General features: G+C 56.0%; 68 protein-coding genes and 1 tRNA gene (1 of these 69 only partly in view). 21 read left to right on the forward strand and 48 right to left on the reverse strand.

Annotated features, from left to right (window positions below; genetic code table 11):
- Window positions 1–390: 390 nt before the first annotated feature.
- Window positions 391–1548: a DUF2235 domain-containing protein gene (locus tag BCF46_RS16010; protein WP_121026658.1), complete on the reverse strand. Its 1158-nt coding sequence runs from the start codon at window positions 1546–1548 to the stop codon at window positions 391–393.
- 202 nt (window positions 1549–1750) lie between these two features.
- Window positions 1751–2722 carry a hypothetical protein gene (locus BCF46_RS16015; RefSeq protein ID WP_121026661.1) on the reverse strand — a complete coding sequence of 324 codons (972 nt, stop codon included), beginning with the start codon at window positions 2720–2722 and terminating at the stop codon, window positions 1751–1753.
- A gap of 288 nt (window positions 2723–3010) precedes the next feature.
- On the opposite strand from BCF46_RS16015, the gene BCF46_RS16020 reads away from it, so the two are divergent.
- Genes BCF46_RS16020 through BCF46_RS19880 form a run of 3 tightly spaced genes read left to right on the forward strand, consistent with a single transcriptional unit; the run spans window position 3011 to window position 5178 of the window.
- Window positions 3011–3931 (forward strand): transglutaminase family protein, encoded by a 921-nt coding sequence (locus BCF46_RS16020; protein WP_121026664.1) that lies wholly within the window; start codon window positions 3011–3013, stop codon window positions 3929–3931.
- Between the two features lie 42 nt (window positions 3932–3973).
- Window positions 3974–4828 (forward strand): STM2901 family protein, encoded by an 855-nt coding sequence (locus BCF46_RS19635; protein WP_147436010.1) that lies wholly within the window; start codon window positions 3974–3976, stop codon window positions 4826–4828.
- The gene (locus tag BCF46_RS19880) at window positions 4825–5178 is read left to right on the forward strand and encodes a hypothetical protein (protein ID WP_211332832.1); all 354 of its coding nucleotides are present in this window, start codon (window positions 4825–4827) and stop codon (window positions 5176–5178) included. The genes BCF46_RS19635 and BCF46_RS19880 overlap by 4 nt, the downstream gene beginning before the upstream one ends.
- Window positions 5179–5508: 330 nt before the next feature.
- Here BCF46_RS19880 and BCF46_RS16035 read toward each other — a convergent pair whose 3' ends face one another.
- Both BCF46_RS16035 and BCF46_RS16040 read right to left on the reverse strand, forming a co-directional pair.
- Window positions 5509–7038, reverse strand: coding sequence for a recombinase family protein (locus BCF46_RS16035; RefSeq protein ID WP_121026672.1), 1530 nt, complete (start codon window positions 7036–7038; stop codon window positions 5509–5511).
- Between the two features lie 186 nt (window positions 7039–7224).
- The gene (locus tag BCF46_RS16040; RefSeq protein ID WP_121026675.1) at window positions 7225–8394 is read right to left on the reverse strand and encodes a type IV secretory system conjugative DNA transfer family protein; all 1170 of its coding nucleotides are present in this window, start codon (window positions 8392–8394) and stop codon (window positions 7225–7227) included.
- A gap of 190 nt (window positions 8395–8584) precedes the next feature.
- On the opposite strand from BCF46_RS16040, the gene BCF46_RS16045 reads away from it, so the two are divergent.
- The 4 genes from BCF46_RS16045 (at window position 8585) to BCF46_RS16060 (ending at window position 10602) form a co-directional block, all read left to right on the forward strand.
- Window positions 8585–9112 carry a DUF3768 domain-containing protein gene (locus BCF46_RS16045; RefSeq protein ID WP_121026678.1) on the forward strand — a complete coding sequence of 176 codons (528 nt, stop codon included), beginning with the start codon at window positions 8585–8587 and terminating at the stop codon, window positions 9110–9112.
- Complete coding sequence (locus BCF46_RS19810) at window positions 9112–9396, forward strand: hypothetical protein (protein WP_121026681.1); 285 nt, start codon at window positions 9112–9114, stop codon at window positions 9394–9396. The genes BCF46_RS16045 and BCF46_RS19810 overlap by 1 nt, the downstream gene beginning before the upstream one ends.
- A gap of 383 nt (window positions 9397–9779) precedes the next feature.
- The gene (locus BCF46_RS16055) at window positions 9780–10127 is read left to right on the forward strand and encodes a helix-turn-helix transcriptional regulator (protein ID WP_121026684.1); all 348 of its coding nucleotides are present in this window, start codon (window positions 9780–9782) and stop codon (window positions 10125–10127) included.
- Window positions 10114–10602: a hypothetical protein gene (locus BCF46_RS16060; protein ID WP_121026687.1), complete on the forward strand. Its 489-nt coding sequence runs from the start codon at window positions 10114–10116 to the stop codon at window positions 10600–10602. Before BCF46_RS16055 ends, BCF46_RS16060 begins: the two co-directional genes overlap by 14 nt.
- A gap of 219 nt (window positions 10603–10821) precedes the next feature.
- Here BCF46_RS16060 and BCF46_RS16065 read toward each other — a convergent pair.
- The 6 genes from BCF46_RS16065 to BCF46_RS16090 all read right to left on the reverse strand — a co-directional run bounded on the left by BCF46_RS16065 (window position 10822) and on the right by BCF46_RS16090 (window position 15763).
- Window positions 10822–10898, reverse strand: a tRNA-Arg gene (locus tag BCF46_RS16065).
- Window positions 10899–11370: 472 nt separating this feature from the next.
- Entirely contained in the window at window positions 11371–11724 is a 354-nt protein-coding gene (locus BCF46_RS16070) for a hypothetical protein (RefSeq protein ID WP_147436011.1), read from the reverse strand.
- A 12-nt stretch (window positions 11725–11736) separates the two neighbouring features.
- A complete protein-coding gene (locus tag BCF46_RS16075; protein WP_121026692.1) occupies window positions 11737–12099 on the reverse strand; it encodes a hypothetical protein in 363 nt (120 codons plus the stop codon).
- Between the two features lie 92 nt (window positions 12100–12191).
- Window positions 12192–13595: a sensor histidine kinase gene (locus BCF46_RS16080; RefSeq protein WP_121026695.1), complete on the reverse strand. Its 1404-nt coding sequence runs from the start codon at window positions 13593–13595 to the stop codon at window positions 12192–12194.
- 24 nt (window positions 13596–13619) lie between these two features.
- A complete protein-coding gene (locus tag BCF46_RS16085; protein WP_121026699.1) occupies window positions 13620–15038 on the reverse strand; it encodes a dihydrolipoyl dehydrogenase family protein in 1419 nt (472 codons plus the stop codon).
- Window positions 15039–15040: 2 nt separating this feature from the next.
- The gene (locus BCF46_RS16090) at window positions 15041–15763 is read right to left on the reverse strand and encodes a TVP38/TMEM64 family protein (protein WP_245990204.1); all 723 of its coding nucleotides are present in this window, start codon (window positions 15761–15763) and stop codon (window positions 15041–15043) included.
- A 287-nt stretch (window positions 15764–16050) separates the two neighbouring features.
- On the opposite strand from BCF46_RS16090, the gene rpmH reads away from it, so the two are divergent.
- Genes rpmH through yidD form a run of 3 tightly spaced genes read left to right on the forward strand, consistent with a single transcriptional unit; the run spans window position 16051 to window position 16832 of the window.
- The gene (rpmH, locus tag BCF46_RS16095) at window positions 16051–16188 is read left to right on the forward strand and encodes a 50S ribosomal protein L34 (RefSeq protein WP_073142323.1); all 138 of its coding nucleotides are present in this window, start codon (window positions 16051–16053) and stop codon (window positions 16186–16188) included.
- A 27-nt stretch (window positions 16189–16215) separates the two neighbouring features.
- A complete protein-coding gene (gene rnpA / locus BCF46_RS16100) occupies window positions 16216–16614 on the forward strand; it encodes a ribonuclease P protein component (RefSeq protein ID WP_121026705.1) in 399 nt (132 codons plus the stop codon).
- Window positions 16611–16832 (forward strand): membrane protein insertion efficiency factor YidD, encoded by a 222-nt coding sequence (gene yidD, locus BCF46_RS16105; protein ID WP_021101917.1) that lies wholly within the window; start codon window positions 16611–16613, stop codon window positions 16830–16832. Before rnpA ends, yidD begins: the two co-directional genes overlap by 4 nt.
- On the opposite strand, the gene BCF46_RS16110 is transcribed toward yidD, so the two are convergent.
- Window positions 16829–17941: an alpha/beta hydrolase gene (locus tag BCF46_RS16110; RefSeq protein ID WP_147436012.1), complete on the reverse strand. Its 1113-nt coding sequence runs from the start codon at window positions 17939–17941 to the stop codon at window positions 16829–16831. The genes yidD and BCF46_RS16110 overlap by 4 nt on opposite strands.
- On the opposite strand from BCF46_RS16110, the gene ttcA reads away from it, so the two are divergent.
- The 10 genes from ttcA to BCF46_RS16160 all read left to right on the forward strand — a co-directional run bounded on the left by ttcA (window position 17882) and on the right by BCF46_RS16160 (window position 27462).
- On the forward strand, window positions 17882–18772 hold the full coding sequence (gene ttcA, locus BCF46_RS16115; protein ID WP_121026710.1) for a tRNA 2-thiocytidine(32) synthetase TtcA: 891 nt from the start codon (window positions 17882–17884) through the stop codon (window positions 18770–18772). The genes BCF46_RS16110 and ttcA overlap by 60 nt on opposite strands.
- A gap of 249 nt (window positions 18773–19021) precedes the next feature.
- Window positions 19022–20344 (forward strand): putative bifunctional diguanylate cyclase/phosphodiesterase, encoded by a 1323-nt coding sequence (locus BCF46_RS16120; protein WP_170157963.1) that lies wholly within the window; start codon window positions 19022–19024, stop codon window positions 20342–20344.
- Window positions 20345–20469: 125 nt separating this feature from the next.
- Window positions 20470–22296 carry a membrane protein insertase YidC gene (gene yidC / locus BCF46_RS16125; protein WP_121026716.1) on the forward strand — a complete coding sequence of 609 codons (1827 nt, stop codon included), beginning with the start codon at window positions 20470–20472 and terminating at the stop codon, window positions 22294–22296.
- Window positions 22293–23036 (forward strand): MOSC domain-containing protein, encoded by a 744-nt coding sequence (locus BCF46_RS16130; protein WP_121026719.1) that lies wholly within the window; start codon window positions 22293–22295, stop codon window positions 23034–23036. Before yidC ends, BCF46_RS16130 begins: the two co-directional genes overlap by 4 nt.
- Window positions 23033–23686, forward strand: coding sequence for a ribosome biogenesis GTP-binding protein YihA/YsxC (gene yihA / locus BCF46_RS16135; protein WP_121026722.1), 654 nt, complete (start codon window positions 23033–23035; stop codon window positions 23684–23686). The genes BCF46_RS16130 and yihA overlap by 4 nt, the downstream gene beginning before the upstream one ends.
- An 86-nt stretch (window positions 23687–23772) precedes the next feature.
- Window positions 23773–24624, forward strand: coding sequence for an acetylglutamate kinase (gene argB, locus BCF46_RS16140; RefSeq protein WP_121026725.1), 852 nt, complete (start codon window positions 23773–23775; stop codon window positions 24622–24624).
- A gap of 71 nt (window positions 24625–24695) precedes the next feature.
- Window positions 24696–25421, forward strand: a complete 726-nt coding sequence (locus BCF46_RS16145) for a hypothetical protein (RefSeq protein ID WP_121026728.1) — start codon at window positions 24696–24698, stop codon at window positions 25419–25421.
- A 78-nt stretch (window positions 25422–25499) separates the two neighbouring features.
- Window positions 25500–26294, forward strand: coding sequence for a sterol desaturase family protein (locus tag BCF46_RS16150; protein WP_121026731.1), 795 nt, complete (start codon window positions 25500–25502; stop codon window positions 26292–26294).
- Window positions 26291–26953 (forward strand): ferredoxin, encoded by a 663-nt coding sequence (locus BCF46_RS16155; protein WP_170157973.1) that lies wholly within the window; start codon window positions 26291–26293, stop codon window positions 26951–26953. The genes BCF46_RS16150 and BCF46_RS16155 overlap by 4 nt, the downstream gene beginning before the upstream one ends.
- Window positions 26950–27462, forward strand: coding sequence for a SixA phosphatase family protein (locus tag BCF46_RS16160; protein ID WP_121026737.1), 513 nt, complete (start codon window positions 26950–26952; stop codon window positions 27460–27462). Before BCF46_RS16155 ends, BCF46_RS16160 begins: the two co-directional genes overlap by 4 nt.
- A gap of 66 nt (window positions 27463–27528) precedes the next feature.
- On the opposite strand, the gene BCF46_RS16165 is transcribed toward BCF46_RS16160, so the two are convergent.
- From BCF46_RS16165 to rpmC, 30 genes are all read right to left on the reverse strand, one after another.
- Window positions 27529–28296, reverse strand: coding sequence for an amino acid ABC transporter ATP-binding protein (locus BCF46_RS16165; RefSeq protein WP_121026740.1), 768 nt, complete (start codon window positions 28294–28296; stop codon window positions 27529–27531).
- A gap of 13 nt (window positions 28297–28309) precedes the next feature.
- On the reverse strand, window positions 28310–29866 hold the full coding sequence (locus tag BCF46_RS19995) for an amino acid ABC transporter permease (protein WP_245990207.1): 1557 nt from the start codon (window positions 29864–29866) through the stop codon (window positions 28310–28312).
- A 1-nt stretch (window position 29867) separates the two neighbouring features.
- Window positions 29868–31085, reverse strand: coding sequence for an amino acid ABC transporter permease (locus BCF46_RS16175; RefSeq protein WP_121026743.1), 1218 nt, complete (start codon window positions 31083–31085; stop codon window positions 29868–29870).
- Between the two features lie 137 nt (window positions 31086–31222).
- Complete coding sequence (locus BCF46_RS16180; protein WP_121026746.1) at window positions 31223–32239, reverse strand: amino acid ABC transporter substrate-binding protein; 1017 nt, start codon at window positions 32237–32239, stop codon at window positions 31223–31225.
- Window positions 32240–32482: 243 nt separating this feature from the next.
- Window positions 32483–33190 carry an ATP12 family chaperone protein gene (locus BCF46_RS16185; protein ID WP_121026749.1) on the reverse strand — a complete coding sequence of 236 codons (708 nt, stop codon included), beginning with the start codon at window positions 33188–33190 and terminating at the stop codon, window positions 32483–32485.
- Window positions 33187–33870 carry an HAD-IA family hydrolase gene (locus tag BCF46_RS16190; protein ID WP_121026752.1) on the reverse strand — a complete coding sequence of 228 codons (684 nt, stop codon included), beginning with the start codon at window positions 33868–33870 and terminating at the stop codon, window positions 33187–33189. Before BCF46_RS16190 ends, BCF46_RS16185 begins: the two co-directional genes overlap by 4 nt.
- Window positions 33858–34916: an RluA family pseudouridine synthase gene (locus tag BCF46_RS16195; protein ID WP_121026755.1), complete on the reverse strand. Its 1059-nt coding sequence runs from the start codon at window positions 34914–34916 to the stop codon at window positions 33858–33860. Before BCF46_RS16195 ends, BCF46_RS16190 begins: the two co-directional genes overlap by 13 nt.
- Complete coding sequence (gene crcB, locus BCF46_RS16200; protein WP_121026758.1) at window positions 34913–35290, reverse strand: fluoride efflux transporter CrcB; 378 nt, start codon at window positions 35288–35290, stop codon at window positions 34913–34915. The genes BCF46_RS16195 and crcB overlap by 4 nt, the downstream gene beginning before the upstream one ends.
- Before the next feature lie 37 nt (window positions 35291–35327).
- Window positions 35328–36626 (reverse strand): replication-associated recombination protein A, encoded by a 1299-nt coding sequence (locus BCF46_RS16205; RefSeq protein WP_121026761.1) that lies wholly within the window; start codon window positions 36624–36626, stop codon window positions 35328–35330.
- Window positions 36626–38008, reverse strand: coding sequence for a trypsin-like peptidase domain-containing protein (locus tag BCF46_RS16210; protein ID WP_121026764.1), 1383 nt, complete (start codon window positions 38006–38008; stop codon window positions 36626–36628). Before BCF46_RS16210 ends, BCF46_RS16205 begins: the two co-directional genes overlap by 1 nt.
- 62 nt (window positions 38009–38070) lie before the next feature.
- On the reverse strand, window positions 38071–38625 hold the full coding sequence (locus BCF46_RS16215) for a hypothetical protein (RefSeq protein WP_245990209.1): 555 nt from the start codon (window positions 38623–38625) through the stop codon (window positions 38071–38073).
- Between the two features lie 157 nt (window positions 38626–38782).
- Entirely contained in the window at window positions 38783–39196 is a 414-nt protein-coding gene (rplQ, locus tag BCF46_RS16220) for a 50S ribosomal protein L17 (RefSeq protein ID WP_121026770.1), read from the reverse strand.
- Window positions 39197–39395: 199 nt separating this feature from the next.
- Complete coding sequence (locus BCF46_RS16225) at window positions 39396–40412, reverse strand: DNA-directed RNA polymerase subunit alpha (protein WP_121026773.1); 1017 nt, start codon at window positions 40410–40412, stop codon at window positions 39396–39398.
- Between the two features lie 120 nt (window positions 40413–40532).
- Window positions 40533–40922, reverse strand: a complete 390-nt coding sequence (rpsK, locus tag BCF46_RS16230) for a 30S ribosomal protein S11 (protein ID WP_121026776.1) — start codon at window positions 40920–40922, stop codon at window positions 40533–40535.
- A 15-nt stretch (window positions 40923–40937) separates the two neighbouring features.
- Window positions 40938–41306 carry a 30S ribosomal protein S13 gene (gene rpsM, locus BCF46_RS16235; protein WP_121026779.1) on the reverse strand — a complete coding sequence of 123 codons (369 nt, stop codon included), beginning with the start codon at window positions 41304–41306 and terminating at the stop codon, window positions 40938–40940.
- 209 nt (window positions 41307–41515) lie between these two features.
- Window positions 41516–42160 (reverse strand): adenylate kinase, encoded by a 645-nt coding sequence (locus tag BCF46_RS16240; RefSeq protein WP_121026781.1) that lies wholly within the window; start codon window positions 42158–42160, stop codon window positions 41516–41518.
- Window positions 42157–43524, reverse strand: a complete 1368-nt coding sequence (secY, locus tag BCF46_RS16245; RefSeq protein WP_121026784.1) for a preprotein translocase subunit SecY — start codon at window positions 43522–43524, stop codon at window positions 42157–42159. Before secY ends, BCF46_RS16240 begins: the two co-directional genes overlap by 4 nt.
- 110 nt (window positions 43525–43634) lie before the next feature.
- Window positions 43635–44102 (reverse strand): 50S ribosomal protein L15, encoded by a 468-nt coding sequence (gene rplO, locus BCF46_RS16250; RefSeq protein WP_121026787.1) that lies wholly within the window; start codon window positions 44100–44102, stop codon window positions 43635–43637.
- A gap of 160 nt (window positions 44103–44262) precedes the next feature.
- The gene (locus tag BCF46_RS16255) at window positions 44263–44997 is read right to left on the reverse strand and encodes a S1 family serine peptidase (protein WP_147436013.1); all 735 of its coding nucleotides are present in this window, start codon (window positions 44995–44997) and stop codon (window positions 44263–44265) included.
- 89 nt (window positions 44998–45086) lie between these two features.
- A complete protein-coding gene (gene rpmD, locus BCF46_RS16260; RefSeq protein WP_121026793.1) occupies window positions 45087–45275 on the reverse strand; it encodes a 50S ribosomal protein L30 in 189 nt (62 codons plus the stop codon).
- Window positions 45276–45278: 3 nt separating this feature from the next.
- Window positions 45279–45860, reverse strand: coding sequence for a 30S ribosomal protein S5 (gene rpsE, locus BCF46_RS16265; RefSeq protein ID WP_121026796.1), 582 nt, complete (start codon window positions 45858–45860; stop codon window positions 45279–45281).
- A gap of 126 nt (window positions 45861–45986) precedes the next feature.
- Window positions 45987–46346 carry a 50S ribosomal protein L18 gene (rplR, locus tag BCF46_RS16270; protein WP_121026799.1) on the reverse strand — a complete coding sequence of 120 codons (360 nt, stop codon included), beginning with the start codon at window positions 46344–46346 and terminating at the stop codon, window positions 45987–45989.
- On the reverse strand, window positions 46346–46879 hold the full coding sequence (gene rplF, locus BCF46_RS16275; protein WP_121026802.1) for a 50S ribosomal protein L6: 534 nt from the start codon (window positions 46877–46879) through the stop codon (window positions 46346–46348). Before rplF ends, rplR begins: the two co-directional genes overlap by 1 nt.
- A gap of 12 nt (window positions 46880–46891) precedes the next feature.
- The gene (gene rpsH / locus BCF46_RS16280; RefSeq protein ID WP_073142248.1) at window positions 46892–47284 is read right to left on the reverse strand and encodes a 30S ribosomal protein S8; all 393 of its coding nucleotides are present in this window, start codon (window positions 47282–47284) and stop codon (window positions 46892–46894) included.
- A 15-nt stretch (window positions 47285–47299) separates the two neighbouring features.
- Window positions 47300–47605 (reverse strand): 30S ribosomal protein S14, encoded by a 306-nt coding sequence (gene rpsN / locus BCF46_RS16285; RefSeq protein ID WP_073142245.1) that lies wholly within the window; start codon window positions 47603–47605, stop codon window positions 47300–47302.
- A 20-nt stretch (window positions 47606–47625) separates the two neighbouring features.
- Entirely contained in the window at window positions 47626–48189 is a 564-nt protein-coding gene (gene rplE, locus BCF46_RS16290; protein WP_121026805.1) for a 50S ribosomal protein L5, read from the reverse strand.
- Complete coding sequence (gene rplX / locus BCF46_RS16295; RefSeq protein ID WP_121026808.1) at window positions 48189–48494, reverse strand: 50S ribosomal protein L24; 306 nt, start codon at window positions 48492–48494, stop codon at window positions 48189–48191. Before rplX ends, rplE begins: the two co-directional genes overlap by 1 nt.
- 1 nt (window position 48495) lies before the next feature.
- Entirely contained in the window at window positions 48496–48864 is a 369-nt protein-coding gene (rplN, locus tag BCF46_RS16300) for a 50S ribosomal protein L14 (protein ID WP_025045929.1), read from the reverse strand.
- Between the two features lie 66 nt (window positions 48865–48930).
- Window positions 48931–49167, reverse strand: coding sequence for a 30S ribosomal protein S17 (gene rpsQ, locus BCF46_RS16305; RefSeq protein WP_121026811.1), 237 nt, complete (start codon window positions 49165–49167; stop codon window positions 48931–48933).
- Window positions 49167–49376: a 50S ribosomal protein L29 gene (rpmC, locus tag BCF46_RS16310; RefSeq protein ID WP_073142235.1), complete on the reverse strand. Its 210-nt coding sequence runs from the start codon at window positions 49374–49376 to the stop codon at window positions 49167–49169. The genes rpsQ and rpmC overlap by 1 nt, the downstream gene beginning before the upstream one ends.
- A 183-nt stretch (window positions 49377–49559) precedes the next feature.
- Here rpmC and BCF46_RS16315 point away from each other — a divergent pair, with 183 nt between their 5' ends.
- Window positions 49560–50180, forward strand: coding sequence for a TIGR02466 family protein (locus BCF46_RS16315; RefSeq protein WP_121026814.1), 621 nt, complete (start codon window positions 49560–49562; stop codon window positions 50178–50180).
- 73 nt (window positions 50181–50253) lie between these two features.
- Here the strand turns inward: BCF46_RS16315 and BCF46_RS16320 are convergent, their stop codons facing one another.
- The 7 genes from BCF46_RS16320 to BCF46_RS16350 form a co-directional block, all read right to left on the reverse strand.
- A complete protein-coding gene (locus BCF46_RS16320) occupies window positions 50254–50433 on the reverse strand; it encodes a hypothetical protein (RefSeq protein ID WP_121026817.1) in 180 nt (59 codons plus the stop codon).
- Between the two features lie 246 nt (window positions 50434–50679).
- A complete protein-coding gene (gene rplP / locus BCF46_RS16325; protein ID WP_073142224.1) occupies window positions 50680–51093 on the reverse strand; it encodes a 50S ribosomal protein L16 in 414 nt (137 codons plus the stop codon).
- A gap of 14 nt (window positions 51094–51107) precedes the next feature.
- A complete protein-coding gene (gene rpsC / locus BCF46_RS16330; protein WP_073142222.1) occupies window positions 51108–51815 on the reverse strand; it encodes a 30S ribosomal protein S3 in 708 nt (235 codons plus the stop codon).
- The gene (rplV, locus tag BCF46_RS16335; protein ID WP_121026820.1) at window positions 51815–52201 is read right to left on the reverse strand and encodes a 50S ribosomal protein L22; all 387 of its coding nucleotides are present in this window, start codon (window positions 52199–52201) and stop codon (window positions 51815–51817) included. The genes rpsC and rplV overlap by 1 nt, the downstream gene beginning before the upstream one ends.
- A 3-nt stretch (window positions 52202–52204) precedes the next feature.
- A complete protein-coding gene (gene rpsS, locus BCF46_RS16340) occupies window positions 52205–52483 on the reverse strand; it encodes a 30S ribosomal protein S19 (protein WP_121026823.1) in 279 nt (92 codons plus the stop codon).
- Window positions 52484–52486: 3 nt separating this feature from the next.
- Window positions 52487–53329, reverse strand: a complete 843-nt coding sequence (gene rplB / locus BCF46_RS16345; RefSeq protein WP_121026826.1) for a 50S ribosomal protein L2 — start codon at window positions 53327–53329, stop codon at window positions 52487–52489.
- A 199-nt stretch (window positions 53330–53528) separates the two neighbouring features.
- Window positions 53529–53883, reverse strand: partial view of an SMI1/KNR4 family protein gene (locus tag BCF46_RS16350; RefSeq protein WP_121026829.1) — the 3' portion only. Its footprint extends 107 nt past the window's final position; 355 of the gene's 462 nt are visible here — the last part of the coding sequence; the start codon falls outside the window, past its right edge; its stop codon occupies window positions 53529–53531.

A 53883-nucleotide genomic window follows, 5' to 3' on the forward strand; every position in this document is an offset into this window, starting at 1 on the left:
CACTGCCAGCACGCCGCATAATCACAGCAACCAGATGAGCCAAACTCTCTCTTAGATTAAGCAGCTCTTGGTTCCAAAAACTCTGACGACGGACAGTATCGACTTTCAGCTTGATCGAAGCGATCTTGCGGTACTGCCAACTCTTCGGCCAATTTTTCAATTGCAATGTTGTACCCGTATCCAACGTCTGAATGAGTATTCATCAAAATCCTCTTAATCTAAACATGTTCAACTTAAAGTGATGATGCAGTGGCACGATTGCAATCTCTTTGGGTGAATAAATTTCGGCTTATTCCAAAGCCTAGGGTTTGACTTCCGCCGACCAAAGTCCGCAATTAGGGCTGCAAGTGCAGCATGGGGATATCCAATCAGAAGGAAGGTTTGGGTCGTTTATAGTTTGTACTCAGTTTGATCGGCACGAGCAGTGGCGGAAGGGTGTATCTCCGCTGATCCTGGACGTTGTCTGCTTTCGCCCAATGGAAATAGCTTCCCCCAGAAACTGTTGCTACTTTTGCCTAGGCTGCGTAGGCGTGGGAGAAACTCAAGTACCCACCATAGACCGATAAGCGATTTGTTTAGTGGAGCTGCTACGTTTGGCGGTGCGTAATATCTAGTCGTGTTTTTCGGCAAGTCGCCATTCACCAGATGCTTAACCATGCGGTTCCTGAATTTCAGGCCTTTGGCATCAGCCTCTTCGACCATCCAAGCCAAAGGAAATTTCGCTGCACCGCTCTTCTCCTCCGGATACCCACCGCCAACATCACCGTGAACGCCAGCGAACCACATTTCCTTTGAGTCCTGTTTGATGACTAATGAGTGGTCATCTTTCAGGAAAGGATTTGGCCGAAACAGTTGATCGGCTTGCCACGGAGTTGGGCGAAACATTCGGCGGCGCTCATCAATTGCGAGTGCATGTCTGAAAACTTCGACGGCATCGTTCTTCTCAACTCCCGGCAAGTCTTCAATTGATGGAAAGTATAACCTATCTGGTCGTGGAATGATCACTGATCCAACTGTATCCCAGCACCCCAAAAAGTGAATAGTTGGACGCGCCGTACGGAGTGTCTCATTGAGCCGATATGCAAGCGCCGGCATTTGGTTTGTCTCGGAACGCTTGTAAGTCGTCAGAGCGTATTGGATCAGATGGTTTTGATGTGGCGCGAGCAGCCCTACTGTACGAATAAATGCCGCCAACACCCGCACAGTGTAAGCACCGCGGCTGAACCCAAACAGCCAGATTTCATCGCCGGGCCGCCAATTCTTAACTAAAAATCGGTAGGCTTCGACGATATTGTCATCCAGTCCATAGCCAGTAAGCAATCCAAACACGCCGCGTGATTTGTTCTTCCATGCCCGCCAAGCACCACCATCACTAATTGTCCCAACACCTGGGTCGTAGAAAACGACTTGATCCTCCGTTTGTTTGACGCAGCGATAAAACTTAAGCACGTTGGATTCGGTTTCTGCAATCTCATTGCCTGTTCCATCACAACAAACGACGAGACGCCGCGTTGAGGGTTGAACCGGCGGTTTGCGGACTTGTGGCAATGGTGGTCTCCAATCGTTCTTGATAGACTAATGGGAATTCACAAAACGACATGAAAACAGATTTGGCAATGTCCAACCTTTGGGATTGTCCTGCCTTATAGCTTTGCGGAGGAATGAAATTTCCGGACCGCGTGTCAGTGGCTGTTTGGAGGAAGTCGTAACAAAACAGTAGTAGAATCCATTAATTTCCAAAAATATGCCGCTATCCCTGAAGAAAGCTGAGTAGACCTTTCAGCCAGTCAAACCACACGCTTAGAAATAGGACAGCTGGTAGAGAGAGTTTGATGAAGATTTCAACAAGCCTAGTACCGTGGGGAGCATAAAGGTCTGCAATCGGATTCTGTTTGAAGTTTGGTTTAAGTTTCTCGATTTGGAAATACGAACGAGCAAGAGACCAGACCGTAACAAAATAGAAAGCAAAAATGACCGCAAATATTATCACAACTTGCGCTGCATATAATTTGCTCGCATTGGGCGTTATTCCGGAGAAGACGAGCCAAATTAGAAGATATGCGTAGGCGAAATAGGTTAACCAAGAAAGAGTAGCGTCTAACGCAACAAGCGGCTTGTTAACAAACTCTTGAGCGGATGTGGTCGCTTCATTCCAGTCTATCGCCCTAAAATCCGTTAAGGAAGCAAGATATCCTGAAATTGCAAGGGCAAGAAGCAAGTAGAATCCTAGGTAGCCAACAAGGTCAAACACCCAGCCCCATGTGCCGTTGATGCAATAGCTGCTCCAAGTAAAGAATAGCTTGTCTGCGTCCAAAATGGATGTGTACAGATAACGTCCTTGATCCAGAACTAGCAGCGCCGAGGACAATGTAAGTCCCGACAAAACTATGGTACGGCTGAACTCAAAGCTGCGCGTGACGTTTAATACAAGAAAGCAAAAGGCAGTGCCTAACGCGAGAACGATTGATTCCGCGAAGAACATCGGAAATATCCCCACAATCACCGCGTCATGCGACTGGAGGAGCGCGGCCTGATCTTCGCATTTCCCTACAAAGAAGTAGATTCCTTGGGCATCAAAGTTTTTGTACTGAGACACTATGTTCTCGCCGGTGTTTGTCCCTCTATTAAAACCAATAATTAGTTGAAGTAAATTGCCGATGACTGCGATCAGAAGAGCAATCGCACTAACCGTCCATCTATTTGCTGTTTCAGGTTTCGTCATAAACTATGGGTCAACGAAACGAACATCGAGGTCAAGCCTCTCAGGCTATTGAACTCATTGAATGGCCGCTTTGGGAACGACGCAGCGCAGCACAACGCGACTTCTACAACGTCGGCTTTGGGCCGACCTTTCGGTGGGCAGTCCAGCCTGCAGCCAAGCATGCAGCAACCGATCAAATGGCGGCAGTGAGCCCATAGTTACCGATGCTGCTTGGTGTCTAAATGTCCGCTCTTGAGTTGCTGGCAACAGCATGTCAGCTTCGCAGAAATTGTTTTTCAGGAATTTCCTATGCGTTTTGTTTTCATGGTGTTTATACTGTTAGCGTTTTCGACCTCGGCCATGGCCGATATCCGATCCAGTGTAAAATCGTTGTTTGAGCAAGACATGGACGTTCTCGATTTGGCCCGTGTGAAAATCGAGGTCGACCGCCTGATCGATCCGACGATCAACGTAGATAAGCAGCTCGCTGAGATTGACTGGATGGTTGCAACTATTGAGCGGATGTTGCCGCGCAACGCTGACAGCTGGGCCAAGGTCGAGACAATCCGCAAGTTCATCTACGAGGCCGGCCCGTGGAATGACAATCGCGCCTTCAGCTATGATCACGATGATCCTTATGGGCTCGATGTCCGTAACAAGCTTTTGGCTGATTACATTCAGGATCGCAGGGGCAACTGCATCACCATGCCGTTCTTGTTCATTATCCTTGGTCAAAGGCTGGGGCTGGATGTAACGCCCGCCACGGCGCCGTTGCATGTGTTCGTGAAGTTCACTGACGATCAGGGCGTGACGCATAATCTGGAAACCACCAGCGGGGCTGGCCGTGCGCGCGACAGCCACTACAAAAAACTCCTGCCGATCACGGAGGCTTCTGTGGTGAACCAAGTGTTCATGACGCCGCTCACCCGCGAGGAGACGGTTGCTGTGATCGCGGTGGTGGTCGTTGAGAACCTCAACAGCCAAGGCCGCTATCAGGATGCCATGGCTGTCGCGGACATCGTGCTCGATCATTACCCAAACTTTGCCTATGCGATGGTGAAGAAATCCACCTCAGCCTATTATCTGCTCAAGTCGAAGTTCTATGATCCGTATCCCAATGTGCAGGACGTGCCAGAAGACCAGAAAGCCTATTTATCATACCTGCAACAGGTCAATCAAAGCGGCTTTGACAAGGCTGAGTCTTTGGGCTGGCGGCCAGTGCAACGCTAGGTTAGCATCACTGCATTAGACGATTTTGAGAAAGCTATTTACATGACCCATGTTTTGAACAGAATAATCCTTACTGCGATCCTTGCGCTGTTCGCAGTCCAAGCTAATGCAATGTGGATACAGCCAGATTGGTATGAAGTTACCCAGCCAGGCGTCGGAACAAACCGATATGCATACTCAGGTAATGATCCGATTAATAATTTTGATCCCCTTGGAAATGATTTTTCTAAAGCACCTGGGGATTATGACTTTAGTGAAGAAGGTGCTGCCCGTGAAGAAGCTGAGATGCAAAATAGAGACCTTGATGGTGTGACCGATGGTATAATCATTGACAAAAGTATCGGTCATCTTTCGTCAGGTCCTGGTCGTTATAGAAGTACTCAGAAGTACTTAGAGGCGGTAGCAAGTGGAAAAATAGGCCCGCAAAATAGTGAAATTTCACGTAAAGAAGCACTTGCGAATATCCGTGATCTTGGCGAACAGTTTGAACAACGTAGTCTCGTTTGCGATGCAAGCTGTGAGGCGATGGTGCCAGGACCGGGGCAAACTTCTGCCATAGGGGCAAGTGTCGCTGTCGTAGGAGGAGTTGCAGCGGGCACAAATAGCATTCCGACTAGGGGTAAGTTCAAAGGCAGTACACCCGGAACATCTCCCGCATCTATTGCTGCGCGCCAAGCGTTTGGAAATACGAGAATTCCTGGAAATGTGCGTTTACCTGCGCCTACAGCAAAAGCGCCATTGCAGACTTCAAATCGGGTGGGAACTGTTGTGGGTCGTATAGGTCCTATAGGGGCAGTTGTAGGCGGTGCTATCGTAGGCACCCAAGTCATTAGGCGCGATAGCCAAGTTCTTCAATGCATGTCATCTTGCTACTCAACTGGGTTTTTAGATAGATGACCCAAGACCTATCAAGAGAAATTGTCGCCTACGTCAGAGACAAAATTGAACGCGGGCTACCTGAAAGTCTGGATTTGGAGACTGACCTAGCCAATGATGTTGATTGGCTTCAGATGCATGAAGATGACCGCCTACCAAGCTTTTTGTTTTTTTTCTGCCGAGATTTCGAGGTTTCGTCTCCCGATTGGCCGTCTTGGAAAAGACGTTCTGAAGGTGATTTTCTTTCTAAACTATCGTCATTTTTATCAAGGGAAGGTCCAGACATACAGGTTTTTTATAACACAGACATACCGTCCTTGAAAATTGGATCTCTTGTCGAGATGGCTCATAGAAAAACGTGGATTCTTTAAAAAGAGGTTTTGTCTTTAGATGTGGTTGCTGAGCTAGGTGACTACTAACGCTTAAGAAGCGCTTTCCAAAAACCACTGGGACGCTTGTCTTCAAGAGGCGCTATCGCCATTTATCCCAATTCTCTTTCAAATCAGTCGCTCGATCATCGCGATCAGATACCCCAAAACCGCCATTGGAGCTGATGCAGCAAAAGGTAGCAAAGTCCCGCATTGTGTGAATTCGGCCAACGCTAATTTTGCAGTTGCAGCGAAAGTCCGGCTCGATGGAATGCCGTAGCATCGCGGAGGTGGGTGAAGGGCTGCTAACGGTCGGCTTTGTCGAGAAATGCACTACCTTTCTCTCGTGTCCAGCCCAGCAGATCCCGATTGCTTGTCGATTGCTTGTAGAGATCGAACTTCAGAATTTCCGAGCGCGGCAAAGACGTTGCTCGTCATCGGCGTTTGGTCTGGTTTACTTGCGGCCCCTACCGACTTGAGCTCAACCAACCAGCTAGCAGGGGTTGCTGCTAGAACGCCATCAACGACGCAGACCGTTTCAAAGCAGTTCTTGATCATTGCTCGCTTCTTGGGCTTTGGTGTCGCACTATACAAACGGGATAGATTTGTGGCGAATTCAATCAGTTGGACAACATCTTCTTGATCTGTCCGCTGCTTTTCAATGGCGGCCAATTCCTCTCGCAATTGCTTCAGTTCAAAGTCGTAGTTCTGTTTGCGTACGTCATAGTCTGGTTTTTCTATCGCTCCATCAACTAGCAAATCAGTGAGGCGGTCCTGCCTCGTCTTCGTGTCCGCTAGACGGAGTTGCAAGGACTTCTGCATGTCCTTGCGGCCAGTATCCACCAACCACGCCTGTACATGATTGGCGATGGTTTCCTTGTCCTTCGAACATATCTGAACGTGCTGAAATGCCCGAAGAAACTGCTCCTCTAGCGCGTCTTCTCTGGCTGTACGCTGCTGACAATCTGCTGTGTGGCAGCGGTAGTAGATGTGGGTTTTTTGTCGCTCCCCAGTAAGTAGCCGTTGGCAGTTTACACATCGCAGAAGGCGGCGGAACAACAGCCGATGCTTGGTCGCCCTCTTTTGCACCCGATCTGCTTTCACTTCGGCAATTCGTCTGAACTGGCCGGTAGTAATAAGAGGTTCATGCTTCCCGTCGTATAGGTTCCCACCACCCTTCATCTTGCCGCAATAAAATGGATTATTGAGAATTGCATCGACATTACGCCGCACCACCAGACGCTCACCATAGCCTTTGAGGCCACGGCGTTGCATTTCGGCGGTTAAGCTGGTGATTGAGTATTCGCCAGACCCGTAGAGTTCGAACAAAGTGCGCACGAGCGGTCCTTTGATCGGGTCAATCGCTTTGAGATTGCCGCCACCCGTGTCGAGATACCCAAGGGGTGCTCGGTATGGATATATCCCCTGCTTCAATCGCCCGTACAATCCCTTCTTCACCTCAAGGCTAAGGTTGCGGCTGTAGTCGGCGGCGAGGGCCATCTGGATGTCCGCTAGGAGACGCCCACCACGGCTATCAAAATCCAGGCTGTCGGCTGCAAAGTGAATTTTCACCCCCAGCTGAGACACCTCGTCCAATCGGGCCCAGTCCGCATAGTTCCGAGACGAGCGGTCGATCTTGTGCATGATGAGGCCCTCAGCGTCGCCGCGTTTGAGGCGGGTCATCATGGCATCAAAAAGTGGACGGCCAGCTTTGGCCGCCGTCTCCCGCTCCTCATACCACTCTACGATTTCGATGTTGTTCTGACTCGCAAAACCCGTGATTGCATCTTTTTGGGCTTCAAGGGAGGCACCATCGCCTTGCCTCACCGTTGAAACCCGAATGTATCCAAAACAGGGTTTCATGAATTTGCGTTTGTATCTTCGGACTCTACCAAATCCTCAGGATTTTGCGAATCCGACCACGGCCATTGCCCTGTGCTTTTGAGAAGCTCGAAGACTTCTTTGCAATGCATGAGGTGCCGTTCCAAATGTTCATCATGTTTCATTGCTCAATGATAGTCAGATATTTTCTCTGTCCTAGCAGCCACCTCATCCCCCACCGCGATATGGTGAATACATCGACGCCGAGAATGGCACCAACCGCTGCCCTCGATGCATGACCTGCACCGCTGCACGATAGTTGGGCTGGTTCTGCAAATCGTGCACCGCAAAGTTCGGCATCAACCGCGCCAGCAGGGGTGCGTCCTTCGCCCCCACCCGAAACGCCACCAAGTTCCCCACATTCCCAAACACGGCGTCTGCAACGTCATTATCGGTCTGGGACAGGTACTGGTGGGCTAACACCAACCCCAAGCCGTATTTGCGGGCTTCAGACAGCATGTCCGCGAAGGACTTGGTGGTGAGGTTCGGGAATTCATCGACATAGAGAAAGAAGGGACGGCGGGCGGGTTCGGGCAGGCCGTGTCGGGTAGAGGCGGCGAGCATGATGGTTGAGGTGATCAGACCGCCCAGAATGTTGGTGATGTCAGCCCCCAGCCGCCCTTTGGCCAGGTTCACAATCAAAACCTGTCCCGTGTCCATCATGTGTCGAAACCGCAGCAGCTCGTCGGGTTCGCACAAGGCCGTCCGCACCGCTGGCTGAGCCAGGAACGCCCCCAGTTTGTTTGCGATCGGTGCAACCCCGTCCGCGCTGCCTTGGTAGTTCATCGCAGGGAATTCGGTCTTCCAGAAGAACTGCACTTGCGGATCGGTGATACGGTCAACCACCTGTCGTCTGAACCCCTTATAGGTGAGAAGTTTGAGCACATCGCGCAGGTCAGCCTCTGGTTGCTCAAGCAGGGCTAGAAGCGAGAACCGCAAGATATGCTCCATCCGTGCGCCCCAGGCATCAGGCCACTGCTTTTTTAGCGTTTCAATCAGCCCTGAGGCCACCAGTGGCCGATGCAGGGCCGAGACCTTAGCGAGCGGATTATACCCGAGCGGACAAGCTGGATCGGACACGTCCCAATACTTGTGTGGGACAGACAGATCTCGGTGCAGGTTTTCCGCTAAGTCGCCATGCGGGTCGATCAGGCAAAAGCCGGTGCCACTCTGCGCATCTTGCAGGGCGAGGTTGTGCAGCAAAGTGGACTTTCCAGTGCCCGTCTGCCCGATAACATACAAATGCTGCAGGCGGTCTTTGGTCTCTAGGCCAAACGGCCCAGGTGGATGATAGCGACGATATGCCAGCCCAAGTGTATATTTGTCATTTGTTTGCATGGGCTGATGATCGCGCGATCAGCAATGAACGACTAGCAGGTTGGATATCACCCTTGGCGATATAGTGACTGCTTTGTTGCGCAGAGTCAGTCTGGCATCATGAAACCAGATCAGTTCTTTCCCGCATCGCCTTTCGTCGGGCCCGCCCAAGCATTCCGCTTGGACGCGCCCTATCGAAAGGAGATGAACGATGAACCAGAAACCGGAAACCACCCCAGAGACGATCAACAGTGTTCCAATCTGCCGCACCTGCGGCTCAGAACGGGTCGCCAAAGACGCCTGGGCTTGCTTCAACCGCGAGAGCGGGTTGTGGGAGCTAGAGCAGGTGTTTGATGCCGAACACTGTCACCAGTGTGAGGGTGAGACCAAGCTCGATTGGATGCCTGCTGACGCCCTGCAGAACAAACGGGTGCGCGAGCTCAATGACCGTTTCAGGACACTTGGAGGCAACGGCACCGTCGTGGTCACCAGCGGCATCAAAGCTGCGGGTGATGCGTTCCTGCGGACTGCAATTGAGGCCGTGCAATCCTTCACGGATTTCTCGGAAGAAAACGATCCGTGGGGTGAGCATGATTTTGGGGCGGTTTCGATTGAAGGTCAGAAAGTCTTCTTCAAAATCGACTACTATGATCCAGATCTGAAGCAGGGGTCCACGAACCCAGCCAATGAGGCGCTCACCCACCGCGTCCTGACCATCATGCTGGCGAGCGAATACTGATGGCAGCGGGATATCAAACCTTCACATTTGTCTGGTGTGATCGTCAGGTCGATGTTGCGCACCAAGCCCACTGGCTAACGGGCTGTCCGTGGCACATTGAACTGCGATGCAAAGATCGGTTGCCGGTGACAGAGACGGGCTATCGATCAATCTTCGTACCTAGTATGTCGTTTGCGAGTGATGCTGCGGTTCAGGAGTTTGTGTCAGAACTGCTTGATCAGGCCGCCACCGACAAAGCGTGGCTGCGATACCTAGAAGACAGTCGTCAACTCAAGCTCTTCTAAAGAAGCGCTGCTCCTAGTCGGAGCAGCGTTTTTGTCGCATATCGTGAAATAACTGCAAGATTTGGCTCGATATTACGTCAAGACGTAGACAGCTTGTAGTGAGGTCAGCCGCTTCACTTATGGTTGTTTGCATCAGTCGCTTTCCGAGCGCAGCCGATCAGCATTGACCATTTTGGATTGATCCTTGGTGATAGACGGGCGTTTGTCGCCAGAATGCAGCCCGCATTCTGGACCATGAAGCCCCGATTGATCATCAATGTGTTCGTCCGCTTCCCTATACCCAGTCACCGTATAGTTTCTCGCGATATTCTGCCTGCTAGAGTGTCGCGTTCTCTCACCATAGACTGAAGCTCTAGACGATTACTAAATAACCAAAAAAGTCTATGAGTACCCAATTTGCCCTCGACCTGCGCCTTGCTCGCAGGAAGGCGGGCTATACCCAGGCAGATGTGGCCCATCTGCTGTCTGGACACCAGTCACTGGTGTCTGATCTTGAGCTCGGTCTAAAACGGCCTAATCTCGAGCAAATCATTGAGCTGTCGCTGCTCTATGGCAAGTCGTTTGAAAGCTTCTTTGGCGAGCTGTTGGCCGAGCGGCAGCGTGTGTTGCACAAGCGGCTGGGACGTCTGCCAAAGGTCATCAAGCCATCAGCACATACCTTTAACCGGACGAGGTCGCTTGAGCGTTTGCGCAAACGGCTAAAAAGCCAAATCGAGTATGGCGGCGCTTAGTGTGCTGGCGATTGCCGTCGCTTCTGGCAAGGCGGGCTACGTGTTTCTAAGCGGCGGCAAGCTGCAAGACTGGGGCATCACCGTGCAAGCGGTGCGCTCTGGCAATGAGTTGGTTGGTTTTGTGCAAGGGCTGATCAATGAGTTGCGACCGGACGTAGTGGTGACGGAAGACTGCACGGTCTCAACTTGCCGCAAGGGTGACAAAGCCAAAGCACTCATTCGATCGCTAGCTAAACTAGCCAGCCACAACGGTGTGCTAGACGTCGATGTTCCGCGACCCCGTACGTATCAGTCCAAGTATGAAGAGGCCGAAGCCCTGGTCACAACATACCCAGAAGTGGCTGGTCATCTGCCGGTGCGCAAACGCCGGATCTTCGACTTTGAACCCCGCAGCATGGTCTTGTTTGAAGCCATTGCGCTGGCGCAAGAAGTGATCAATGGTCCACCAAAAAGGGTGGCCGCCGCAATGGGATAGTCCCAGAATACGTTCTTTGAAACTGCCCAATGAGGGGCAGTTTTTGTTTGGAGGCTCCGGCGCTCGTCTTTGCGTGTCAGTACGTTGGCTTGCGATGGCAGTTCAATTTCTAGTCTTGCAGTCGGCCTGCGTCGCAAGAAAAGTACACGATCTAAGAGACTAAAAAGAGACTAAAACTAAAAAAGCCTCAGCGATTTCTCGCTAAGGCTTTGAATTTTATGGCGCGCTGGGGAGGATTCGAACCCCCGACCCCTTGATTCGTAGTCAAGTACTCTATCCAACTGAGCTACCAGCGCGCGGGTTGAGGGCGATGTAACCTTGCCCCCCCGTCATTGCAAGCCCAATTTAGTTAGTTCCCAAAAGAACATTGTTTGAAGCTCGTGTTTCGCCATTTTTTGGCAGTCCTGCGCCGATGCAATACGGTCCAGGTTTGATCCGTAGCAGCTCGGTTGCTGCATCGTCAGTTGGAAATATTTGCTTCATCCGGAACGCATCGAGGAAGCCGTAGTTCGACCCACCTCCGATCGGAGGATCCAGACGTTGTTCCTTGAGCGGAAGGATTCCATTGCGCATTCAAAGGTTCTGGAGCGGAGTCAATTCGGGCTGATCGCGCGTCGCGACTTCGTCGCCAACGAATGCCCGAGTGTCAGATGGCCCCGGATACACTTCTGGTATATCATGTGTCGTGGTCGCAAACTCAGCTCACTGCCCGAAAATGGTAAGGGCAAGAGACATCACAGCGTACGGATGACCCTCATAATCGCCGCATTACATCGACGATATGGCCGTTGTCATTCTTTCGCGTTTCGAACGGGATTGTAACTTCTGTAGCTCGCTTTTGGACGCATCGCTTTTGCCGACGCTCGCCATATTTCCGCCGCCGAACCACCCATCCGTGGTATCACGAACCGTGTCCCAGAACGTTTTTTCAGGCACCGGTTCAGGTGCCACAGATCTGAAGCCAGCGACACGAGCACCCGGCTTTGCAATCTTTGCTTGCCCCGAGAACGTGCCGTAGTTTTTGTCAGTCGAATAGTCTCCCCGACCAAATCCCAAGACCAACAACAGCATGAAGATACTGAGACTAAACAGCGCCATCTTCCAAACTACTTTAGTAACCATCTCTGCCCCAATCTATGATCCATTGTACAACACGCCCTTGGTGCGGGTGTTGAAGGTTTTGTGCCCCTTGCGGCGCAGCTCTAATTTGCGAAACTCGGATTTGAGATGTTCTGCCTGCCGTTCTGCGTCCAAATCCGCACCAAACCATGCGCGGACGCTATCCACGAAACTGACATCCGTGGCATAAGCCCCTTTGGCCGTCATCGCGAAGTCTTGAGTGCGCTCACCGACTTCGGCGGTCTTTGCACCATTGCTGTCGACCGATGCATAGACCATCGGCGCCTCTTCAGGATCGGTGATGGCAAAGCCCGCCATGATCACCAACATGAACATGCCTGCCGTGCCGAGAATTACATTTCGATAGAAGTTACTCATTAGATCAGAATTTTCCCACTTCATATTTAGGGGAAATATGGCGATCAATGCAGGCGAAACCTTGGCAGATATGGGGAAATGTCTTGGAAAACCTACTGGGCCGCTTGCCCGAACAGGGCGTTTTCCTTGGGCAAGAACAGCTGGAATTCGGTGCCCTTCTCATCAGACTGCACCAAACTAAGCGCACCGCCATGTCCGCGCGCAAGCTCTGCGGCGATGGCCAAACCTAACCCCGTGCCGCCCTTTCTGACGCCGCCTTCAAAGGCGGTAAAAAGGTTCTCACGGGCCTTTGGAGGCAAACCTGGTCCATTGTCCGACACCGTGAGTCGCCATCCATCAGCAACCTCGTCACCGAAAATTTCGATTATTCCGGGCTTGCCCGAGGCCTCCAAAGCCTGTCGCGCGTTGCGAACCAGATTGCCAAGGATGCGGTACAGTTGCTCCCCGTCACAGCGCACCATCATTTGCGCAGGCACATCCCAATCAAAACTGATATCGCCCGACGTCGACAATTGCTCGCTTTTCAATACGTCGTCCACAATGTCTTGCACTTGTATCATTGCCAATTTCGGCGGTGCCTCGTCCACTCGTCCAAAAGCCAGCGTCCCTTCGCACAGATTGACCGCGCGGCTAAGCGAATTCACCAACTTGGGCGCGGATCGTTGCACCGCCGGGTCGTCCGAGCGCTCCATCCGGTCCGCCAATAGCGTTGCAGTGGTCAGAATATTTCGAAGATCATGGCTGATCTTCGCCACCGCCCCACCAAGTTGCGCCAGACGCTCTTTTTGCTTGAGCGAGCCCGTCAAACGGGTCTGCAACTCCGCCAGCGTATCCTCGGCCGCGCGCAATTCAGTTATAGACGACGTCGGCTGAATAACCCGTCGCGCATCTTCGGGCGCCAGCGCATAGGCTTCCATCGAGGTGACCACACGTTTGATCGGACGCACCATGAAATGGCGCACCGCGAAGAACAACAACGCCGCAGAGATAATCGAGATAACCGCCGACAACGCCAGAACGCGCAGCCCATAGTCAATCATCGCCGCCCTCAGTGGGGCTTGCGGCATCGCAACTTCGATCATGGTGCCAGCAGCCCGTGTAGGCGACCCAATTACGCGAATGACACCTTCCTGCGTGTCAAACAGCTGCTTCATTGCCCCAACGATCAGATAAGCTGCTGACGGTTCGCGCAAATCCACCATGGTTGTCACTGGTCCCGGCACCGGCGACGACAGGACCAGTTGGCTGGCAGCATCACGCCGCAAGACCACGTTGTAGACGCCCGCATTGTCCAGCAATTCCTGCGCCAATTCGGACGTTATGCTTTGATCTTGCGATGCCAGAACAGACAAGGACGCAATCTGGGACTTCTCCAGCCGCGCCAGAAGATAGTCCTGCCGGAACCGCGCCACCGAAGGCACGAAAATTAGCACCTCCGCGATCATCACAAAGATGATCGTCAGCAAAAGGAACCGACCTGAGAGCGAATTAATCACGCATCTGTCTCCAGCAAGTAAGGTTTAGGGCAGGAACTTTTGCACAAATCCAACAACTTTCTTCACCATATCGCTTTCAAATAGTCTTGGGGAGAAATAGGCACCCGCCGCGCGTTTGTTAACCTCTCCAAGCGTCGGATATGGCGCAATCATTCCTGCAATCTGGCTCATCTTCAGGCTATTTGCGAGGGCAAGTGCCCAGACGCCGATCAAATCCCCTGCGCTAGCACCCACAATGGAGGCCCCTACCGGGCGCCCTTTTACCACCATGACTTTGATCAGACCCGTGGTTTTACCTTCGGCGATTGCGCGATCGTTTTCATGAAACGGGAAACGGTATACTTCGGCCTTATCCCCATGTTCCTCACGCGCTTGAGCTTCAGTTAGGCCAACCTGCGCCAGTTCGGGATCAGTATAGGTAGCCCACGGAATGTGGCCTTGCTTGGCCTTTGACGGTAATCCGAACAGGATGGAGCGGATCACCACACCCGCATGATAGCCCGCCACATGGGTAAACTGCAGCTGCCCCGCCACGTCACCAATTGCATAGACCTTTTTGTTCGTGGTCTTCATTGAGGTATCGACCTCGATGCCACTGCGGGAATAGGCGACGCCCGCTTTCTCCAGATCCAGATCGTTGACGTTCGCCGCGCGCCCCACCGCCATCAAAAGATGCGTGCCCTTGAAGACACGCCCGTCTTTGGCCTTCACAGTAATCTCGCCCGCCCGACCCGAAATCTCTTCGGCCAGCGCGTCTTCCTCAATGACCATGCCCTCTTCACGCATCCGGTCCAGCACAATGGCAGCAAGCTCTGGGTCGTCTTTGCCCATTGCCTTCATCCCCTCGATTACGGTGACCTTGGAGCCCAAGCGCAGATGCGCCTGCGCCATCTCTATCCCGATCGGCCCGCCGCCAACTATCAACAAGTGCTCCGGCAACTCGCGCAGGTCCCACAGACTCTCGTTAGTCAAATACGGTACCTTCTCAAGCCCCGGAATAGGCGGAACAAAGGGCGATGAGCCGGTCGCGACAACAATGCGCCGCGCAGTGATTTCCATGTCCCCTGCCTGAACTGTGTTCTCGCCCGTAAACCGTCCACGCTCGCGGATCACCGTTACCCCCAGACCCTCAAAGCGTTCTTCGCTGTCAACAGGTGCAATCGTTGAAATTACGTTATTCACATGATCCTTTGCAGACGCGTAGTTGATCTGAGGCACTACATCCGCCACACCAAACTTCGATCCATGCCGTAAAGCGTGGGCTTGCTTGCCCGCCGCAATCAGCGCTTTGGACGGCACGCAGCCATAGTTGAGGCAATCGCCCCCCATCTTATGGTCTTCCAGAAGCACCACTTTGGCGCCCATCTGCACCGCTCCTGCCGCTACGGATAATCCGCCAGAACCGGCACCAATGACCAGCAGGTCGGTTTTGATCTTGTTCATGGTCAAATACCTTCTTTGCCGCGCACGGCCTTGAGGATTATCGGCAGAAGCGCAAGCGCGCAAAGGCCAAGGATCGGCAGCAGAATATGCGGCTCGAAAATGATGCCTAAGTTTGGCGTATCACCGCGCTCGAACACCTCGCCAAGCCCGGCGCCGACCGAGGTATAGACGATGGAACCGGGGATAATGCCGAAAAAGGTCGAAATCACGAAACGGCGCAGCGGGACCTCCACCAGCGCAGGCACCAGATTGGCCACGAAGAACGGCACCGCAGGCACCAGACGGATCAGAAACAAGACGGACCACTGATTCTCATCGATTCCGTCTTTAATCTTTTTCACCAACCCCTCGCTACTCTCCATCTTGGCCGCCAGCTTGTCGCCAAATCCCATCCGGGCCGCGGAAAAGATGGCCGTGGCCCCGATAGTGGCCCCGATGATATTGTAGATAAACCCCGGAAAGGTCGCGAATAGGAAGCCGCCGGTCAGCGTGGCAATCGCAGCACCCGGAAGCGAAAAAGCCACGATCACCACGTAAATGGCGATGAAACCTAGCACCGCCAATAGGTAGTTCGCGTCGCGAAAGGCAATCAAGGCCTCGCGATTGTCGCGCAGCGCATCAAAGCTCAGGTAATCGCGCAAGGTAAACGCCCCCAGCAATGCCACAGCGACGATAATTAGAATCGGCAGTTTCTTCTGAAAGGCCGATTTTTCGGTGTTAGTCATCATGTCCGCCATGCGTCAGGTTTCCTAAGGGTCTTGCTGCCACGTTATTGGGCGAAAACCTATGAGTTGGATACTACCGCTCACGGGTGCTTGATCGAGGGTGATGGAAATACCCCCTTCATGGCCATTTGACGCGAGGTAGGTTACAACATACAGATCAATTGTTGCAGAAATGGGCGGGTTTGCCCGTTGACGCAGAACGCAGGGCTGTCTATGACGCAGGCTCTGAACACATGTGGGTTCGAATCCACGATGGATTTGCCCCCCGATCCGCAGGAGCCTCGCTCATGAGCAAACGTACATTCCAACCATCGAACCTGGTTCGCAAACACCGCCACGGCTTCCGTGCGCGCATGGCAACCAAAGCTGGCCGTAAAATCCTGAACGCGCGCCGCGCGAAAGGCCGGACGAAGCTGAGCGCGTAAGCGCCCTTCTTCTTCCTTTTGACTTAGATGCCGCCGGAGGCCCACGTAACAGGACAAGACGTCCGCGTTGCGGATGCGCCACCGGCGGCTTCCGTTCGTCTGGAGGTCATGCGCAAACGCGCCGACTTCCTGCGCGCCGCCCGCGCCAAACGCTCTGGTCAACCGGGCTTTTTGCTGCAAGCCCGCAAGCGCGATGACGACGACGCCCCGCGTGTCGGCTACACCTGTTCCAAGAAGATTGGCAACGCCGTCATCCGCAACCGCGCCAAGCGCCGCTTGCGCGAGGTCGCCAAGCTGGTTCTAGGCGTTGAGGCCAAGCAAGGCTGGGACTACGTGCTGGTAGGCCGCCCGAACGAGACCGTCTCCCGTCCCTTCGACCAACTGGTCGCTGACCTGAAACGCGCCGTCACCAAGGTACATCATTGACCCCGCTGGCATGGATATGCGCCCTGCCCGTGCGCGGCTACCGCGCCGTGTTCAGCCCGTGGGTCGGCCACAACTGTCGCTACGACCCAACCTGTTCCGCCTACGCGCTGGAAGCGCTGCAAAAGCATGGCGGCATCAAGGGCTCTTGGCTTGCCGCCAAACGTATCGCCCGCTGCAATCCGTGGGGCGGCATGGGCGTGGACGACGTGCCGGATTAGGGCTTCAAAGCCAACGTCCCCAGATTGGTGCGCGTTCGCGTCGGCAATGCGTCCGCCGCACCCCCTGCCAAAGTCAACGCTGCGTCCCTCAAGAACCGCGCATCCTCAAACCACCAGCGATGCGAAAACAGCTGCGCCTCGGTATTGTCAGAAAACGTCGGTTTGATGTGGCGATAGCGCTCGGTCGCATACAAATCGACATGCTCCGCAAAGACCAGATCGGGCATCCCGCTCAAGCCGACTCGCGGCTTGCCGTGATAAACCACAGCCAAAGTCAGCACCTCATCGTCGTTCGAGTAGTAATTCGTCAGCCGCCTCGAATGATGCTGCAACACCAACGCCCCCGCTGTCCCCTTCTCGAAGTCGCGCCGATGCGCATCCCCCGAGGCCAGCAATATCTGGTCCACTTTCCACGCCCCCGATCCGGACCCGCTGCTATCTCCGAACCGCGCGAAGCCGTCCAGCGTGATGAACGCCCCCATCGAGTGACACATCAAATGCACGCGCGGCTTCCATGCCGAGTCGAGCAGCGGCAAAACGCCCCCTTCGACCAGATACTTCCCCACCTTCCCCGCCATCCGCAGGTCACGAGCATATGCCGTGCTTTTGCCCCGACTTGGCCAGTCGAAGGAGATAACCGCGCCGCGATACCCTTCCGCGCGCAATCCGTCCTCGATCAGCTTGTGCCGAGCCAGCATGTCCCGCTGTCTGGTGTTGAACCCGTGCATATAAATCAGCACGTCGTCGCTTTGGGCTTCTGCCTGCGCGGCCGCGACGAAGGCGTCACGGTCCAACAGATGTGACGACCATTTCCCGTCCGGTCGCTGTCCTTGAACCGACACGTAGCGCGTCAGGCTGGACATGTTGTTGGTGAATGTATTGGTCTTGGTATTCAACGCACGGCGGGAGAAGAACAACGTCACGGCGGCCTCCGATCCTCTTTGGGTCTGCCCGACTATAGCCGTGCCCGCTCCAAACACCAAAACACTGGCCGCCGGTCGGTCAGATGCGTCTTCCTTTGCCCCCGCCGCCACCCTATAAACACCGCCATGCTGGACAAACCCGACACCCCCGACGAGCCGCTCGACGACATTCACGCGCTGTTCCACGGCGCCCCCTCGACAACCGAGTTCAAAAAGCTGCGCAAACGCATCATTCGCGACACCCGTCAGGCGATCGACGATTTCGGCATGGTTGAGCGTGGTGCCAAATGGCTCGTCTGCCTGTCCGGCGGAAAGGACAGCTACACCCTGCTCGCGGCGCTGACCGAATTGCAATGGCGCGGCCTTCTGCCGGTTGAAATTCTGGCCTGCAACCTGGATCAGGGCCAGCCAAACTTCCCCGCGACGGTGCTGCCGGAGTTCCTTGAAAAGATGGGGGTGCCACACCGCATCGAGTATCAGGACACCTATTCCATCGTGAAGGACAAGGTGCCAGCGGGCCGCACCTATTGCGCGCTCTGCTCGCGCCTGCGTCGCGGCAACCTCTATAGAATCGCCCGCGAGGAGGGCTGCTCCGCTGTCGTGTTGGGCCATCACCGTGACGACATTCTAGAGACGTTCTTTCTCAACCTGTTCCACGGCTCCCGCCTGTCGGCAATGCCGCCAAAGCTGCTGAACGAGGAGGGCGACGTTTTCGTCTACCGCCCGCTCGCCTATGTCTCGGAGGCCGATTGCGAACGCTTCGCCCGTGACATGAACTACCCGATCATCCCGTGCGATCTATGCGGCTCGCAAGACGGGCTCCAACGCCAGAATATCAAGCAAATGCTTGATATGTGGGAGCAAAAATCGCCCGGACGGCGGCAAAAGATGTTCCGCGCGCTGACCAACACCAATCCCTCGCATCTGCTGGACCCGAACCTGTTCGACTTTGCGGGGCTGACCCGCGATCCGGTAAAAATTGAGCAAAACCCTCCAAACTTGCTGTCGGCTGATTAACACGCTGAAAAGCATGCGGCCCTAGGTTCACCTCGTGAGAGTGCGAAAGGGTGAGCGATGGGACTGCTACGGGTGCGGGCAAAGAAAATATTTGAATTAAGATCCATGACACGGTTTGGATTGGCAGCCTTGCCAGTCTTGGCCGGGATTGCCTATGGCACTGGGCGTTGGTCGCTACTCGCGTGGGCATGCTTCGCTATCCCTGTCCTGTTGCTCGGCATACGTCCCGCAGAACCAAGACCCTACCGAATGCAACTGCGAAGCGGCGGGAAAGTACACATCGACGCCGCATTGGAAGCGGCTCTTGCTCAATCTGACAGCAATCAACGCTGCGCCGCTATGATGTTGGAATTAGATGAACCAGACACCTTGCAGGACAGATGGGGCGCGGCAGGCGTCGAGGTTATAATGTCAACGCTGACCGACAGGCTGTGCTCCATGCTTCGCAGCGGTGACGTCATAGTGCAGCAGGACGCTACCCGCTTTGTCATATCTCTGCCCAGCATTCGCGTTCCTGAACTCGGGGCTGTCATCTCGCTGATTGAGAGGCTACAAAAAACCGCACGTGCCGCGATCCCAGTGGACAACGCAAATGCCTATGTCACGCTAAGCGCAGGATTTTGCCTCGAAAATCGAGCGCCCTCCCGCTCGGCGCAATCATTAAGACAATCGGCTCACCTGGCCCTGCTGGACGCCATATCTCAAGGTGCTGAAAGCGCGCGAGGCTACTCTGCAAGCACAACGCCCGATCTGAGCCAACCGGAATCCTATACACATGAAGTTTTGCAAGCCTTGCAAGATGGGCAAATTGTAGCGTGGTTTCAACCGCAAGTGTCTACCGATACGGGTCTCGTCACTGGCTTTGAAGCCTTAGCGCGCTGGAATCATCCGACGCGTGGCGTGATCGCCCCAACGGAGTTTTTGCCCGCCTTGGAAGCCGCGCAGGCTATGGAGTTGTTAAGCGAAACCATGCTTCAACACGCCTTGCGCGCGATGCGGGCATGGGACGTCGCGGGGCATAAAGTTCCCTCCGTCGCGGTAAATTTCGCAACACAGGACCTGCGCAATCCCAGCCTGATCGAGCGGATCAAGTGGGACGTTGACCGCTTCGAGATGGCCCCCACCCGCCTGACCGTCGAAATTTTGGAAACAGTAGTGTCCGAAAATGATGACGACATTATAACCCGAAATATCAGGGCTTTGGGGGATCAGGGCTACCGCATTGACTTGGATGACTTTGGCACAGGCCATGCCTCGCTCGCCAACATCCGACGCTTCGACGTAGACCGCATCAAGATAGACCGTTCGTTCATCACACGCGCAGACGAAGACCCAGAGCAGCAACGCATGATCAACGCCATCATCAGTATGGCCGATCAGATGGGAATCGACACAGTGGCTGAGGGTGTAGAGACTATCGGTGAGAAAAGCATTCTATCGCAACTCGGCTGCACCCACATGCAAGGCTACGCAATTGCCCGCCCGATGCCCTTTGATCAAACGCTGATTTGGCTGGAGGAACATAGAACCCATCGATCGAAGACAAGTTACTTCCCGCGTCGCAAAGCCTAAGCGGATTGAATTCTGAGCCGCGACTCCGGGCCCAAAAACATGGCATTTGGGCCAATACCGCTTGACCTTTCGGTCCCCAGCCTATTGAACCAGCCTGACTTAAAATGACAGGTGGCGGCCCCGTAATGGACGATCAAAACAAGAACCTCATTCTTGCAACTGCGCTCAGCTTTTTGGTGATCCTTGGTTGGTTCTTCTTCTTTCCGCCAGAAGAGGCCGTGCGAGATCCGAATGCCACCCCCACCGCGGTGACGCAATCTGATGGGACGGCCGTTCTTCCGCCCGCCACAACGGGCGCAACTCCTGCGCCTGCGCCCGTTTCGATTGCTCAAACCCGCGCCACTGCATTGGCGGAAAATACACGTCTGAAAATCGAAACACCTAGCCTGAACGGCTCCATCTCGCTGACCGGTGGCCGCCTCGACGATCTGTCCCTGTCCACTTATCGCGAAACGCTTGATGCAGAGTCCGACAACGTGACCTTGCTATCACCCGTTGGCACCGAAAACGCCTATTACGCGCTTTACGGTTGGGCCCCTTCCGGCAATCTCACTTATGAGCAAGTGCCAGGTGCCAACACAAAGTGGACCTTGGCCGAGGGCGAAACTCTCGCGCCCAACGCCCCCGTCACCCTGACTTGGGACAACGGCGCAGGTCTGATCTTCAACCGCACCTTCACCGTCGACGAAAATTTCATGTTTACGGTTACCCAGAAGGTCGAAAACGCAACAGGCACTGCACAACGCATCCAGCCTTACGGCATCGTGGCCCGCCATGGAGAGCCGGAAATCGAGGGATTTTTCATCGCTCACGAGGGTGTTGTAGTGATGGCCGATGGCGTACTGGCCGAAATCGACTACGACGACATGCCGGACTTCCCAACCATACCTCGTGAGGCCGCAAATGCGGAAGTGACGGATGTGGGCGAAAACGGTTGGGTTGGCTTCGCTGACAAATACTGGATGACGACCCTCATCCCCGACAGCACGACCCCATTCACCTCCGTGGTCAAATATGTGCCGGGCGCGGACATCTATCAAACTGAAGCGCGCCTTCAGCCCGTCGACATCGCCGCTGGTGCAACCGCCGAAGTCACCACACGCCTTTTCGCCGGCGCGAAGGAATGGGAAGAAATCAAAGCCTATGAGGCCAACGGCGTCTACAACTTCATCGACAGCATTGACTGGGGTTGGTTTTTCTTCCTCACCAAGCCGATTTTTGCGGTGCTGCACTGGCTCAACGCCATTATCGGCAATATGGGTTGGTCAATCATAGCGCTGACTTTGCTGATCAAAGCCCTGCTTTTCCCACTGGCCTACAAGTCCTACGTTTCCATGGCGAAAATGAAGGAACTCCAGCCACAGATGGAGAAGATCAAGGAAAAGGCTGGCGACGACCGCCAGAAACTCCAGCAAGAAATGATGGAACTGTACAAAAAGGAAAAGGTAAACCCTGCCGCGGGCTGCCTACCGATTTTGCTTCAGATCCCGATTTTCTTCTCCCTCTACAAGGTGATCTTCAACACGATCGAATTGCGTCACGCGCCATGGATCGGCTGGATCCGCGACCTCTCTGCACCCGATCCCTCCTCGATCCTGAACCTGTTCGGTGCCCTGCCTTATGCAACGCCAGAGCCCGGCTCAATCTTCTACATCCTTTCGCTCGGTGTACTGCCAATCATCCTCGGCATCTCTATGTGGTTGCAACAAAAGCTGAACCCAGCTCCCACTGACGCCACGCAGGCGATGATCTTCGCTTGGATGCCGTGGGTGTTCATGTTCATGCTGGGCAGCTTCGCGTCAGGCTTGGTCATCTACTGGATTGCAAACAATATTATCACCTTCACCCAGCAGTACTCCATCATGCGGCTTCAAGGGTACAAACCAGACGTGTTCGGCAATATCATCTCTGGCTTCAAGCGGGAGAAGAAGCCCGCAGGTGAGAAAAAGTGACGGCAGCTCTCGCGCATATCTGGCGGCACCCTATCAAGTCGCATGGGCGGGAACAGCTTTCGGAAGTCACCCTTCAGGCGGGCCAAACCATGCCTTGGGACCGCACATGGGCCGTCACCCATGAAGGCGCGCGCATAGATGGCTCCGAATGGGCGCATTGCTCGAACTTCTCGCGCGGGGCGAAGGCACCTCAGCTGATGGCGATCAATTGTGATCTGGATGAGACCACGGAAACCGTGACCCTGTCGCACCCTGCGCGCGAAACTATCGCGCTCCACCCCGAGCGGGACGCGGCCACTCTCGTCGAATGGGTTCGGCCGTTGATGCCAGAAGATCGTGCGCAATCGGCAGCCATTATCCGCGTTGCCGGTCGGGGCATGACGGACACTCCGTTCCCATCGATCTCGATAGCCAACATCGCGACCCATCGCGCGGTAGAAGGTAAACTGGGTAAGGCCCTGTCAATGCAACGCTGGCGCGCAAACCTTTGGCTCGACGGGCTGCAGGCTTGGGAAGAATTTGATTGGATCGGGAAGACACTGCACCTCGGCGAGATCGAAGTTACCATTGAAGAACGCATCACACGTTGCCTAGCAACTACGGCCAACCCCGAAACAGGCGACCGCGACGCCGACACGCTCGGAGCGCTCAAGACTTGGGGCCATCAGGATTTCGGTGTCTACGGCGTCGTGAAGAACTCCGGCACCATCCGCTGCGGCGACAAGGCACAGATCATATGACCAGCTTCACCTTCCAGATCGCAGAAGAGCCGACACCCGAAGAAGCGGAAAAAGGCCGCGTCCTTTTCGCGGGTGAAACAGACTTCCTAAAAGGCGTCGTGGCAATGGACGGAATGCCTCCTGCCGACCGCTTGGAGGTTTGCTTCGCTGGCCGTTCCAACGTCGGTAAATCCAGCCTGATCAACGCCATAACAGGCCGCAAATCTTTGGCTCGGACGTCAAATACACCCGGCCGCACGCAGGAAATCAACTTTTTCACGCTTGCCGAAAGCCACTACCTTGTTGACCTTCCCGGCTATGGCTTCGCCGAAGCCCCCGTCGCCATCGTGCAAAAATGGCAGCGCCTGTTGAAGGCATATCTATCGGGTCGCCAAACCCTGCGTCGCGCGTTCGTTCTGATCGACTCGCGCCATGGGGTGAAACCGGTGGACGAGGAAATCCTGTCCCTCTTGAACAAATCCGCGGTGACATTTCAGGTCGTGCTGACCAAGACCGACAAGCTGAAGAAGGGCGAGATCGACAAGGTCGTCGCGCAGGTCAGCACTGCGCTGCAAAAGCACCCTGCCGCCTTCCCCGAGATCGTTTTGACCTCGTCCGAGAAAGGCATTGGCATCCCGACCCTGCGCCATATCATCGGCACTTTGGTTTAATCGGCACGGCTTGGCAGCTGACGCACCTCACGATACAACTTTCGACACCCGCAACTGACCGGCTCACCATGAAAAAGCAGACTGCAATGAACAGCAACTGGATCCAAACCGCGCAAACCTTGTCCGCTGCGTTGCCTTACCTGCAGCGCTATGATGACGCGATTATTGTGATCAAGCTTGGCGGTCATGCGATGGGCAGCGACGAGGCGATGGATTTGTTCGCCCGCGACGTAGTGCTGATGCAACAGGTGGGCATAAACCCCGTTATCGTCCATGGCGGCGGCCCAATGATCAACGACATGCTGGCGCGCCTTGGTGTTCAATCCGAATTCGTCGGTGGCAAACGCGTCACCGACGCGGCCACGGTAGAAGTCGTGGAAATGGTTCTGTCAGGCTCAGTCAACAAGCGCATCGTACAGGCGATCAATCGTCAGGGCGGGCGTGGTGTCGGCCTGTCGGGCAAAGACGCAGCCATGATCCGCTGCGAGGCATCACATCCTGAACTGGGCTTCGTCGGTGAACCGATCGAGGTCAAACCAGACGTGCTGCGCCAGATGTTCGAGGCCGAGATCATCCCCGTCATCGCGCCCTTGGGTTTTGGCGACAATGGCGAGACCTTCAACATCAACGGCGACACCGCCGCCGGAGCCATCGCCGCCGCGTTGAAGGCTGACCGCCTGTTGCTGCTGACTGATGTTGCGGGGGTAAAAGACGCGTCCGGTGAGGTGGTGACCGAACTGACTGCGTCCTACATTCGCAAGCTGACTGCTGACGGCATCATTGCGGGCGGCATGATCCCAAAAACCGAAACTGCGCTTGCGGCACTTGACGGCGGGGTTCGCGCCGCCGTCATTCTCGACGGGCGTGCGCCGAATGCCTGTTTGCTGGAATTGTTCACACCACACGGAGCGGGCTCTATGATCCGCCAGGACAGTTAACCCTTACTTATCCAAGTAATGCGGCCATGTTACCCTAACGTCAGCTTAGGTTGATTTTGGATGTAATTATTATGAGTGATACGGCCCCACAGGATTCGCCCCAAGAGACAAAGAAACCTATTCTGGCTCACCTACTAGCTCTTATTCGTCGCCCCATCGAATATGGTCTCATCGGCGCAGCTGCTGTGCTGGTCATTTGGCTCGCGGACAGCCTTCATGTTCTGCCACTAAAATTCAAAGGGCTCGGCACCGAGGTCGAATTTGGCAAGAAGGAGAAAACCGTACTTAACAGCAGCGCAGATCAGGTGGCGGCATTGGACGGAAAACTCCAAAAATTACAGGGCGAGTTAGCACAAGTCGTAGGCACATTACGAGATGGGCGCAGATTGGACGTCACGACCGCCGCCGTGGTTGCATTGCCAGAAGACGCCGGGAATGTCTCGAAGGCGACACTGAGTAACGACAAGATCGTGGAAGGCACTGGAACCGTTTGGCTTGGCACTTTCGACCCAATCATAGGGCGCTGGACTGATCGATCTGTAACCCAGCCCGGTGGAAGTTTGGCGGCACCCGAGGCCATGAGCGGACTAGAAGTGACGTTCGAGATTGATGTGAACGTACGTGACGGACTGCCGGAAGTGACACAAAGCTATTACGGCGAAATCGCAAAGAAGGGTGTGGCGAAGAAAGGCTTTATCGCCACCATACTGGGCGACCCCGTGCGCTACGTACGCCCCACTGGCATCCAATATTGGGCTGAAGTCGCGCTCAGCTATGTTGAAGCGCCCGAAGTTTAGAAGAACTTCACGCAGTTGTGCCCGCCCTGTCGCACCGCTCCCCTTGCCAGTCTGGGCCAGCGTCGTAGGTTAGGCGGTATGGAACACGAAGCATTCATCCGACTTGCGGTTTTTGCCGGCCTATTCGCCCTATTCGCAGGACTAGAGGCATGGGCACCCCGCCGCGACCGCACCCAGACCCGCAAGGCGCGCTGGACGACCAATTGGGCAATCATCATTCTAGACACAGTCACCCTACGAGCATTGGCGATCTTCCTGCCGCTGCTCGCGGTTGGGGCCGCTTATGACGCCGCGAACAACGGCTGGGGCGTTTTCAATGCCGTCGAGTGGCCCACTTGGGTGGAAATAACGCTCGCCATTCTGATCCTCGACTTCGCAATCTGGGCCCAGCATCTCATCACCCACAAGGTGCCGCTACTGTGGCGACTGCATCAGGTTCATCACGCCGATGTCGATATCGATGTGACCACGGCCATCCGCTTCCATCCTGTTGAAATCGCATTGTCGATGTTGTTGAAAATTGGCCTCGTCTACCTCATCGGCCCTGCGGGTCTTGCCGTGATCCTGTTCGAAATCATCCTGAACGGCACCGCCATGTTCAACCACGCCAATATCAAGCTGCCGCTCTGGCTTGACGCAATCATGCGCACGGTGCTGGTGACGCCTGATATGCATCGCGTTCATCACTCTGTTCACCGCTCGGAACATGACAGCAATTACGGCTTCTCCCTGTCGATCTGGGACCGCATCTTCCGCACCTACATTGCACAACCGTCCGAGGGCCACGACGAGATGAAAATTGGCCTGCGCTGGCAAGATGACCGCCCCTCAAAGCTGTCATGGTCGCTTGCTCTGCCGTTCCGAAACAAGTGACGCTGGATAGCCTTCAGGCTCGGTGTGCGGCTGTAAATCTCGACATTCTTGGGGCGTTCCACCCCGAACCGGAGGACCTTGCCCCTGAGAATTGCGGCACGCTTGTTCTGCTTGGTCCGAAAGAGCCAAGCTTCTGGGACGTCTTCACGACAAGCCCCGAATGGCAGGACAACGCCGCCGATCCGATGGATCGCTGGTCGACGCGTGTCATCGCTGCACTGGCCCAACAAGTAGGTGCGATCCCGCTCTTTCCCTTTGGTGGCCCGCCTTACCAGCCGTTTTTCCGGTGGGCGCTGGCTTCCGGTCAAGCCTGGCAAAGCCCTGTCTCGCTGCTCATCCATGCTCAGGCCGGGTTAATGGTGTCTTATCGCGGCGCTTTGGCACTGCCGGACCGGTTGGAGTTACCCACCCAACCGCCGAAGCCATGCGACAGCTGCGTTAACAAGCCCTGCCTGACGGCTTGCCCCTCCCAAGCGCTTACGCACGCGGGATACGACGTTCCAAAATGTCACGCATTCCTAGACACTGATGATGGCCAAGCGCATTTAACAAAAGGCTGCAACGTGCGCCGCGCTTGCCCGCTGTCACAAAGCTATGGCAGGGTGGAGGAACAGTCGGCGTATCACATGTCGATATTCCATAAGGGGGCCACTGCTTGAAACTCATCCTCACCCGCCACGCCAAATCCAGCTGGGACGACCTTTCGCTGGACGATCATGACCGCCCCTTGAACGAAAGGGGCCAGTCAGCAGCGCAGCGGATGGGCAAATGGATCGAAAGCCGCCGCCACGTTCCGTCACAGGTTATTTCCTCTGACGCATCCCGTGCCCGTGAGACCGCCGAACTGATGATTGATGCAATGGGTGGAACTCCGGGCCTGACGCTGGACGAGGGCCTTTACCACGCCTCCCCAGACACCGTGTTGGCGCGCATCCAGCGTGCGCCCCAGGGCGACTTGATGATCGTTGGCCACAACCCCGGTATCGCAGCGCTCGCAGCGCTGATCGTCGATGTCCGCCCAACGCATGAGCGCTTCGGCATCTATCCGACTACCGCCACTCTGATCATGGAGGTTCCTGTGGACGATTGGGCAGACCTAAAATACGGCATGGCGCGTGTTGTCCAGTTCATTGTTCCGCGGGAGTTGAAAGAACTCAACACCGCCTGAACTAGCCGGTTAGAACGAAAAAGGCCCCGAACATTGTCGGGGCCTTTTTCATGTCTTGTGTGAAAATTAGTGGCCGAGGATCTGGCTCAGGAACAACTGGGTCCGTTCGCTTTTCGGGTTGTTGAAGAACTCTTCCGGCTCGTTCTGCTCCACGATCTGGCCTGCATCCATGAAGATCACGCGGTTGGCAACCTGACGGGCAAAGCCCATCTCGTGCGTCACGCAAAGCATGGTCATGCCCTCTTCCGCCAGCTCGATCATAGTGTCGAGCACCTCTTTGATCATCTCGGGGTCAAGCGCCGATGTCGGCTCGTCGAACAGCATGATGCGCGGCTGCATGCACAGCGAGCGGGCAATCGCCACGCGCTGCTGTTGACCACCCGAAAGCTGACCGGGATACTTGTCCGCCTGCTCGGGGATTTTCACCTTCTCAAGATAGTGCATCGCGATTTCTTCGGCTTCTTTCTTGGGCGTTTTGCGCACCCAGATCGGGGCCAGTGTACAGTTCTCCAGAATGGACAGATGCGGGAACAGGTTGAAGTGCTGGAAGCACATGCCCACCTCCGACCGGATCTTGTCGATGTTCTTGAGGTCCGATGACAGCACGGTCCCGTCGACAACGATCTTGCCCTTCTGGTGCTCTTCCAGCGCGTTGATGCAGCGGATCAGCGTCGACTTTCCCGAGCCCGAAGGTCCGCAAATCACGATCCGTTCGCCACGTTGCACCGTCAGGTCGATGTCGCGCAGCACGTGGAAGGTGCCGTACCACTTGTTCATGTTGGTGATCTCGATCGCGACTTCGTCCGAGACCGTCATTTGAGATGTTTGAGCCATAGTTCAGGTCTCCTTAATGGTGGCTGGTGTTGAGCTGACGCTCAAGCCACTGGGAATATTGCGAGATCGAGTAGCAGACGACGAAGAAGAGAAGCGCGCCAAAGCCGTACACTTCCCAGTAGACGCTAGTCCACTCGGTCGAGTTCTGGATGGGGCCACGGATCATTCCGACAAGGTCGAACATCGAAATGATCGACACCAGCGTGGTGTCCTTGAACAGCCCCACCGCGACGTTCACGATGCCCGGGATCGAGATCTTCAGCGCCTGTGGCAGGATGATCAGGCGCGTTGCCTGCCCGTAGTCCAGCCCAAGACTGTCTGCGGCCTCATACTGACCCTTTGGCAGGGCAGCGAGGCCGCCTCGGATCACCTCGGCGATATAGGCCGCCGAGAACATGGTGATCATGATGATCACCCGCAGGATCAAATCGAAGTTGGAACTTGGTGGCAGGAAGTACGCCAGCATCACGTTCGCCACGAACAGCAAGGTAATCAGCGGCACACCGCGAATGAACTCGATGAACACCACGCACACGCCTTTAATCAGCGGCATAGGTGACTGGCGGCCAAGGGCGAGCAAGATGCCCAGCGGGATCGAGAGCGACACACAGATCGTACCCAACAACATGTTGAGCATGAAGCCCCCCATGTCACGCGACGCGACAGCTTGCAGCTCGATCGGGATCACGGCATTCAGCGCCATCCAGATCGGGCCCAGCAAGTAAACAAACGCCAGATACCCGAACAGGAGTGACGCCACGATCGACACCAGACCACCATCCTCATAGCTGTTGTAGATGGCGTAGCCGACAAAGATGCCCATTGGAACGCAGAACACGAAGGCGAAAATCGCCATGATCCAGAACACGCCATAGGCAATCCCCGAGATCAGTCCTTCGGTGCCGACGGAGTTGGCGATAAACACCAACTCTTGCGCACCGATATACAAAAGATACGCGAGGCCCGCCCCGCAGATCACTCCTATAACCGCGGAAACGATCTTACGAATATCCACTGAAATCTGTGAAGAAATCAAACGAAAGACCAGCATTGTCGCGATAATCAGCCCCAAAATGGCAACCGGCAACCAAAGCGAGCCGCCCCAGATTAGCCAGAAAGCCAAGAAGGGATAAAGCGCCGTAAAGAACAGCATCTTGCGCGGCAAGTTGGCGAACAACGCAGGTGCTACGGCCACGACCAATAGCAGGAAGGATACCAAAATACGCCAGTAGCCATCAGGTGGATACTTGAAGCCGAAGACCAAGTGGTCCCAGCGATCAACCAGCACCGCGAAACAGGCACCCGTTTGTTTACCGGCTTCACGCAAGATGTCGATGCATTCCTTCCGGCTGGCAGCCTCCCAAACGCCGTTGTAGAACCACGGGAAGACGAAAACCGCAAACCGCGCCACGACATAGAACGCTATCAGGGTCAGGACCGTATTAAAGACGCCAGAGAACAGGTTCTCTCGCACCCACTTAATCACACCGGCCTCGGTGACAGGTGGGGCCGATGGTGGAATTTGCGTTTCTCGAACGAAGGCGACGGTTTGAGCGTGGGTGTCAGACATATCAGCGCTCCTTCAGTTTCATAGTGTTGTTGTAGATGTTCATGATGAACGAGATCGACAACGAGATGATGAGATAGAACAACATCAGCAACAGCACCGACTCGATGGCGCGACCGGTTTGCAGCAAGGTGATGCCACCCAGCGTGCCCGTCAGATCCATGTAGCCCACCGCAATGGCGAGCGAGGAGTTCTTGGTGATGTTGAGATATTGCGAAATCAACGGTGGAATGATGACGCGCAGGGCTTGTGGCAGAACCACCAGGTTCATGATCCGGCCCGGACGAAGTCCTAGCGCCCCTGCAGCTTCGGTTTGGCCTTTGGATACCGCAAGGATGCCCGCGCGCACGTTCTCGGCGATGAAAGCCCCCGTGTAGATCGACAGTGCGAACCACAGGGCGATCAAGGAGCCCAATATGGTGATGCCGCCTCGGAAGTTGAACCCTTTCAAGGCCGGATATTCCAGCGAGACAGGCGTGCCCAGAACAAGCTGCGCCAGGATCACCGGAATGAAGAATAATGCCAGTGATGGCCAGAAGGTCGGGATCAGCCTGCCGTGGTCAAACAACTGTTTGCGCGCATAACGACGGAACAGGAATATGCCGATAATCGAGGCGATAAAGACCCCGACCACCAGCAACGACCCCGCACCCCAAATCGGTTTGGGCAAGTAGACACCTCGGTTGGTGACTGCAATGGAATCGAAAAGCCACATGGAGGCAGTTGGTTCGTCCCCACGGAAGGCATTCGGAGCCGGTGCGGCATTGATCATGATCGAGAAAATGATCAGGATCCAGATCAGCACTGGCACGTTGCGGAAAATCTCGACGTAGAACGCCATGATCTTGCGCACCAACCAGTTCGGCGACAAGCGCAGCACGCCCGCTATAACCCCGATGATGGTCGCTGTGATACACCCCAGAAACGCAACAATTAGCGTATTCAGCAGTCCGACCATCGCGGCGCGACCGTGGGTGTCTTGGCTGTCATAGGAAATCGGGCGCTGGTTGATATCGTATCCGGCCTGCGCGCCGAGGAAGTCATAAGAGATGTTCAAACCGGCTTCCGCCAGATTGCGCACAAGGTTGCCGCCAATGAAGGCCATGGTGGCGATAATGGCCACGAGCGCGATGAACTGAAAAGTAAGAGAGCGGTAGCGCGTGTCGTTCAACAGCATCGAAAGCCGGAACGACTCCTTGTGGGGGTCGGCTAATGTCGTCATCTGGGACGTTCCCTGTTCTGGCCGGTGCTTTAACAATGCACGTCATTTGCGCGTGCGGCGCTACCAGCTCTTTTGTGGAGTGTCTTTAGGTCAGATAGGAAAAGGGCGCGGATTGACCGCGCCCTTCCCTTAAGTTCCTACCGGAACGGTGGCGAGTAGATCAGGCCGCCGTCGGTCCATTGAGCGTTCAAGCCACGGGCCAGACCGATTGGGGTCGCAGCGCCGATGTTTTGCTCGAAGATTTCGCCGTAGTTACCAGCAACACCCAACGCAGCTTTCGCCCATCCAGCGTCCAGACCCAACATGGAGCCCAGTTCGCCTTCGGTGCCCAACAAACGGTTGATTTCCGGGTTGTCAGTGCCAGCAGACAGCTCTTCGAGGTTCACGGAAGTCACACCCAGCTCTTCAGCTGTGATCAGTGCGTTCAGTGTCCAACGTGCGATGTCAGCCCATTCGTTGTCGCCATGACGTACCAGCGGGCCAAGCGGCTCTTTGGATACGATTTCTGGCAGCAGAACGTGCGCCGATGGATCTTCGAAATTCGCACGCTGAGCAGCCAAAGCGGATGCGTCAGTCGTGTAAACGTCACAAGCGCCAGCGATGTACTGCTGAACAGCTTCGGCGCCGGTTTCGATTGGAACTGGCTCATAAGAGATGCTGTTCGCGCGGAAGAAATCCGCCAGGTTCAGCTCGGTAGTGGTGCCGGTCTGGATACAAACAGTCGCGCCGTCCAAGTCTTTTGCGGATGCAACGCCCAGCTCTTTTGGAACCATGAAGCCTTGGCCGTCATAGTAGTTAACGCCAGTGAATTCGAACTTCAGATCAACGTCACGGGAGAAAGTCCAAGTGGTGTTGCGAGCCAGAAGATCGATCTCGCCGGAAGCCAGCGCGGTGAAGCGCGTCTTACCAGTTGTTGGAACGAATTCCACTGCGTTGCCGTCACCCAGCACGGCAGCCGCAACAGCGCGGCACACAGCCACGTCGAACCCTTGCCATACGCCGCTAGCGTCTGGCTCCGCGAAGCCGGGCACGCCTGTGGTCACGCCACAGTTCAGTTTGCCGCGTGCTTTAACTTCGTCAAGCGTGGCTGCCGATGCGCCGCCAGCAATGATGCCGGCAACGGTCAGGGCGCCAAGAAAAACGGATTTTTTCATGTTAACCTCTTCCTGATGGTCCACCCCTTTGCGGGATGGTTTTTCCGGCCGAGTGAAGGCCGGGAGCGATACTAAGGGAGGTTTCTCCCCTCGATGAGCCTGAATAAGGCCAAATCGACACTGAAACGTCAAGGTAATACGCCAGATTGACCCTTGGTTAAGCACTGCTTTTTCCTAAGAAAACAGCGTGCTTTTTCAAAAAACCACGCAAAGCATTACGATAAGGGCCAAATCGGCCCTATCTTAGGCGCATAACCGATAGAAAGCCTCGGCGCGCAACAAATCACGCTTTTTCAGTGCTGCCTGCGCCTCGGCCTCGTCATCGACGCCCCATTGCGCGATTTGCCACTGTTCATCGATTCGGCTCAAATCCCATGCTTGCCCCGAATCCAGCCTGCCACGAGTGATCGCCAACCCAAGAACAAGCGAGCCGGTGATCGCCACCAAATCGTGAAATGCAGTCAGGCGAAACGCGTCGAAATCTGCCACGTGCCCATGCAAAGCCGCCAGCGTTTTGGGATCCTGTGGTTTGTGCATAATACCTATGCGCAATTTCAACGGCGCACCCAATTCGGTGGCCGACCAATCGACCAACGGATCCCATCCAGCCGCCTGCTGCGCCACCAATCTTTCGGGACTTTCCGCGCGGTAGCACACCAGATCGCTGTCGCCATAGGCCGCCAGCATGTCGACCACTTCCGCATGCTGCGTCGCCACCTTATCAAGCGCCGTGTTCGCCGCGCGGGTCACAGGCATCGACAACGGATCAATCTTCTCATCCTGCGCGTCCCATTCGGCGCGCATCGCCTCCGCCATCGCTTGCGTCGGCACGACGACTGGTGTCTTGAGCGGCGTGCGGACCGGACGCCCATCCAGATGCACGGCATAGCCCCCGTCAACTTTGTCGGCAGTCGCAGTTTTCCAAAAGCGTTTCGCGGTCCAGTCGCTCATCGCGCCTCACTCCAAATTTCGGTTAAGGCGGCATCCAAATCCGCGTAATCGTCAATTAGCGCCCTTGCGCGTGGGCGAAGTGTTTCGGGCGTGTGATAGCCCCAACTGACTCCGACCGAGGCCATCGACGCATTCGCCGCCATGTCCATATCGTAACTTGTGTCGCCAATCATCACCGCATGCGCGGCCTCGACCCCTGCGTCATACATGCAGCGCTCCAACATCGACGGGTGCGGCTTCGACGGATGGTCATCCGCCACCTGCGTCGTCACGAAAAAGCGGCGCAGGTCATGCGCATCCAACAGGTGGTCCAAGCCTCGCCGCGACTTGCCAGTGGCGATCCCCAGCAGCACATTGTCCTGTGCATGCAGTCGCTCGATCGCCTCCAAAGCACCGGGGTAAAGCGGGCTTGTCTCGGTGCTGTCACGCAGCTTGCGCGAAGTCATGAACGACGTCTTGTACCCCTCCACCAACGCATCGCCATGAGTGGGGTAAAGGGCAGGTGAAAGCTTCTCGAACGCCGCGTGCAACGACAAGCCGACAATGCCCAGAATATCCGCCCGCGACGGCACCGCTTCGCCAATAGCCTCGAACGTCGTGGTCATGGCCGAGACGATGTCGTCCTGACTATCCACCAACGTCCCGTCGACATCGAAGACAACCAGCTTCAGCTCTGCCATTGCTCATCCGCGTCAAACGGGTCGTTGGGCACGTCCCGCTCGTGCCATCCAAGGAAATCCCACGACCGCTGCATATGCTCTGACAACTCCGCCTCGATGCGGAGCATCTTGCCCGTCACCGGATGCTCAAACTCCAAAGACCGCGCGTGCAGATGCAGCTTCTTGCTGATCTCGTCGCCCAGCTGAGAGCCCCAGCCGTCGCCCATGTTCTCCTGACCTGAGCCGCCATATTTGCCGTCGCCCACAATCGGATGCCCCATCTCGGCCATATGCGCCCGCAACTGGTGGGTGCGGCCGGTGATCGGCACCAAGGCCATCCAAGCCGCCCGCTGCCCAAGAAAACACAGCGTCGCGTAATCCGTTTGCGCCCGCTTGGCACCGGGAGTGTTGGCCACTTCGCGCGGGTGGACGCAGTGCATCTTCTCGCCCTCGCCGCCCTTGCCATGGCCCGGAGCCTTTACCAGCCCGTATTTGATCGTCCCGATCTTCGGATAAGGCACGCCCGCAACCATCGCCCAGTAAATCTTGCGCGTACCGTGATGCCGGAACGCCGCAGTCAGCGCCGTCGCCATTGCAGGCGTCCGAGCCAGAACCAGCACGCCGGATGTGTCCTTGTCCAAGCGGTGCACCAGCTTCGGCGTATCATGGCGATCAAAGCTCAGCGCCGCCGCCATGCCGTCCACATGCCGCGTGGTTTTCGAGCCACCCTGCACCGCCAACCCAGCAGGCTTGTTCAGCGCGATGATGTGGTCATCCTTGTAGATAACGCAGCCGCGGATCATCTCCGCATCTGCTTTGGACACATGCGGCATCCGCGTTTGCGCCTCCATGTCTTCCTCGGTAGGCAGTGGCGGAATACGTACTTCCTGTCCCGGCCCCACACGGGTGTTCGATTTCACCCGTCCGCCATCGACGCGGATTTCGCCCTTGCGGCACATCTTCTCGATGCGGCCCTGCGGCACATGCGGGAATTGCTTGCGGAACCAGCGGTCCAGCCGCTGCTCTGCCTCGTCGGGGCCAACTCTAAGGGTCTGAACCTTGCTCATGCGAATAGTCCTCTGGCGATCATCACGCCTGCGATCAGTCCGGCGATGGACAGGATTACGGAAGCCAGCACGTATAGACCGGCAGCGCCCGTCTGGCCACGCTCAAATAGGGTATATGCCTCTAGGGAAAAGGCTGAAAACGTGGTGAAGCCGCCCAAGATGCCCGTCATCACAAAGGGGCTGAGATGCGTGTTCGACGTCTTGGCCGCGAATACCACGAATACGCCCATGGCAAAGCTGCCAACGATGTTCACCGACAGTACGCCCAGCGGAAACCCCGGCGCAGTCAGCTTGAAGATGCCAACGCCCGCGAGGAACCGCAACGCGGCCCCGATGGCCCCGCCAAGGGCAACCTGAAGAGTGGTATAAAACATGCGCGTTCTCTCTGCCCTGCGCGGCGCAGAGTCAAGTTCAGCGTTTCGCCCGCAGCTTGGTGAAATAGTCCAACCGCCGCTTCAACTCCCGCTCGAACCCGCGCTCCACCGGATTGTAGTAAACGCCACGCTTCATCGTCTCGGGGAAATAGTTCTGCCCCGAAAAGCCATCTTCCGCGTCGTGATCATAGGCATAGCCGTCGCCGTACCCCTGATCTTTCATCAGCTTGGTCGGCGCGTTCAGGATATGCTTCGGCGGCGGCTCCGAGCCGGTTTTCTTCGCAGCCGCCATCGCGTTTTTGTAGGCCGCATAGCCCGCGTTCGATTTCGGGGCCAACGCCAGATACGTCACCGCCTGCGCAAGAGCCAATTCCCCTTCGGGCGAACCGAGCCTCTCATACGTCTCCCAAGCATCCAGACAAACGCGGTGCGCGTGGGTGTCGGCCAGCCCGATATCCTCCACCGCCATGCGCGTGATCCGCCGCGCCAGATAGCGCGGGTCTTCGCCCCCCGTCAGCATCCGCGCGAACCAGTAAAGCGCCGCATCAGGGTCAGACCCGCGCACCGATTTATGCAAGGCCGAGATCAGGTTGTAATGGCTGTCCCCCGACTTGTCGTATTGCGCCGCGCGGCGCATCAGCCGCTTGCCCAGACTTTCCGTGTCCAGCTTGCCGTCGATCTTCCACGCGCTCACCTGCTCGATCAGGTTCAGAAGTGACCGTCCGTCGCCATCCGCCATCTCCAGCAACGCCGCCCGCGCGTCGGGGTCCAAAGGCAGCCCGCGCCCAAGGTCTTTCTCCGCGCGCTGCGCCAGCCGTTCCAGATCAACCAGCGACAGACGCGTCAGCACCAACACCTGCGCCCGTGACAGCACAGCGGCGTTCAACTCGAATGACGGGTTCTCGGTCGTGGCCCCCACCAGAAGGATGGTGCCGTCCTCCATGTAGGGCAGAAACCCGTCCTGCTGCGCCTTGTTGAAACGGTGAATCTCGTCGACAAACAGCAGCGTTCCCTGCCCGTTGTCGCGGCGCATCCGCGCGGCCTCGAATATCTTTTTCAGGTCCGGCACGCCGGTAAAAATCGCGCTGATCTGCACGAAATGCAGATCGGTTTCATCCGCGAGCAGCCGCGCAATCGTGGTCTTGCCCACCCCCGGCGGCCCCCAGAAAATCAGCGAAGACAAAGCGCCCGATGCCAGCATCACCCCAAGCGGGCTGTCCGGCCCCAACACCTGTTCCTGCCCGATCACCTCGCCCAGCGTTTTGGGCCGCAAACGATCCGCCAAGGGCTGCATCTTCGACGGCTCTTTCGCGCCCGTATCAAACAGGTCGGGCATCAGATGCGAAACCTGTAGGAGAACCTCTGCCCACCGCGCAGGCCGTCGATCCGCCAGTTGCGCGATCGCATGTCCGAGATATCCTCCACATCTGCCGTGGTCACGACCGCCTCGCCGTTGATCTCCAGCAAAACGTCACCCGCTCGCAGGCCGACACGGGCCAATGGCCCCGACACATCCGTCACGACCACGCCTTCCGACATGGCGGTCGGCAGGTTCAACTCCGACTGCACCGCAGGATTGATATTGGCCACGGCCAATCCCGCCAAGGTACCATCCTGAACCACCCGCGCGTCACGCGGTGGCGTGTCGGGTGCTTCGATCAAGGCGACTTCGGCCTCCCTGACCTCGCCATCCGACAAATACTCTACCGTGATGCTGTCGCCCACAGACCGCACCGACATGCGAAACAGCATCTCCGGTGGCGAGTTCACCGGTTGTCCGTCGACCGACAACACGATGTCGCCCAAGGCCAAACCGGCCTCCGCAAACGGGCTGACCGGATGCATGGAGGAAATCACCACGCCCTCCGGCACGCTTAACCCGAACCCTTCGGCCAGCGAGTAATCCACGGCCTGTCCGAATATCCCCGCCCAAGCCTGCGTGAAACTGTCATTGCCCGCACGCGCCTGATCGACATAGCGCGCGACCAGATTGGCGGGGATGGCGAACCCCACCCCGTTCGAGCCGCCGGAGCGTGTCAGGATTGACGTATTAATTCCGATTAGCCGCCCACTCACGTCAATCAAAGCGCCGCCGGAATTACCCGGATTGATCGCCGCATCCGTCTGCAAGTAGTACCCGCGCGCGTTGCCGGTCGCCGTACCCGACCGCGCCAGCCCCGACACGATGCCGGAGGTCACGGTCTGCCCGATCCCGAACGGGTTGCCGATGGCCAGCGCCAACTCTCCCACCTCGACCTCGTCGCTGTCGCGGAAGTCCAGATGCGGCAGCGGGGTATCCGCGTCGATCTTCAGAATCGCCAAATCACTGTCTTGATCCGCTAGCAATATTTCCGCCTCGAACTCGCGCCGGTCGGTCAAAACCACGCGGATTTCCGTCGCCATGCCGACCACATGGTAATTCGACACCACGACACCGTCTTCCGAGACGATCACCCCCGACCCAAGCGAGTTCTGAACCCGTGGCCGTGACAGTCCGAACCCGCGAAACAGGTCCTCGAACATGGGGTTGCCGCGAAACGGGCTTTCCGACTGCTGCACCACGCGGTTGGCGAAGATGTTAACCACCGCAGGCGCGGCTTCCTTGACCAGCGGCGCAAAGCTCAGGCTGATCTCGGTCTGGTTTTGAGGCACCTTCACCTCGGCGGTCGCTGGCAGGGCAAAGGCAAGGGCGGCGAGAACGGGCAAAATCAGTCGCATCGGATGTCCCTCTGTGGTGCGTCCCTCTGATATGCCGCCGCAGCCACGGGAATTCAATGCGCTTACAGGTTTCCCTCGTAAGCGAGCCGCCGCCTGCGCCGCTCCGCCAGTATCTCCAGTCGCGGATACCAGTTGTAGCGCTTGTCCTCGCGGGTCTTGCTCCAGAACAGCCGCCCCCCGTCGCGCCACGGGTCCAGCACGATGGCGTCATACATGTCGTCACCCTTGGCCGAGATCAGCACGGTGCTGTGCGAAATCAGGATCGGGTTCAGCCCGTTGGCAATCGCGCGGTGCAGGTCCAGCGTCTTGAACTGCTCTTGCGCCAGCCGCGCCTGCAAGTCCTCGGCCCAGTGCCAGCACAGCCCGCGCGGGCGCTGCCCACGGTTGACCTTGCGGTTATGGGCCAGCGGGGTATCGGTGATCCGGTACTGCTGCGCCAATTGCAGCGGATAATCATAGGCAATCCGGGCCGCACGCGCTGCCTCAACGGGGTCAACATGGGCCCCAAGCGCGGCGATACTCGCCGCCAAGGCGTCCACCTCGGCCTTGCTGGCCTGTGGTGGGCCGTCAGGATAGGGCGTGCCGCAGGCACTAAGTGTCAGGCTGGCGCCGGACATAAGAAGAAACGATCGTCTAAGAATTTTGCTGCCTCATAGGTCTTTTTGTTTGTCCGAAAACTATGCCGACGCGCGGGCCATGTCGAGCCAATGACCAAAACGTGAAAAGCCCCGCCGATCACGGGCGGGGCCTTCCAAATCTATCAGAAAAATCGCCTTATTCGGCGTCTTCAGCCTCAAGGCGGGCTTTGTCAGCAGCACCCTTGGCAGAGACGTCGCGGTCGACGAACTCGATGATCGCCATTGGTGCCATGTCGCCATAGCGGAATCCGGCTTTCATAACACGCACATAGCCGCCTTGACGGTCTTTGTAGCGTGGGCCCAGAACGTCAAACAGCTTGGCGACGTCTTTGTCTTGAACCAGCTTGGAAGCGGCCTGACGGCGCGCATGCAGGTCGCCGCGTTTCGCCAGCGTGATCATTTTCTCAATGATCGGGCGAAGCTCTTTGGCTTTCGGCAGGGTTGTTTTGATTTGCTCATGCTCGATGAGCGAGCCGCACATGTTAATGAACAGCGCTTTGCGGTGTTCATGTGTACGGTTCAGGCGGCGGTAGCCTCGTGAGTGGCGCATTTTATCGTTCCTTCAGTCTATACTTTGTACGGGTCGCCGATGCGTGTCGGTACCTCTGTTGGGGCAGAATTGCCCAGTATTTTCCCGGTCATAAAGCCGGCATTTTCGTGGTCTGCTTCGCGTCGGCTTTGCGTCGGACTTCTGTCGGGCACGCCGGGCGGAGCGGTAAGGCGGGATTTCCCCCGCCCTACAGTATTATTTAGAACGCGTCTTCGAATTTCTTAGCAAGATCTTCGATGTTCTCTGGCGGCCAATCCACGATGTCCATCCCGAGGTGCAAGCCCATGCCAGACAGCACTTCTTTGATCTCGTTGAGGGATTTGCGACCGAAGTTCGGGGTGCGGAGCATCTCGGCTTCGGTTTTCTGGATCAGATCGCCAATGTAGACGATGTTGTCGTTCTTCAGGCAGTTTGCAGAGCGCACGGAAAGTTCCAGCTCGTCCACTTTCTTCAGCAGAAGCGGGTTGAACTCAAGCTCGTCCTCGTCGTCCTGCGCACGGGCCGACTCTGGCTCGTCGAAGTTGACGAAGATGCCCAGCTGGTCCTGCATGATGCGCGCGGCGTAAGCCACTGCATCGTCAGGTGTCAGGGAGCCGTCGGTCTCGATCTTCATCGTCAGCTTGTCATAATCCAGCACCTGACCTTCGCGGGTCGGCTGCACGTCATACGAAACTTTTTTGACGGGCGAGAAGATAGCGTCGATCGGGATCAGACCGATTGGCGCGTCTTCCGGCTTGTTCTTCTCTGCCGAGACATAGCCCTTACCTGTGTTCACCGTCAGCTCCATGAACAGCTCTGCGCCGTCATCGAGGTGGCAGATCACGTGGTCGCGGTTCAGGACCTCGATACCAGCGGAATCAGAGATGTCGCCAGCGGTCACGATTGCAGGGCCCTTCGCGGAAACCGACAAGCGCTTTGGCCCTTCGACTTCCATGCGGATTGCCACGCCTTTGAGGTTCAAGACTACATCCGTCACGTCTTCGCGCACACCAGCAATCGAGGAGAACTCGTGCAGCACGTTGTCGATCTGAACAGACGTGATCGCCGCACCTTGCAGCGAGCTCATCAGGACGCGACGCAGGGCGTTGCCCATGGTCAGGCCAAAGCCACGCTCCAGCGGCTCGGCAATCACAGTTGCTTTGCGTGCAGGATCGTTGCCGGGCTTTACGTCCAGTTGGGTGGGCTTGATCAGCTCTTGCCAATTTTTATGGATCATGTGTGTCGCCTCCATGCTCGGCCGCAGATCATGTCCAAATCCGGGGCCACTCGAGGGTGAAATGACAAACACGGACCCCGCCCAAACCGTGGACGGGGACCGCGCGATAGAAATCGTAACTTAGACGCGGCGGCGCTTTGGTGGGCGGCAGCCGTTGTGTGCCATTGGCGTCACGTCGCGGATGGACGAGATCTGGAAGCCAGCAGCAGCCAGCGCACGCAGCGCGGACTCACGTCCGGAGCCGGGGCCTTGAACTTCGACTTCCAGCGTTTTCACGCCGTGTTCCTGCGCCTTACGGCCTGCGTCTTCGGCAGCCATCTGGGCAGCATAAGGCGTCGATTTACGCGAGCCTTTGAAGCCACAAGTCCCCGAAGAGGACCATGCGATAGCGTTGCCCTGAACGTCAGAGATCAGGATTTTGGTGTTGTTGAACGAAGAATTCACATGCGCAACGCCGGCGGCGATGTTCTTGCGGACCTTCTTCTTGGTGCGTACTTTTTCACGTGCCATGGATCAGATCTCCCCTTACTTCTTCTTGCCGGCAATGGCCTTAGCAGGGCCTTTGCGGGTGCGTGCGTTCGTGTGGGTCCGTTGACCGCGAACAGGGAGGTTACGACGGTGGCGCAGGCCACGGTAGCAACCCAGATCCATCAAGCGTTTGATGTTCATGGTGGTCTCGCGACGCAGGTCGCCTTCGACGTCATAGTGCTCGTCGATATACTCACGAATTTTCAGAATCTCGGCATCCGAGAGATCATTCATGCGGCGAGATACGTCGATACCGATCGCTTCACAAATCGCTTTCGCGGAGGTGTGGCCGATGCCGGTAATGTATGTCAGTGCGATGGGGACGCGCTTCGCGTCGGGCAGGTTAACGCCGGAAATACGTGCCAAGTGGCAATTCCTTTTTCAGTCGCGGTTCCGTAGCTCCGGAACCTTTTTTCACAACGTAAGCCCGAAGGTTTTTCAGAACCTGCGGGCTTGGCTTGGATATGGTCAACACCGTGTCAGCTAGCTAGGCCGTGGTGCGATTCCCCTGAGGGATGGTGCGGCTTAGGAGGTTTTTAACATATGGTCAAGAGCCCCCCGCCCTGCCGTCGGGTCTAGCTGTCCAAAACCCCCGAAATGGCCTTCGCCACCACGTTGATTTCACCCAGCCCGTTAATCGAACTCAGGTCACCCTTGACGTAGTAGTAGCCAATCAGCGGGGATGTCTTTTTGTAATATTCCATCAGCCGCGTGCGCAGGCTTTCTTCGTTGTCATCCGCGCGGCGTTTGAAGTCGGTGCCGCCGCAGTTGGAACATTTACCATCGGCAGGGATCGGTTTGGTCTGGTCATTATAAACCTCGCCACACATCCCGCAGGTCGAGCGCGCGGTGATCCGTGCGACCAGCGCATCGTCATCCACCTGCATCTCAATCACAGCGTCCAGCGTGCTGCCATGCTTTTCCAGCAACGCGCCCAATGCATCCGCCTGAGGCAACGTGCGTGGGAACCCGTCAAAGATGAACCCGCCTGCGTGGTCGCCTTCCAGCTTTTCTTCAATCAGCCCGATGACGATCTCGTCTGTGACCAGCTGGCCCGCATCCATGATCGCTGCAACCTTGTTGCCCATCGCAGTGCCGGAGCTTTTCGCCTCGCGCAGCATGTCACCGGTGGACAGTTGCACCATGCCGCGTTCCGCGACCAATTTGCGGGCTTGCGTGCCCTTCCCCGCGCCAGGCGGTCCAAGCAGAATGATGTTCATCGACGCGATGGCCCCTTCGATTTGGTTTTCCCACCGCGCTTCTTGCCGCGCAGCTGGGACTTCTCGATCAGGCCTTCATACTGGTGCGCCAGCATGTGTGATTGAACCTGCTGGATGGTGTCCATGGTTACCGACACCACGATCAGCACCGAGGTGCCGCCAAAGTAGAACGGGATCGCCAGCTGGCTGCGCAAAATTTCCGGCAGCAAACAAACGGCAGCCAGATAGGCAGCGCCAACGACAAGAATGCGGTTCACCACATATTCCAGATATTCGGCGGTGCGCTCACCGGGGCGGATGCCCGGAATGAAGCCGTTCTGCGATTTCAGGTTCTCGGCAACTTCGTCCGGCTTGAAGGCCACGTTGAAGGTGTAGAAATACGCGAAGAACACGATCATCACGGTAAAGAACAGCAGGTTCAGCGGTTGGCCAGAGCCAAAAAGCGCCAGAACGGTTGCCATGAACTCGCTGGTCTGCGCGCCAGAGAACGTGGAGAACGTCGTCGGCAGCAGCAGCAATGACGAGGCGAAGATCGCAGGGATAACGCCCGCGGGGTTCACCTTGACCGGCAGGTGCGAGGAGCCGCCGTCATACACCTTCATGCCGACTTGGCGGCGTGGGTATTGGATATGGATCTTGCGCAGGGCGCGCTCCATGAAGACCACGAACATGATGGTCGCTACGACCACCAGCAACACGCCCACGATCACCACAGGTGAAATGGAACCCGAACGCCCCTGCGCAAAGAACTGCGCCAAGGCGGCGGGGATTTCGGCGATGATGCCGACAAAAATGATCAAGGAGATACCGTTGCCGATGCCGCGTTGGGTGATCTGCTCGCCCAGCCACATCAGGAACATGGTGCCGCCCACAAGGGTCACGACAGCGCCCGCACGGAAATACAGCCCCGGATCGGTCGCGAGGCCGGAGCTTTCAAGCCCGGCCGACAGCCCGTAGGCCTGCAAGGTCGCCAGAAACACCGTGCCGTAGCGGGTGTATTGGTTGATCTTCTTGCGGCCCTGCTCGCCTTCTTTCTTCAACTGCTCCAGTTGCGGGACCATGGCGGTCATCAACTGCACAATGATAGAGGCCGAGATATAGGGCATGATCCCAAGCGCAAACAGGCCCATGCGGCCAATCGCGCCGCCTGTGAACATGTTCAGCACGCCGCCAATGCCTTGCTGGGCTTGCTCGACAAACTGGCGCAAGGCGTCGCCGTCGATGCCCGGAACGGGAATATAGGTGCCAAGACGGTAGACGATCAGCAGACCGATGGCGAAGAGAATGCGTTGGCGTAACTCGGTGGCCTTCCCGAAGGCGGACCAGCTCATGTTTTGTGCCATTTGCTCGGCGGCTGAAGCCATGTGCTTGGGTATCCCTGTCTAGATATGCACAGCGCCGCGAACGGGGCTCCCCGTCGCGGCGCTGGAAAACTTAAGAGGTATGTAAGAGGCGCAATGGCCTCTCACAAGGCTTATTCAGCAGCCGCTGCGGTGTTGAGCTTGCCGCCGGCCTTTTCAACGGCTTCAACAGCCGTTTTGGAAGCGCCAGTAACAGTCAAAGTCACTTTGGATGTGATGTCACCTTTGGCCAGAATGCGAACGCCATCCAGCTTGCGACGCACCAGACCCGCTTCGATCAGCGTGTCTTCGGTGATGTCGCCTTTGGCGTCGAGTTTCTTGGCGTCGATGAATTTCTGGATCATGCCGAGGTTCACAACTGCGAAGGATTTCTTGTTCCGCGAGTTGAAGCCGCGTTTTGGCAAACGCATGTAAAGTGGCATTTGGCCACCTTCGTAGCCGTTCAGGGCAACACCCGAGCGGGACTTTTGACCTTTGATACCACGGCCAGCCATTTTACCTTTGCCAGAGCCCGGGCCACGGCCCACGCGCTTTTTGGTTTTGGTGGCACCTGGATTGTCGTGCAATTCGTGCAGTTTCATATCGCTTCTCCTATTGCCGGAAGGGTCCTCGAAGCGAAATGGACCAAACGCGGCGTTTCTTGTTGATTCTATGGGCCGTATGCCCACCGGGGGTGTTTAGGGGAGAGCGTGGGGTGTGGCAAGGGGTGTGAATGATCTGGCGAAGTCGTCTCAGATATATTCAAAATACACCGAAGCGACGACTAATTTTACCGGTACTGCTAATCGTATCAATTCGAGCGCCTACAACTCTCGAAGTCAGCGCATGTGCCTCAGTAATTATCCCACATAATGCAATCCCAAGTGTTTTCGGTCTCGCTTCAAACACAGAAAATATTGGCCCGCCACTTGCACCACCTAGGTCTAGAGTACTCGCCTGACAAATCGCACCATCCGGGGCAAGCAGGTCGCCGACTTCAGCAAACAGCCTTTCATGGGTGGAAGACTGCGTATTTCCAATCATATGGAATAGTTGGTATTCAAAGTGGTCTAACTGATCGATAGTCGTTTGGGCCGGATACCCACACATGAGGATTGGACCTTCATAGTTTTCTTGCGCAGGCCATGAAGCTTTTAGGAAGTCAATTCCAACAAGGCAATTCCGATCCAACTCGATTGTCGCGATGTCCTGCTGATCATTAATGTCGATGACAGGCAGTTTCTTAAAACGGCTTTTGTTAATATAAATTGATACGCCTTCAGTTGCTGCCAAGTCATCCACGCCACGCACAACATGTGCTGCGGTAATGCCGAAGATAGCATCCCCAGTAACACATATTGTTACTGTGCCTTGAGTCAGTATTTTTCTACTTTCAGTTGCTCCCACTATTATTGGAATACACGCACCTATCATCGATTTTTTCAGTGATCGCCATACCGGACCATTTACGAATTCTTTCTGATCTGTTCGATTCACCGGTAAGCCCCTGTAACGAAATTAAAAAACGCCCCGCTTTTCAGCGAGGCGTTTCAATTCTTAGACTGTCGAAGTGCTAGGCGCGAGGCTTAGCCCTTTTCTTCGATGATCTCGACCATGTGCGAGATTTTCGCGACCATGCCGCGGATGGAAGGTGTGTCTTCCAGCTCGCGTGTTTTGTGCATCTTGTTCAGGCCCAAACCGACCAGCGTAGCACGCTGTTTGGCGGGGCGACGGATTGGCGAGCCAATCTGTTTTACAACGATAGTTTTAGCCATGTCTTAGGCCTCCGTTACAACTGGGGCTTGCTCGCCATCGACCTTGGGGCCGTCGTCGGAGCGCAGGATGTCAGCAACTTTCTTACCACGACGCTGCGCCACCATACGAGGGGAAGCTTCGTTCACGAGACCGTTCAAAGTAGCACGGATCATGTTGTAAGGATTTTGCGAGCCGATAGATTTTGCAACAACGTCCTGGACGCCGAGCATTTCGAAAACAGCACGCATTGGACCACCAGCAATGATACCGGTACCTTGTGGTGCAGTGCGCATCACAACTTTACCAGCACCGTGACGGCCAGCGACATCGTGGTGCAGCGTACGGCCTTCGCGCAGTGGAACGCGGATCATTTGGCGCTTGGCTTGCTCGGTGGCTTTGCGGATGGCCTCTGGGACCTCTTTCGCTTTGCCTTTACCGAAGCCGACGCGGCCTTTTTGGTCGCCAACAACGACAAGTGCGGCGAAGCCAAAGCGCTTACCACCCTTAACGGTTTTGGATACGCGGTTGATCGCGACTAGGCGATCTGCAAATTCGGGGGTCTCGTCCCGATCGCGGCGACCGCGATTTCCTGGTTCTCTTGCCATTGGGCAAATCCTTTAATTTCTGCGCCTTAGCGCCGTTTATTCTCAATCGCAGTGGGCATATGCCCCCCGATCATCGAGGCCCGTAGGCCTGCAAAAATGGGCGCCCCCGAAGGCGCGCCCAAAGACTTAGATTTTCAAACCGCCTTCACGGGCAGCTTCGGCCAAGGCCTTCACTTTACCGTGGAAGAGGAAACCACCGCGGTCAAAGTAGGCTGTAGACACGCCAGCTTTTTTGGCGCGTTCCGCGATTGCGGCACCGACTTTGGTTGCAGCTTCGATGTTGTTCTTGCCAACGATGCCCAGATCCTTCTCGAGAGAAGACGCCGAGGCCAGCGTTACGCCGTTTACATCATCAATCAGCTGAACGCTGATGTTCTTGTTGGAGCGGTGAACCGACAGACGCGCGCGTCCGGCGTTTACCTTGCGAAGTTTGTTCCGAACGCGCAGGCGGCGTTTGATGAACAGATCACGTTTGCTATTAGCCATTACTTCTTCTTCCCTTCTTTGCGGAAGACGAACTCGCCTTTGTAGCGGATGCCCTTGCCTTTGTAAGGCTCCGGCTTACGCCACGCGCGGATGTTGGCAGCCACTTGGCCGACAACCTGCTCGTCGATCCCCTCGACGGTGATCTCGGTGGGCTTTGGAGCCGCTACCGTCACACCCTCAGGCACTTCATAAACAACGTCATGCGACAAACCGAGGTTCAGTTTCAGGTTGTTGCCTTCCATCGCGGCGCGGTAACCCACACCTTGAATTTCAAGCTCTTTCTTGAAGCCGTCGGTCACACCGGTGATCAAGTTCGCGACCATCGTGCGGCTCATGCCCCACTGCTGGCGCGCGCGCTTGGACGACCCGCGTGGCGTGATCGTAACAATGTTGTCCTCAACCGAGAGGGTCACACCGTCAGTTGCTTTGAAGGAACGGACGCCCTTGGGGCCCTTAACTTCGATGGTCTGGCCAGAGACGGACGCGGTCACGCCGGAGGGCAGATCGACTGGTTTTTTACCAATACGAGACATAACTGGCGCTCCTTAGAATACCGTGCAAAGCACTTCGCCGCCGATATTCTGGCTGCGAGCATTTGCGTCCGACATCACACCGCGAGGCGTGCTGACAATCGACACACCCAGGCCCTGACGGACGACTGGAATGTCTTTGGAACCCACGTAAACGCGACGACCGGGCTTGGAGACCCGCTTCAGTTCGCGAATGACAGGAGTGCCTTCGTAATATTTCAGCTCGATGTTCAAAGCCGGGTGACCGTCTTTGCCCGTCGTCGCTTCGTAGCCACGGATGTAGCCCTCGTCGGCCAACACGTCCAAAACCCAAGCACGGATTTTGGAAGCGGGGGTCTCGACGGTTGCTTTGCCGCGCAGCTGCGAGTTGCGAATGCGTGTGAGCATATCTGCGATAGGATCGTTCATAATCTAATGCCCTCCTTACCAGCTGGACTTAACCATGCCGGGGATCAGGCCAGCAGAGCCCAAGTCCCGCAACATGATCCGGGAAATCTTCAGCTTACGGTAGTAAGCGTGAGGACGGCCCGTCAGTTGGCAGCGGTTATGCAAACGAGTAGCCGAGCTGTTGCGCGGCAGTTCAGCCAGTTTCAGACGCGCTTTGAAACGCTCTTCCATTGGTTTCTCTTGGTCGTTTGCGATTGCAAGCAGAGCTGCACGTTTAGCGGCGTATTTCTTCACCAGCTTTTCGCGCTTCTTCTCGCGTTCGATCATTGCTTTTTTAGCCATGTTCTATTCCTTCCCGCGGATCAGCTGTTGAAAGGCATGTTGAAAGCTTTCAACAGGCTCTTTGCTTCAGCATCGGTGTCGGCGGTCGTGCAGATTACGATATCCATGCCCCAGGCTTCATCGATCTTGTCAAAGTCGATCTCTGGGAACACGATGTGCTCCTTCATGCCCATGGCGTAGTTGCCACGGCCATCGAACGACTTGCCAGATACGCCGCGGAAGTCGCGGATACGAGGCATTGCGATGGTGATCAGGCGGTCAAGGAATTCGTACATACGCTCGCCGCGCAGGGTTACCTTGGCACCGACAGGCATATCTTCACGCAGGCGGAAGCCGGCGATGGATTGCTTGGCACGGGTGACCATGGCTTTTTGGCCTGCGATTGCGGTCAGATCGGCAGCAGCGCCCGCAGGCTTCTTGCTGTCTTTCACGGCCGCACGACCAGCCCCGATGTTCAGGACGATTTTGTCCAGACGCGGGATCTGCATGTCATTTTTGTAACCGAACTCTTCTTTCATGGCGGCACGGATCGTGTCGACATAAGCAGACTTCAGGCGCGGGGTGTATTTTGCATCGTCAAGCATCAGATCACGTCCCCTGTTGTCTTGGCAAAGCGTACCTTCTTGTCGCCGTCCATTTTGAAACCTACGCGGGTAGGTTTGCCGTTGGCGTCGATCAAGGACAGGTTGCTCAGTTGGATCGGCATCGCCTGTGGCACGCGGCCACCTTGGTTGTTCTGGCTTTGCTTCACGTGACGGATGGCGACGTTGACGCCTTCCACGATGGCTTTGCCGGATTTGGGGTCAACGGAGGCGATGGTGCCTTCTTTGCCTTTGTCTTTGCCAGCCAGCACGACGATCTTGTCGCCCTTTTTCAGTTTAGCAGCCATATCACAGCACCTCCGGGGCGAGCGAGATGATTTTCATGAAGTTCTTGCCGCGCAGTTCGCGAACAACCGGGCCGAAGATACGGGTGCCGACTGGCTCGTTGTTGTTATTCAGAATAACAGCTGCGTTGCGGTCGAAGCGGATGGCGGTGCCATCGTCGCGACGTACTTCTTTGGCGGTGCGTACAACGACAGCCTTACGGACGTCGCCTTTTTTCACGCGGCCGCGTGGGATGGCTTCCTTAACCGACACGACAATAATGTCGCCGACGGATGCGTATTTACGCTTGGAACCACCCAAAACCTTGATGCACTGAACACGGCGAGCGCCGCTGTTGTCAGCTACATCCAGGTTGGTCTGCATCTGGATCATTTGATGTCTCCCGACCTTTGGGGACCTAACCTTAGGCCCCAGGGTTTCGAATTAATTAGAAAAGTTTCACGCCTCAGCGAGAATAACTTCCCAACGCTTGGTTTTGGATTTCGGCGCACATTCTTGAATGCGAACCAGATCACCCACGTTAAACGTGTTCTTCTCGTCGTGAGCCCGGTACTTCTTGGACTTACGGATCGTCTTCTTCAGAACAGGGTGACGGAAGCGGCGTTCAACGGAAACTGTTACAGTTTGCTCGTTTTGGTTGCTGGTGACGACACCGTTCAGGATACGCTTAGGCATTAGTTAGCCTCCCCAGCTGCAGCTTTCGCTTTTTCGTTCAGAATTGTTTTCACACGTGCGGCACCGCGTTTGACGTCGCGCATGCGTGCAGTGTTTTCAAGTTGGCCGGTGGCCTGTTGGAAGCGCAAGTTAAAGGCTTCCTTTTTCAGTGCGACAAGCTCTTCGTTGAGCTGGTCAGCAGTCTTCTCGCGAAGCTCGCTGGCGTTCATAGCCGTTTCCTTTTTTCATACACCGGAGGGCCCCCAAGAGGGTCACCCTGATTCCAATGGAGTTCATGATGAAACGTGGCTTTAGACCCCTGCCCGATATATTGCAACCCCCGCCACACTCTTGTCGCGTATATCTGTAAAATAGGGGCTTACTTGCGTGTTTGGCTGCGGTATCACGTCGATATGTCAAACATCAAATCCCTCTTCGTGACCCGCCTCTATCAAGCCCGCCTTGCCGATCATGGTAACCCTATTGATCCGGAGGAGCTGGAGGATGAATGCCTTGGCACCGCCGAGGATGACGAGGCTGGTCAGGATTGGTGCGAGGGAAACGCATTTGCCGGCTACACCAGCTACGCATCGCTGACGGACCTGCCGTGGCGCTCCCCCATCTTTAAGGAAGTGGTGGATGCGCTGGACAAGCACGTGGCGGAGTTCGCAGTGGATTTGCAGTTGGACCTAGACGGGCGCGAATTGAAGCTGGAGGACATCTGGATCAACATCCTGCCCCAAGGCGGCATCCACACGTCCCATATTCACCCGCATTCGGTCATTTCCGGCACCACCTATGTGGCCATGCCGGAAGGTGCGTCGGCGTTGAAGCTAGAGGACCCGAGATCGCAAATGATGATGGCCGCCCCGACCCGCCTGAAAGATGCGCGCGAGGAGATGCGGCAGTTCATCTATGTGAAGCCAGTGGTTGGCGACGTGCTGCTGTGGGAAAGCTTCCTGCGGCATGAGGTGCCGATGAATATGTCTGAGGATGATCGGATTTCCGTCTCTTTCAACTATGCTTGGGCGTAACGGGAAGAGACGCGTGCGCTGCAGTTGCTTTTGCGAAGTAAAAGCGATGAGAGAGTCACTCGGTTGAGTTCAACTACTTCTTTGAAAACTTCAACCACGCTAAAGCAGCGAGATGCCTTAGCGATCCATCGACATCTTTCATTCGAGCGATTGCTGCCAAGCAAATAAAAGCAAGCAGGAAGGCTCCGCTACCGTTGCCAGACGCAAACAGCACCTTCAGTTCGGCATCTTGTATGATGTTGTACAGTTCCAAGACAGACTTCTCCTTATAAAGATCGTCGTCTCTGCTCTGCTCACTTGATAGTCGGATACTATTTCTGGGGGATCAATCTAAATATCCTGTTAGTAGCGCATCAAACCCTCGCGACCACAATATGCAGTTCATTTTTCCACAAATACACCACATATGTAAATGTGGCTCTATCGATAGAAAAGCCCCCGCCGATTTCTCAGCGGGGGCTTCTTTATCTCAACGACGTCGCGCTAATGCGCAACGGGGTTACCAATCCTCGCGGACAACAACCCGTGTTTTGATCGGCAGCTTCATCGCAGCAAGGCGCAGGGCCTCACGGGCGATTGGCTCGGCCACACCGTCAATCTCGAACATCATACGGCCAGGTTTGACCTTACATGCCCAAAAGTCCACGGACCCTTTACCCTTACCCATACGAACTTCGATAGGCTTGGAGGTCACTGGCAAGTCTGGGAAAATACGGATCCAGACACGGCCTTGACGTTTCATGTGACGCGTCATGGCACGACGGGCAGCTTCGATCTGGCGTGCAGTGATACGCTCAGGTTCAGTTGCCTTAAGACCGTAAGTGCCAAAGTTCAGGTCTGTCCCGCCCTTTGCTTCACCGTGGATGCGGCCTTTGTGCATCTTGCGGAATTTAGTACGCTTTGGTTGTAGCATTGTTCACGCCCCCCTTAGCGACGACCGCCAGCACCGCGAGGTGTTGGGCCGTCTTGGAGTTCCTGTTGCTTACGGTCACGCGCTTGTGGATCGTGTTCCATGATCTCGCCTTTGAAGATCCAGGTTTTGATCCCGATGATGCCATAGGCAGTCATCGCTTCAACGTGTGCGTAATCGATGTCGGCACGCAGGGTGTGCAAAGGCACGCGGCCTTCACGGTACCATTCGGTCCGGGCGATCTCGGCGCCACCAAGGCGGCCAGCGAGGTTCACACGGATACCCAAGGCACCCATACGCATTGCGTTCTGTACCGAGCGCTTCATAGCGCGACGGAAGGACACACGACGTTCCAGCTGCTGGGCGATGGACTCGCCAACCAGTGCAGCGTCCAGTTCGGGCTTGCGGACCTCAAGGATGTTGAGGTGCAGCTCGCTGTCAGTGAACGCAGACAGCTTCTTGCGCAGACCTTCAATATCGGCGCCTTTTTTGCCGATGATGACGCCCGGGCGTGCTGTGTGGATCGTAACGCGGCACTTCTTGTGCGGACGCTCGATGATCACACGGCTGATGCCGGCTTGCTTGCACTCGGTCTTGATGAATTCGCGCATCCGGAGGTCTTCCAGAAGCAGATCACCGAAGTCCTTGCTTTCAGCGTACCAGCGGCTGTCCCAGGTGCGGTTGACCTGAAGACGCATGCCGATAGGATTTACTTTGTTACCCATTATGCTTGCTCCTCAGCTTGAACTTGGCGCACCAGAATTGTCAGCTCGGAAAACGGCTTGACGATTTTGCCGAACCGGCCACGGGCCCGAGGGCGACCGCGCTTCATGGTCAGGTTCTTGCCGACATAAGCCTCGGCCACGATCAGATCATCCACGTCGAGGTTGTGGTTGTTCTCAGCGTTCGCGATGGCGGATTGCAGGCACTTTTTCACGTCGTCAGAGATACGCTTCTTGGAGAAAGTGAGATCGGACAGAGCCTTGTCCACTTTCTTGCCACGGATCAGCTGAGCCACGAGGTTCAGTTTTTGCGGGGAAGTCCGGAGCATGCGCAGTTTTGCCATTGCTTCGTTATCTGCCACGCGGCGGGCGTTTTTTTCCTTACCCATGGCTTACTTCCTTTTCGCTTTTTTATCAGCGGCGTGACCGTAATAGGTGCGAGTTGGCGAATACTCACCAAACTTCTGACCGATCATGTCTTCGGTGACGTTCACTGGGATGTGCTTACGGCCGTTGTACACACCAAAGGTGAGACCAACGAACTGAGGCAGAATGGTGGAGCGGCGGGACCAGATCTTGATCACGTCGTTGCGGCTGCTGTCTTTCGCAGCTTCGGCTTTCTTCAACACATAAGCGTCGACGAAGGGGCCTTTCCATACAGAGCGAGACATATTCTAACGTCCCTTCTTCTTGGCGTGACGCGAGCGGATGATCAGCTTTTGCGACGCTTTGTTCTTGTTCCGAGTACGCGCACCCTTCGTTGGCTTGCCCCATGGGGAAACCGGGTGACGACCACCAGATGTCCGGCCTTCACCACCGCCGTGCGGGTGGTCAACCGGGTTCATCACAACACCACGCACAGATGGGCGGATGCCCTTGTGGCGGTTGCGACCGGCCTTACCGAAGTTCTGGTTCGAGTTGTCGGGGTTCGACACGGCACCAACGGTACACATGCATTCCTGACGGACGAGGCGAAGCTCGCCGGAGCTCAGACGGATCTGAGCGTATCCACCGTCACGACCCACGAACTGTGCGTAGGTGCCTGCAGCACGGGCGATCTGGCCGCCTTTGCCTGGCTTCAACTCGATGTTGTGGATGATTGTGCCGATTGGCAGACCGGAGAACGGCATTGCGTTGCCCGGTTTCACGTCGGCCTTGGCCGATGCGATGACGGTGTCACCAACGCCGAGGCGTTGTGGAGCGAGGATATAAGCCTGCTCGCCGTCGGCGTATTTCACCAGTGCGATAAACGCGGTCCGGTTCGGGTCATATTCGATCCGTTCAACCGTAGCAGCGACGTCAAATTTCGTCCGCTTGAAGTCAACGATCCGGTAAAGACGCTTGGCGCCCCCACCCTTGCGACGCATCGTGATCCGTCCGGTGTTGTTCCGTCCGCCATTCTTGGTCAGACCCTCAGTGAGGGACTTGACCGGGCGGCCTTTCCAGAGTTCCGAACGGTCGATCAGAACCAACCCACGTTGGCCTGGCGTCGTCGGCTTATACGACTTAAGTGCCATGCTTTCTGTCTTCCGTTGTTGCAGCAAACGGGTCGCCCCGCCGCTTGTGTTTATAGGGCCCCGAAGGTCCCCGATTAGATGTCTTTGCAGACGACGACAAAGCCCCAGACGAATCTGGGGCTTTGACGTTGAGGGTGTGTAGGAAAGAGGCGGGTGCGGGTCAAGCGGTTAGTCGGCGGAATCGCCCTTTAAACTAAGCTCAGTCACTCCAAGAGCCGAGGTAGCTCAAAATCCAGTTCCTAAATGAATCTGCTAATTTTTCGGTCTCGTCCATTTCGTGGTCCCAAAAATAAATCGCCGCACTCTGCTTCGGTCCATCTTTCAGTTCAGCAGTGTCGAAGCAGAACTTACTCCCCATGCAGTCCGTAGCAATAACAACTAGATGGTCTGGTAATCCGATTTTATGCCAGCTTACGGTTTCCTCTACAATTTCTGGTGGGGTGCAAAATTCACTAAGGTCATGTAAATCCATCTCAAAATCACAAATTGCATCCAGAAGCTTTGGCCCTCGGGGGAGACCAACCGCTAGTACCTGCTCGACATACTCATTCGGA

The sequence above is a fragment of the Litoreibacter meonggei genome (genome assembly GCF_003663885.1).
Classification (GTDB): Bacteria; Pseudomonadota; Alphaproteobacteria; order Rhodobacterales; family Rhodobacteraceae; genus Litoreibacter; species Litoreibacter meonggei.

Excerpts from the sequence above, each read along its gene's own strand:
- BCF46_RS16195 (WP_121026755.1), bottom strand. The coding sequence starts at position 34,916 with ATGAGCAAGGTTCAGACCCTTAGAGTTGGCCCCGACGAGGCAGAGCAG.
- BCF46_RS16210 (WP_121026764.1), bottom strand. The coding sequence starts at position 38,008 with ATGCGACTGATTTTGCCCGTTCTCGCCGCCCTTGCCTTTGCCCTGCCA.
- rnpA (WP_121026705.1), top strand. The coding sequence starts at position 16,216 with ATGCCGCCGGAGGCCCACGTAACAGGACAAGACGTCCGCGTTGCGGAT.
- BCF46_RS16070 (WP_147436011.1), bottom strand. The coding sequence starts at position 11,724 with ATGGTTACTAAAGTAGTTTGGAAGATGGCGCTGTTTAGTCTCAGTATC.
- rplX (WP_121026808.1), bottom strand. The coding sequence starts at position 48,494 with ATGGCTGCTAAACTGAAAAAGGGCGACAAGATCGTCGTGCTGGCTGGC.
- BCF46_RS16085 (WP_121026699.1), bottom strand. The coding sequence starts at position 15,038 with ATGAACAAGATCAAAACCGACCTGCTGGTCATTGGTGCCGGTTCTGGC.
- BCF46_RS16015 (WP_121026661.1), bottom strand. The coding sequence starts at position 2,722 with ATGACGAAACCTGAAACAGCAAATAGATGGACGGTTAGTGCGATTGCT.
- rpmC (WP_073142235.1), bottom strand. The coding sequence starts at position 49,376 with ATGAACGCCAGCGAGCTTCGCGAGAAGACTGCTGACCAGCTCAACGAA.
- BCF46_RS16185 (WP_121026749.1), bottom strand. The coding sequence starts at position 33,190 with ATGAGCGACTGGACCGCGAAACGCTTTTGGAAAACTGCGACTGCCGAC.
- rpsK (WP_121026776.1), bottom strand. The coding sequence starts at position 40,922 with ATGGCACGTGAAAAAGTACGCACCAAGAAGAAGGTCCGCAAGAACATC.
- rplV (WP_121026820.1), bottom strand. The coding sequence starts at position 52,201 with ATGGGTAAGGAAAAAAACGCCCGCCGCGTGGCAGATAACGAAGCAATG.
- rpsC (WP_073142222.1), bottom strand. The coding sequence starts at position 51,815 with ATGGGTAACAAAGTAAATCCTATCGGCATGCGTCTTCAGGTCAACCGC.
- rplB (WP_121026826.1), bottom strand. The coding sequence starts at position 53,329 with ATGGCACTTAAGTCGTATAAGCCGACGACGCCAGGCCAACGTGGGTTG.
- secY (WP_121026784.1), bottom strand. The coding sequence starts at position 43,524 with ATGGCTTCAGCCGCCGAGCAAATGGCACAAAACATGAGCTGGTCCGCC.
- crcB (WP_121026758.1), bottom strand. The coding sequence starts at position 35,290 with ATGTTTTATACCACTCTTCAGGTTGCCCTTGGCGGGGCCATCGGGGCC.
- BCF46_RS16020 (WP_121026664.1), top strand. The coding sequence starts at position 3,011 with ATGCGTTTTGTTTTCATGGTGTTTATACTGTTAGCGTTTTCGACCTCG.
- rplR (WP_121026799.1), bottom strand. The coding sequence starts at position 46,346 with ATGGCTAATAGCAAACGTGATCTGTTCATCAAACGCCGCCTGCGCGTT.
- BCF46_RS19880 (WP_211332832.1), top strand. The coding sequence starts at position 4,825 with ATGACCCAAGACCTATCAAGAGAAATTGTCGCCTACGTCAGAGACAAA.
- BCF46_RS16060 (WP_121026687.1), top strand. The coding sequence starts at position 10,114 with ATGGCGGCGCTTAGTGTGCTGGCGATTGCCGTCGCTTCTGGCAAGGCG.
- BCF46_RS16055 (WP_121026684.1), top strand. The coding sequence starts at position 9,780 with ATGAGTACCCAATTTGCCCTCGACCTGCGCCTTGCTCGCAGGAAGGCG.
- BCF46_RS16035 (WP_121026672.1), bottom strand. The coding sequence starts at position 7,038 with ATGAAACCCTGTTTTGGATACATTCGGGTTTCAACGGTGAGGCAAGGC.
- ttcA (WP_121026710.1), top strand. The coding sequence starts at position 17,882 with ATGCTGGACAAACCCGACACCCCCGACGAGCCGCTCGACGACATTCAC.
- argB (WP_121026725.1), top strand. The coding sequence starts at position 23,773 with ATGAACAGCAACTGGATCCAAACCGCGCAAACCTTGTCCGCTGCGTTG.
- rpsE (WP_121026796.1), bottom strand. The coding sequence starts at position 45,860 with ATGGCAAGAGAACCAGGAAATCGCGGTCGCCGCGATCGGGACGAGACC.
- BCF46_RS16240 (WP_121026781.1), bottom strand. The coding sequence starts at position 42,160 with ATGAACATCATTCTGCTTGGACCGCCTGGCGCGGGGAAGGGCACGCAA.
- BCF46_RS19635 (WP_147436010.1), top strand. The coding sequence starts at position 3,974 with ATGACCCATGTTTTGAACAGAATAATCCTTACTGCGATCCTTGCGCTG.
- rpmH (WP_073142323.1), top strand. The coding sequence starts at position 16,051 with ATGAGCAAACGTACATTCCAACCATCGAACCTGGTTCGCAAACACCGC.
- BCF46_RS16175 (WP_121026743.1), bottom strand. The coding sequence starts at position 31,085 with ATGACGACATTAGCCGACCCCCACAAGGAGTCGTTCCGGCTTTCGATG.
- BCF46_RS16150 (WP_121026731.1), top strand. The coding sequence starts at position 25,500 with ATGGAACACGAAGCATTCATCCGACTTGCGGTTTTTGCCGGCCTATTC.
- BCF46_RS16190 (WP_121026752.1), bottom strand. The coding sequence starts at position 33,870 with ATGGCAGAGCTGAAGCTGGTTGTCTTCGATGTCGACGGGACGTTGGTG.
- yihA (WP_121026722.1), top strand. The coding sequence starts at position 23,033 with ATGACCAGCTTCACCTTCCAGATCGCAGAAGAGCCGACACCCGAAGAA.
- BCF46_RS16225 (WP_121026773.1), bottom strand. The coding sequence starts at position 40,412 with ATGATCCATAAAAATTGGCAAGAGCTGATCAAGCCCACCCAACTGGAC.
- BCF46_RS16075 (WP_121026692.1), bottom strand. The coding sequence starts at position 12,099 with ATGAGTAACTTCTATCGAAATGTAATTCTCGGCACGGCAGGCATGTTC.
- BCF46_RS16165 (WP_121026740.1), bottom strand. The coding sequence starts at position 28,296 with ATGGCTCAAACATCTCAAATGACGGTCTCGGACGAAGTCGCGATCGAG.
- BCF46_RS19995 (WP_245990207.1), bottom strand. The coding sequence starts at position 29,866 with ATGTCTGACACCCACGCTCAAACCGTCGCCTTCGTTCGAGAAACGCAA.
- yidC (WP_121026716.1), top strand. The coding sequence starts at position 20,470 with ATGGACGATCAAAACAAGAACCTCATTCTTGCAACTGCGCTCAGCTTT.
- BCF46_RS16040 (WP_121026675.1), bottom strand. The coding sequence starts at position 8,394 with ATGCAAACAAATGACAAATATACACTTGGGCTGGCATATCGTCGCTAT.
- BCF46_RS16120 (WP_170157963.1), top strand. The coding sequence starts at position 19,022 with ATGCAACTGCGAAGCGGCGGGAAAGTACACATCGACGCCGCATTGGAA.
- BCF46_RS16205 (WP_121026761.1), bottom strand. The coding sequence starts at position 36,626 with ATGCCCGACCTGTTTGATACGGGCGCGAAAGAGCCGTCGAAGATGCAG.
- rpsN (WP_073142245.1), bottom strand. The coding sequence starts at position 47,605 with ATGGCTAAAAAAGCAATGATCGAACGCGAGAAGAAGCGCGAAAAGCTG.
- rplQ (WP_121026770.1), bottom strand. The coding sequence starts at position 39,196 with ATGCGCCACTCACGAGGCTACCGCCGCCTGAACCGTACACATGAACAC.
- BCF46_RS16045 (WP_121026678.1), top strand. The coding sequence starts at position 8,585 with ATGAACCAGAAACCGGAAACCACCCCAGAGACGATCAACAGTGTTCCA.
- rplE (WP_121026805.1), bottom strand. The coding sequence starts at position 48,189 with ATGCTTGACGATGCAAAATACACCCCGCGCCTGAAGTCTGCTTATGTC.
- BCF46_RS16180 (WP_121026746.1), bottom strand. The coding sequence starts at position 32,239 with ATGAAAAAATCCGTTTTTCTTGGCGCCCTGACCGTTGCCGGCATCATT.
- rpsQ (WP_121026811.1), bottom strand. The coding sequence starts at position 49,167 with ATGCCTAAGCGTATCCTGAACGGTGTCGTCACCAGCAACCAAAACGAG.
- rplO (WP_121026787.1), bottom strand. The coding sequence starts at position 44,102 with ATGAAACTGCACGAATTGCACGACAATCCAGGTGCCACCAAAACCAAA.
- BCF46_RS16215 (WP_245990209.1), bottom strand. The coding sequence starts at position 38,625 with ATGTCCGGCGCCAGCCTGACACTTAGTGCCTGCGGCACGCCCTATCCT.
- rplP (WP_073142224.1), bottom strand. The coding sequence starts at position 51,093 with ATGCTACAACCAAAGCGTACTAAATTCCGCAAGATGCACAAAGGCCGC.
- BCF46_RS16315 (WP_121026814.1), top strand. The coding sequence starts at position 49,560 with ATGTCAAACATCAAATCCCTCTTCGTGACCCGCCTCTATCAAGCCCGC.
- rpmD (WP_121026793.1), bottom strand. The coding sequence starts at position 45,275 with ATGGCTAAAACTATCGTTGTAAAACAGATTGGCTCGCCAATCCGTCGC.
- BCF46_RS16090 (WP_245990204.1), bottom strand. The coding sequence starts at position 15,763 with ATGACTAACACCGAAAAATCGGCCTTTCAGAAGAAACTGCCGATTCTA.
- BCF46_RS19810 (WP_121026681.1), top strand. The coding sequence starts at position 9,112 with ATGGCAGCGGGATATCAAACCTTCACATTTGTCTGGTGTGATCGTCAG.
- rpsH (WP_073142248.1), bottom strand. The coding sequence starts at position 47,284 with ATGAACGATCCTATCGCAGATATGCTCACACGCATTCGCAACTCGCAG.
- BCF46_RS16145 (WP_121026728.1), top strand. The coding sequence starts at position 24,696 with ATGAGTGATACGGCCCCACAGGATTCGCCCCAAGAGACAAAGAAACCT.
- rpsS (WP_121026823.1), bottom strand. The coding sequence starts at position 52,483 with ATGTCTCGCTCTGTATGGAAAGGCCCCTTCGTCGACGCTTATGTGTTG.
- rplN (WP_025045929.1), bottom strand. The coding sequence starts at position 48,864 with ATGATCCAGATGCAGACCAACCTGGATGTAGCTGACAACAGCGGCGCT.
- rplF (WP_121026802.1), bottom strand. The coding sequence starts at position 46,879 with ATGTCTCGTATTGGTAAAAAACCAGTCGATCTGCCCTCCGGCGTGACC.